41 protein-coding genes are annotated in these 43,740 nt (G+C 45.8%); 24 read left to right on the top strand and 17 right to left on the bottom strand.

Annotated features, from left to right (window positions below; all coding sequences use genetic code 11):
* Positions 1-597 precede the first annotated feature (597 nt).
* Entirely contained in the window at positions 598-2,118 is a 1,521-nt protein-coding gene (gene exaC / locus DKT75_RS12050) for an acetaldehyde dehydrogenase ExaC (RefSeq protein ID WP_109823686.1), read from the bottom strand.
* 122 nt (positions 2,119-2,240) lie between these two features.
* Between exaC and DKT75_RS12045 the strand changes: the two genes are divergently transcribed.
* Positions 2,241-3,371 (top strand): helix-turn-helix domain-containing protein, encoded by a 1,131-nt coding sequence (locus DKT75_RS12045; RefSeq protein WP_109823685.1) that lies wholly within the window; start codon positions 2,241-2,243, stop codon positions 3,369-3,371.
* Between the two features lie 157 nt (positions 3,372-3,528).
* Positions 3,529-4,044 (top strand): glycine cleavage system transcriptional repressor, encoded by a 516-nt coding sequence (locus DKT75_RS12040; RefSeq protein ID WP_109823690.1) that lies wholly within the window; start codon positions 3,529-3,531, stop codon positions 4,042-4,044.
* Here DKT75_RS12040 and DKT75_RS12035 read toward each other — a convergent pair whose 3' ends face one another.
* Together DKT75_RS12035 and DKT75_RS12030 are read right to left on the bottom strand one after the other, a co-directional pair.
* Positions 4,045-4,407 carry a DUF5665 domain-containing protein gene (locus DKT75_RS12035; RefSeq protein ID WP_109823684.1) on the bottom strand — a complete coding sequence of 121 codons (363 nt, stop codon included), beginning with the start codon at positions 4,405-4,407 and terminating at the stop codon, positions 4,045-4,047.
* Between the two features lie 2 nt (positions 4,408-4,409).
* Complete coding sequence (locus DKT75_RS12030) at positions 4,410-4,832, bottom strand: group II truncated hemoglobin (RefSeq protein ID WP_109823683.1); 423 nt, start codon at positions 4,830-4,832, stop codon at positions 4,410-4,412.
* 83 nt (positions 4,833-4,915) lie between these two features.
* Here DKT75_RS12030 and DKT75_RS12025 point away from each other — a divergent pair, with 83 nt between their 5' ends.
* The gene (locus DKT75_RS12025) at positions 4,916-5,521 is read left to right on the top strand and encodes an NUDIX hydrolase (RefSeq protein ID WP_158278855.1); all 606 of its coding nucleotides are present in this window, start codon (positions 4,916-4,918) and stop codon (positions 5,519-5,521) included.
* On the opposite strand, the gene DKT75_RS12020 is transcribed toward DKT75_RS12025, so the two are convergent.
* The gene (locus DKT75_RS12020; RefSeq protein WP_211665397.1) at positions 5,518-6,123 is read right to left on the bottom strand and encodes a nucleotidyltransferase family protein; all 606 of its coding nucleotides are present in this window, start codon (positions 6,121-6,123) and stop codon (positions 5,518-5,520) included. The genes DKT75_RS12025 and DKT75_RS12020 overlap by 4 nt on opposite strands.
* 56 nt (positions 6,124-6,179) lie before the next feature.
* Between DKT75_RS12020 and DKT75_RS12015 the strand changes: the two genes are divergently transcribed.
* From DKT75_RS12015 to DKT75_RS11990, 6 genes are all read left to right on the top strand, one after another.
* Positions 6,180-7,130 carry an XdhC family protein gene (locus DKT75_RS12015; protein ID WP_109823681.1) on the top strand — a complete coding sequence of 317 codons (951 nt, stop codon included), beginning with the start codon at positions 6,180-6,182 and terminating at the stop codon, positions 7,128-7,130.
* 139 nt (positions 7,131-7,269) lie between these two features.
* Complete coding sequence (locus tag DKT75_RS12010; protein ID WP_109823680.1) at positions 7,270-7,728, top strand: (2Fe-2S)-binding protein; 459 nt, start codon at positions 7,270-7,272, stop codon at positions 7,726-7,728.
* Positions 7,729-7,730: 2 nt separating this feature from the next.
* Positions 7,731-9,992, top strand: coding sequence for a xanthine dehydrogenase family protein molybdopterin-binding subunit (locus tag DKT75_RS12005; protein WP_109823679.1), 2,262 nt, complete (start codon positions 7,731-7,733; stop codon positions 9,990-9,992).
* Positions 9,993-10,003: 11 nt separating this feature from the next.
* Entirely contained in the window at positions 10,004-10,684 is a 681-nt protein-coding gene (locus tag DKT75_RS12000) for a hypothetical protein (RefSeq protein ID WP_211665395.1), read from the top strand.
* A gap of 120 nt (positions 10,685-10,804) precedes the next feature.
* Complete coding sequence (locus DKT75_RS11995) at positions 10,805-11,533, top strand: 16S rRNA (uracil(1498)-N(3))-methyltransferase (protein WP_109823678.1); 729 nt, start codon at positions 10,805-10,807, stop codon at positions 11,531-11,533.
* A gap of 152 nt (positions 11,534-11,685) precedes the next feature.
* Complete coding sequence (locus DKT75_RS11990) at positions 11,686-12,789, top strand: type II secretion system protein N (RefSeq protein ID WP_109823677.1); 1,104 nt, start codon at positions 11,686-11,688, stop codon at positions 12,787-12,789.
* On the opposite strand, the gene DKT75_RS11985 is transcribed toward DKT75_RS11990, so the two are convergent.
* Together DKT75_RS11985 and DKT75_RS11980 are read right to left on the bottom strand one after the other, a co-directional pair.
* Positions 12,786-13,286: a DUF2867 domain-containing protein gene (locus DKT75_RS11985; protein ID WP_109823676.1), complete on the bottom strand. Its 501-nt coding sequence runs from the start codon at positions 13,284-13,286 to the stop codon at positions 12,786-12,788. The genes DKT75_RS11990 and DKT75_RS11985 overlap by 4 nt on opposite strands.
* 310 nt (positions 13,287-13,596) lie before the next feature.
* Positions 13,597-14,457 carry an SMP-30/gluconolactonase/LRE family protein gene (locus tag DKT75_RS11980; RefSeq protein WP_109823675.1) on the bottom strand — a complete coding sequence of 287 codons (861 nt, stop codon included), beginning with the start codon at positions 14,455-14,457 and terminating at the stop codon, positions 13,597-13,599.
* Between the two features lie 114 nt (positions 14,458-14,571).
* On the opposite strand from DKT75_RS11980, the gene DKT75_RS11975 reads away from it, so the two are divergent.
* Both DKT75_RS11975 and DKT75_RS11970 read left to right on the top strand, forming a co-directional pair.
* Positions 14,572-15,381 (top strand): helix-turn-helix domain-containing protein, encoded by an 810-nt coding sequence (locus DKT75_RS11975; RefSeq protein WP_109823674.1) that lies wholly within the window; start codon positions 14,572-14,574, stop codon positions 15,379-15,381.
* A gap of 241 nt (positions 15,382-15,622) precedes the next feature.
* On the top strand, positions 15,623-16,303 hold the full coding sequence (locus tag DKT75_RS11970) for a hypothetical protein (RefSeq protein ID WP_109823673.1): 681 nt from the start codon (positions 15,623-15,625) through the stop codon (positions 16,301-16,303).
* A 143-nt stretch (positions 16,304-16,446) separates the two neighbouring features.
* Here the strand turns inward: DKT75_RS11970 and DKT75_RS11965 are convergent, their stop codons facing one another.
* The 4 genes from DKT75_RS11965 to DKT75_RS22280 all read right to left on the bottom strand — a co-directional run bounded on the left by DKT75_RS11965 (position 16,447) and on the right by DKT75_RS22280 (position 26,253).
* Positions 16,447-17,061 carry a hypothetical protein gene (locus tag DKT75_RS11965; RefSeq protein WP_109823672.1) on the bottom strand — a complete coding sequence of 205 codons (615 nt, stop codon included), beginning with the start codon at positions 17,059-17,061 and terminating at the stop codon, positions 16,447-16,449.
* Positions 17,062-17,160: 99 nt separating this feature from the next.
* Positions 17,161-19,560 (bottom strand): penicillin-binding protein 1C, encoded by a 2,400-nt coding sequence (gene pbpC / locus DKT75_RS11960; RefSeq protein WP_109823671.1) that lies wholly within the window; start codon positions 19,558-19,560, stop codon positions 17,161-17,163.
* 12 nt (positions 19,561-19,572) lie between these two features.
* A complete protein-coding gene (locus DKT75_RS11955; protein ID WP_158278854.1) occupies positions 19,573-25,401 on the bottom strand; it encodes an Ig-like domain-containing alpha-2-macroglobulin family protein in 5,829 nt (1,942 codons plus the stop codon).
* 222 nt (positions 25,402-25,623) lie between these two features.
* A complete protein-coding gene (locus DKT75_RS22280; RefSeq protein WP_245923193.1) occupies positions 25,624-26,253 on the bottom strand; it encodes a 3D domain-containing protein in 630 nt (209 codons plus the stop codon).
* A 425-nt stretch (positions 26,254-26,678) separates the two neighbouring features.
* Here DKT75_RS22280 and DKT75_RS11940 point away from each other — a divergent pair, with 425 nt between their 5' ends.
* The 9 genes from DKT75_RS11940 (at position 26,679) to tatC (ending at position 32,232) form a co-directional block, all read left to right on the top strand.
* Complete coding sequence (locus DKT75_RS11940) at positions 26,679-27,179, top strand: hypothetical protein (protein ID WP_109823668.1); 501 nt, start codon at positions 26,679-26,681, stop codon at positions 27,177-27,179.
* Positions 27,180-27,327: 148 nt separating this feature from the next.
* The gene (gene hisB / locus DKT75_RS11935) at positions 27,328-27,921 is read left to right on the top strand and encodes an imidazoleglycerol-phosphate dehydratase HisB (protein WP_109823667.1); all 594 of its coding nucleotides are present in this window, start codon (positions 27,328-27,330) and stop codon (positions 27,919-27,921) included.
* A gap of 13 nt (positions 27,922-27,934) precedes the next feature.
* Positions 27,935-28,588, top strand: coding sequence for an imidazole glycerol phosphate synthase subunit HisH (gene hisH / locus DKT75_RS11930; protein WP_109823666.1), 654 nt, complete (start codon positions 27,935-27,937; stop codon positions 28,586-28,588).
* Positions 28,588-29,325, top strand: coding sequence for a 1-(5-phosphoribosyl)-5-[(5-phosphoribosylamino)methylideneamino]imidazole-4-carboxamide isomerase (hisA, locus tag DKT75_RS11925; RefSeq protein WP_109823665.1), 738 nt, complete (start codon positions 28,588-28,590; stop codon positions 29,323-29,325). The genes hisH and hisA overlap by 1 nt, the downstream gene beginning before the upstream one ends.
* Complete coding sequence (gene hisF / locus DKT75_RS11920; RefSeq protein ID WP_109823664.1) at positions 29,325-30,098, top strand: imidazole glycerol phosphate synthase subunit HisF; 774 nt, start codon at positions 29,325-29,327, stop codon at positions 30,096-30,098. Before hisA ends, hisF begins: the two co-directional genes overlap by 1 nt.
* Complete coding sequence (locus DKT75_RS11915; protein ID WP_109823663.1) at positions 30,095-30,418, top strand: phosphoribosyl-ATP diphosphatase; 324 nt, start codon at positions 30,095-30,097, stop codon at positions 30,416-30,418. The genes hisF and DKT75_RS11915 overlap by 4 nt, the downstream gene beginning before the upstream one ends.
* A gap of 13 nt (positions 30,419-30,431) precedes the next feature.
* The gene (tatA, locus tag DKT75_RS11910; RefSeq protein ID WP_109823662.1) at positions 30,432-30,689 is read left to right on the top strand and encodes a twin-arginine translocase TatA/TatE family subunit; all 258 of its coding nucleotides are present in this window, start codon (positions 30,432-30,434) and stop codon (positions 30,687-30,689) included.
* A gap of 30 nt (positions 30,690-30,719) precedes the next feature.
* Complete coding sequence (gene tatB / locus DKT75_RS11905) at positions 30,720-31,067, top strand: Sec-independent protein translocase protein TatB (RefSeq protein ID WP_109823661.1); 348 nt, start codon at positions 30,720-30,722, stop codon at positions 31,065-31,067.
* Complete coding sequence (tatC, locus tag DKT75_RS11900; protein ID WP_109823660.1) at positions 31,060-32,232, top strand: twin-arginine translocase subunit TatC; 1,173 nt, start codon at positions 31,060-31,062, stop codon at positions 32,230-32,232. Before tatB ends, tatC begins: the two co-directional genes overlap by 8 nt.
* Before the next feature lie 93 nt (positions 32,233-32,325).
* Here the strand turns inward: tatC and DKT75_RS11895 are convergent, their stop codons facing one another.
* From DKT75_RS11895 to DKT75_RS11865, 7 genes are all read right to left on the bottom strand, one after another.
* A complete protein-coding gene (locus tag DKT75_RS11895) occupies positions 32,326-32,832 on the bottom strand; it encodes a hypothetical protein (RefSeq protein ID WP_109823659.1) in 507 nt (168 codons plus the stop codon).
* A 12-nt stretch (positions 32,833-32,844) separates the two neighbouring features.
* Entirely contained in the window at positions 32,845-34,953 is a 2,109-nt protein-coding gene (locus DKT75_RS11890) for an LruC domain-containing protein (RefSeq protein ID WP_109823658.1), read from the bottom strand.
* A gap of 96 nt (positions 34,954-35,049) precedes the next feature.
* Complete coding sequence (locus tag DKT75_RS11885) at positions 35,050-35,790, bottom strand: dolichyl-phosphate beta-glucosyltransferase (RefSeq protein WP_109823657.1); 741 nt, start codon at positions 35,788-35,790, stop codon at positions 35,050-35,052.
* Positions 35,783-36,184, bottom strand: coding sequence for a 4-amino-4-deoxy-L-arabinose-phosphoundecaprenol flippase subunit ArnF (gene arnF / locus DKT75_RS11880; RefSeq protein ID WP_109823656.1), 402 nt, complete (start codon positions 36,182-36,184; stop codon positions 35,783-35,785). Before arnF ends, DKT75_RS11885 begins: the two co-directional genes overlap by 8 nt.
* Entirely contained in the window at positions 36,184-36,534 is a 351-nt protein-coding gene (locus DKT75_RS11875) for an EamA family transporter (protein ID WP_109823655.1), read from the bottom strand. Before DKT75_RS11875 ends, arnF begins: the two co-directional genes overlap by 1 nt.
* The gene (locus DKT75_RS11870; protein ID WP_109823654.1) at positions 36,527-38,077 is read right to left on the bottom strand and encodes an ArnT family glycosyltransferase; all 1,551 of its coding nucleotides are present in this window, start codon (positions 38,075-38,077) and stop codon (positions 36,527-36,529) included. Before DKT75_RS11870 ends, DKT75_RS11875 begins: the two co-directional genes overlap by 8 nt.
* 92 nt (positions 38,078-38,169) lie before the next feature.
* A complete protein-coding gene (locus DKT75_RS11865; RefSeq protein WP_211665394.1) occupies positions 38,170-39,045 on the bottom strand; it encodes an ankyrin repeat domain-containing protein in 876 nt (291 codons plus the stop codon).
* 317 nt (positions 39,046-39,362) lie between these two features.
* Here DKT75_RS11865 and DKT75_RS11860 point away from each other — a divergent pair, with 317 nt between their 5' ends.
* The 4 genes from DKT75_RS11860 (at position 39,363) to DKT75_RS11845 (ending at position 43,697) form a co-directional block, all read left to right on the top strand.
* Positions 39,363-41,222, top strand: coding sequence for a BRCT domain-containing protein (locus tag DKT75_RS11860; protein ID WP_109823652.1), 1,860 nt, complete (start codon positions 39,363-39,365; stop codon positions 41,220-41,222).
* A 129-nt stretch (positions 41,223-41,351) separates the two neighbouring features.
* Positions 41,352-41,984 (top strand): TetR/AcrR family transcriptional regulator, encoded by a 633-nt coding sequence (locus DKT75_RS11855; protein WP_109823651.1) that lies wholly within the window; start codon positions 41,352-41,354, stop codon positions 41,982-41,984.
* 35 nt (positions 41,985-42,019) lie between these two features.
* Positions 42,020-42,769, top strand: a complete 750-nt coding sequence (locus tag DKT75_RS11850) for an electron transfer flavoprotein subunit beta/FixA family protein (protein ID WP_109823650.1) — start codon at positions 42,020-42,022, stop codon at positions 42,767-42,769.
* 1 nt (position 42,770) lies between these two features.
* A complete protein-coding gene (locus tag DKT75_RS11845) occupies positions 42,771-43,697 on the top strand; it encodes an electron transfer flavoprotein subunit alpha/FixB family protein (RefSeq protein WP_109823649.1) in 927 nt (308 codons plus the stop codon).
* The last annotated feature ends 43 nt before the right edge of the window (positions 43,698-43,740 follow it).

Below are 43,740 nucleotides of genomic sequence, written 5' to 3'. Positions count from 1 at the left end.
TGATAATATCGACACAGCTGTTCAACTGCATAAACATACGACTTGATGGTACTGGCTGAACAGCCACGAAGGACCAACGTATCAAGCATCCGTTGGCGTAGAGGACTGACTTTCATGATAAACCGCCTTTAATTGTCTGTTTAATAACAATTAAAGTTTGGCTCATTTATAGAAAATTACTTGAAAACCAGTAAGCTACCGCGAAGCGGTTTAGTTCAACAGTTCATTAAGAAGGTCTAAGACCTTTTAATATATTATCAGGACTTAAACCTTTGTTTTTTCGTAAACTAAAACTACCCCCCCCTAAACCACTGAAGTAAAAGTGATTTTAAGGTCTTTAAAAACATATCCAATACTGTTATCAGGTCTTAAGCACTTGTTTTAGCCTATATTTTGACACATCACTTGCGACTTTCAGGTCATTATTCAGCCAAAACAATGCGATATCAAGAAGTGATATAAAAATATCCATCGTAACCTCAAGTAGCGCCATAGATAATCAATACCTTAAACGCAGCCCTCACCCACAAAAAAGCCGAGACCTAAGTCTCGGCTAACATCACTGCAATAGTAGGAGGGGAAGCTATCGCAGCTTTCTTAAAAGAATCCCAGTGGATTAGTATCGTAACTAACCAACAGATTCTTAGTTTGCTGGTAGTGGTCCAACATCATCTTATGGTTTTCACGACCAACACCTGACTTCTTATAACCACCAAATGCCGCGCCCGCAGGATACTGGTGATAACAGTTAGTCCAAACACGCCCTGCTTCGATGCCACGACCCATGCGGTAAGACAAGTTCATATCACGCGTCCAAACACCCGCACCCAAACCAAACTCAGAGTCGTTAGCAATCTCTAGTGCTTCCGCTGCGTCTTTAAACGTAGTCACTGACACAACAGGGCCAAAAATCTCTTCTTGGAAAACACGCATATTATTCGTGCCCTTCAACAGCGTCGGCTGGATGTAGAAGCCAGTACCGTGCTCACCATCAAGCGTTTCAACACCACCACCGATAAGCACTTCCGCGCCTTCGTTTTTACCAATTTCAATGTACTTCAAAATCTTGTCGTACTGCTCTTCTGACGCCTGCGCACCGACCATCACGTCTGTATCTAGTGGGTTACCACGCTTAATCAGCTTCACACGCTCAAGCAACAGCTCCATAAACTTGTCATAAATAGACTCTTGAATTAATAAGCGCGAAGGACACGTACACACCTCACCCTGATTAAAGAACGCCAACGCTGCGCCTTCTAAACACTTACTGACAAACTCATCTTCTTGATCTAGTACATCTTCAAAGAACAAGTTTGGTGACTTACCACCGAGCTCAACCGTTGAAGGAATAATGTTCTCAGCCGCACATTTAAGAATATGTGAGCCAACCGGTGTAGAACCCGTGAATGCGATTTTAGCAATGCGCTTACTGCTTGCTAACGCTTGACCCGCTTCCGCACCATAGCCATTCACAATATTGAGAACGCCCGGTGGTAACAAGTCACCAATCAGTTCCATGAATACTAATATTGAAACAGGCGTTTGCTCAGCAGGTTTCAGAATCACGCAGTTACCCGCAGCTAATGCAGGTGCCAATTTCCAGCAAGCCATGAGGAGTGGGAAGTTCCAAGGGATGATTTGCCCGACAACACCGAGTGGCTCATGAAAGTGATACGCCACTGTATTGTTATCAATCTCACCTATTCCACCTTCTTGCGCACGAATACAACCCGCAAAATAACGGAAGTGGTCAGCACATAATGGAACGTCTGCATTGAGCGTTTCGCGAACGGCTTTACCGTTGTCCCACGTGTCAGCTACCGCCAACAACTCTAGGTTTTCTTCGATACGGTCTGCTATTTTTAATAAGATACGTGAGCGATCAGGAACTGACGTTTTACCCCAAGCTACTTTTGCAGCGTGAGCGGCATCTAAAGCCAACTCAATATCAGCAGCACTTGAACGAGGAATCTGGCAAAACACTTCGCCATTAACAGGGGATACATTGCCAAAGTATTGACCTTCAACCGGTGCGACCCACTCGCCGCCAATGAAATTTCCGTACTTTTCTTTGAAATTTACGACGGCGCCCGCCGTATTAGGGTTTGCGTATAACATGATCTACTCCTTGTTTTGTTGCCACTCAGGTGGTATCAATTGGTACGTAGATGTTAGCAACCCAAGATTTATTAATGGTTTAATAAAGGTTGAATAGGTTTCATCGCTTACAAGGAGGAGATATGTCATTAAAACAACGTCGTCAGACTACTGAGCAACAGTGGCATCGTTTTGTCGAAAATAAACGTCTCAAGCCGCGCGAAGTTCCCAAGACCATTAGCGCTTCTTGGCAACGTAGCCAGTCTGTCCACACCACTAAACTTGTCCCTCTCGAAGACCCCTACGAAACCAAATACCGCTGGCACGAATCCGTCATCCACTCTAGTGCCAAACAAGAGCTAGGCCACCTTATAGATATCGTCAGTGAAGGCGAATTGGTTGCAGCCATCTCTGACCCATCCGGCCGCTTACTGTGGACTTATGCTAGCAAACATATGCAAGATCGCGCAGCAGACGTTAACTTCGTCGCTGGTGGGCGCTGGGGTGAGCAAAGCGCAGGCACAAATGCCGTTGGTTTATGCTTAGTCACCAAGAAACCCGTCACCGTTTTTTCAGCAGAACACTTTCACTCTAATTTGCACGAATGGGTGTGTTATGCCGCGCCAATTATTCACCCACAAACGGGTAAGTTAGTCGGTACATTAGACCTGTCGTCTACATGGGAAAAACACACGCCGTTAGGCCAAGCAGCCATCGAGCAAATGGCAAAGTCCATTGCTAAGAAACTCCCCATACACACCCCACAAGCCGAGTTAGAGCTACACATGCTCGGCCAGCCACACGTTATTTATCAAGGTAAAACGCTGCCGCTGTCACTCAGGCATTGTGAGATTTTATGTTTACTTGCGTTAAACCCTCGTGGTTTATCGTTAAATGCCCTGCACGATGCCTTGTATGGCGATCAGAAGGTGACACTAAGCACGCTTAAATCAGAGATTTCTAAGTTGCGCGGCTTGCTTCATGGACAGATTGACTCTCGCCCTTACCGCTTGAGTGTCAGCTGTTGGGCGGACTTTACTGAGCTGTGGTCAACCATTCGCACACAAGATGTTGAGCAGACCTTTTCGCTTTACCAAGGTAGCTTGCTGAGCAACTCTGTGTCGCCCGAAGTAGAACAATGGCGGCACTGCATAGATGCGATCATGAGTAAGTCACTTCACTCGTGTGTCGACTTAGCGCAGGTCGTAAGGCAGTGCAATATGAGTGCTGGCGAGCTAGTCAGAGACAGACTGATCGAACTAGCCTCTCATTAAACATTTTCCCATACGGAAAATAGCCAAAGCCACTCATCTAGGAATTTAACAAAACAGCTATCATTTTAGCCTATATTTATAGCTCAGTTACCCTTAGGATAATGGTGTAACTTATGTCAGTATGACCGCTCAGCTTCACCCAATGAGGAACTTATCTGTGAATCAAACATTAGTTTTAACCGTCTTGAGTAATGACCGTCCCGGTATCGTCAAAGAACTATCGGAAGTGCTCAATGAATACGAGGGAAACTGGACTGATAGTCGCATGATTCACCTTGCGGGTAAGTTCGCTGGTTTGCTAAAAGCCTCAGTGCCTGAGGATAACGCAGATGGATTTATCGCCGACCTTAACAACTTACAAGATGATGGCTTAGAAATAGCCGTTGAGCTTGTTACAGAAGAAGCTGCCGAACTCGAATACAAGACACTGTCACTTGAAGTAGTTGGCCCAGATACCTCAGGTATCATCAACTCTATCACTCGTAAGTTGTCACAACTTCATGTGAATATTCAAGAGCTTGAAAGTAAGCAGCGCCCTGCACCAATGTCGAGTGAGCTGATGTTTTACGCTAACCTGACGCTGAGCTTACCTGAAGGCATTACGCCTGAAGAAGTCCAAGACGCGCTTGAAGAATTACCGAATCAGCTGATGGTAGACTTAAACTTCAGCTAATTATTCGCTAATAGGTGGAGTCTCTTGCTGCTTAAGGGACTCCTCGATACGCTCCAGTGTTTCAGCGACACGGCCTAGCTCATCATTGTAATCCATTTCATACATATAGCTTTGTACAACCGCTTCCATATCATTGGCGTAGTCGCCCAAAAACGGCACTTCTTTAAATAAGCTTAGCACCCAAATGATCAAGGCGATCACGAGTGATGCACCAACGAGTGCGCCCAAACCTCTGAACATTCCCGCCACAAAATTCATCCAAACAACCCGCCATGGACTGGATAGATAAATCATAAAGTTAGCTAAACCATCTGCTGCGCGCTGCTGATCACTTTCTTTCTCAAAGTCTTCTTGCTTGGCCATGTTTATTCTCTATTTCTACACATGTTCGCGGGAAATGTGAGCTGCGTCATAAGGTAGTCACGAAAGTCTTGCGGGTAGCTTTTCTGCATGTCCAACGCTTGCTTCATACAACCCAACCACGCATCACGCTCTGCGTTACCAATATCTATGTGCTGATGTGCCGCAGGAATACTAATGCGACCATACTTTTCGTTATACAACGACGGGCCGCCCATCCAGCCTGTTAAGAAACGCGCCAACTTATCAATCGACTCTTCTTGATCTTTTGGGTGCAAACTACGAATGTGACTAGCATCGGGAATAACATCCATTTGCTGGTAAAAGTCAGTGACTAACTGGCGAATACCGTCAATTCCACCTGCCGTTTGAAAGCTATGATCATCTTGGCCATATGCCTTGGGGCCTGGGGCATTACTAATTTGCATACATTCCTCTGTCACTGTTTTGAACTAAAAAAACAGGTATGATTATAGGCATACTACCTAGCACAAAAACAAGAGGCGACCACGTGAGTGAACTAGCGACCCTGTCACAAAATAAGATCATTGACCGACTCAAAAAATCACTGGATGCAACGTATGACGTGCCTCCAAGTAACGATGATAAGCCGATGCGACAAGCAGCGGTGTTAGTCCCTTTTGTTGAAGTAGACGGTGAGTGGAGTCTGCTGTTTATACAGCGCAGTGAACATGAAAACGACTGTCATAGCGGCCAAGTAGCGTTTGCCGGTGGCAGGTACGAAGAGTCTGATGAAGACATGTTTGCTACCGCACTTCGCGAAACGCACGAAGAGATTGGGGTATTACCTGAAGATGTGACGGTATTGGGGCAACTCAACCACCATTACAGCATTAGTAATTATCAAATCACGCCAGTGGTTGCGACGATGCCTTGGCCTTACGACTTAACGCTGGAAGAGGCAGAAGTGGCGGCGACGTTTACTATTCCACTGCGTTGGTTGACTGACACCACTAACTACCGTGTTGAAGAGCGCATACTTAACGGGAAGTCGTTACCTGTGGTTTATTTTGAGCCTTACGATGGCTATGTATTATGGGGTGCGACGGCACGAATGACCTTGTCGCTGATTGATTTAATGAGTACCAACCCTTAAATCTCTAACAAACTGTCTTTGGTATCAAAGTCCTGCAACACACCCGCGTCATCAACAGCTAATAGTCGAAGCTGCGACTGATAACGTTTTAACACAGCTTTAGCACCACTATCGCCACTTAACGCCAGTAAGTCATCACGATACTGCTGCGCAAATAGCACGGGGTGTCCGGCTTTATCAGCATACGTCGGTCGCACAATACCGCCCTGCTCACGCAATTCATTCACTAATAACTGATGCGTTGCCGGCTGTATCAACGGCATATCTGCTAACGCAATGACCCAGCCCTGTGCTTCGGGTGTCGCTATGATGCCTGCTTTGAGACTGGCACTCATTCCTAATGCGGCATCGGGGCAATCAACTGTGCGAAAACCATGGTTATTGAATAGTGTTATTAGTGCCCAATCATCAGGGCGCACCACGCATACCAAGGTATCGACAGCGGCACTTAAGTTCTGCGCTGCCCGCAAGCCCATTGGCGCTCCGTCGGGGAGCAGTGCCAGACATTTATCACCGCCAAAACGTCGCCCCTGTCCTGCCGCTAGTAGAATGCCGACGGTTTCGCGAGTATTATATTGATTCGCTATATTCATAAGCGTCATATTGTACTGCAAGCCGTGACAATATCTATGTCACAGCTCACGCTAAGAGAGAGTCAATGCAAAACCAAAATCAAGACATCCTTACCCGCGCCTTAAACTGGCTCAATGACGGCCACGACGTGTTGCTTTATACCGTCGTCAATACGTGGGGGTCATCACCACGTCCACCAGGCTCGATTATGGTGTTACGCGACGATGGCATGGTTGCAGGCTCAGTGTCGGGTGGCTGTATCGAAGATGATCTTATTTATCGTTTAAAAAACGATGGCTTACCTGACAAGCCCAGCATCGTGAGTTATGGCGTCAATGCGGATGAAGCTCGCCGTTTTGGCTTGCCTTGTGGTGGCACCATGCGTGTTGTTCAAGAGCCGTTGATAGGTGCAGAAGCGATTAAAAATCTGACCCAGCTGTTAGGCTTGTTAGAGCAAGGCTCTGCTGTGACGCGTCGCGTATCGCTCGAAACCGCGTCAGTGGATCAACACATTGCCAATGATAACGACTCACTAGCGTGCGATGACACCGCGTTTATTAATGTATTTGGCCCTCACTACCGACTACTGATTATCGGTGCAGGACAGATTGGTGAGTTACTTTCGCAAATTGCAATCAGCCTCGACTTTGCCGTCACTATTTGTGATCCACGTGTCGAGTACCATTCAGAGTGGGCAATCGCTAACACTAAACTCATCACGACCATGCCCGACGACACCGTAGTTGATATGAAAATGGACTCACGCACTGCGGTTGTGGCACTGACACATGACCCAAAGCTCGATGATTTAGCACTGATGGAAGCCTTGGCCTCCCCTGCTTTTTACATTGGTGCGCTAGGCTCAAAAGTGAATAATGATAAGCGTCGTTTAAGGTTGCTCGAGTTTGATCTGGACGCACAACAAATCTCTCGTTTAAGCGGCCCTGCAGGCTTAGACATCGGCAGTCATACACCTGCTGAAATTGCTGTTTCTATAGCTGCTGAGCTTATTACTGTGAAAAATCAAAAGATCTAACAACACACTTATAGTCACCGCGTCGCTGTATCTTGGAGGAATATGCTAGTTACCCTCGACCTGATAATAGCTACACTAGACTAATAAACAGACATCTATTTTAACCAGTCTGTGACTTAAAAAATAAGGAAACGCTTCTATGAAACTTAATGTAAATGGCAAAGACCACGATGTCGATGTTGAAGCAGACATGCCGCTTCTGTGGGTGTTACGCGACGAAATCGGTTTAACGGGCACTAAGTTTGGTTGCGGTATCGCACAGTGCGGTGCTTGCACAGTCCATGTTGACGGCCAATCGGTACGCTCTTGTTCTCACCCTGTGGGTCAAGTAAACGGCAAAGTCACAACCATTGAGGGCATCGGTTCTCCAGATGTGATGAGCAAAGTTCAGGAAGCATGGATCGAACATCAGACCCCACAATGTGGTTACTGCCAGTCTGGGCAAATCATGTCTGCCACCGCATTACTGACTTTTAACCCTGACCCGACTGACGAAGATATTGATCGCGCGATGGCGGGGAATATCTGTCGTTGCGGTGCTTATCCTAGAATACGTGCGGCGATACATGCAACAGCCAAATCGATGAAGGAGGCTTGAGCATGAGCACCTTAGGAAAAATTACCCGTAGAACTTTTCTTGTCGCTTCCGCTGCGATAGTCGGTGGTGTGGTGTTTGGTACTTACAAGTATAAACAGGCGCTGCCTAACCCGTTACTCGACGGTGATGACGCGGCACAACCAGACTTCGCGACGCTCAATCCTTATCTCAAAATTGATCAGGAAGGCGTCACCGTTATCACGCCACGTGCTGAAATGGGTCAAGGTATTCAAAGTACACTCGCCATGTTGGTTGCTGAAGAGCTGGATCTGGACTGGAAAACAATCAAAACAGAGCACGGCCCAGCCAGTAACAGTTACTACGTAGGCATCATGATGGAAGCGATGGCTGCGCACATGTATGACCATAGTGATAAGGCGAATGTCTTCCGTGACCTGACTCAAATCCCGTCTAAGTTTTTAGGCATGCAAATCACCGGTGGCTCTATGTCGACACCGGATGGTTTTGTCAAAATGCGTAGCGCGGGCGCAAGTGCACGGTTAGCCTTGACGCTTGCCGCAGCGCAACAGTGGAACGTTAAAGCGACAACGCTTAAAACTGAAGATGGCTACGTCATCAACCCAGCCAATGGTGAAAAGCTTGCGTACACGGCTTTAGCAGTTAAAGCCGCGGCTATCGAGGCGCCTGCTGAGCCACCACTGCGTGACCCTTCTCAATGGCGCTACATCGGTAAGTCGGTGCCGCGGATTGATATTCCCGCTAAAACGGATGGTACGGCTGAGTTTGCTATTGATGTAAAACAGCTCGACATGCTGCATGCGACGGTAAAAATGAGTCCACGTTTTGGTGCTGGTATTAAGTCGTCTGACACCAGTAAAGCTGAGTCTATGGCTGGCGTTGAGAAGATTATTACTCTGGATGATAACGGTTTTGGTGTTGTCGCAAATAACACTTGGCGTGCCTTTAAAGCGGCTGACGCGATTGAAGTTGAGTGGAATGAGCCGTCTTACCCTAAAGACCAAGAAGGTATTTTCAAAATCTATGAGGACAGCTTTTCGGCTAAGCCTAATGGTAGTTTTGACGAGAAAGGCGATGTCGAATTAGTCTTTGCGGATGCTGGCGAACAGGTTCAAGCAGAGTATCGTGTGCCGTATTTGGCGCACGCGACGATGGAGCCGATGACAGCGGTTGCACAAGTTAAAGATGACCGTATTGATATTTGGACAGGCTCTCAAGCACCGACTGCGTTCCGTGATGCAATCATTGCGTTAAGCGGGTTGGCCGCTGAGCAAATACATATTCACACGACGTTTTTAGGCGGTGGTTTTGGCCGACGCTTTGAGACTGACTTCATTACCAGTGCTTATAAAATTGCTAAGCAAATGGATGGCAAACCGGTGAAAGTGACGTGGTCACGTGAAGAAGATATGCGTCACGATGTGTATCGTCCTGCTGCTATTGCTCGCTTTAGAGGCGTGATGGGCGACAAAAAGCCGCGTGCGTTGGATGTACAAATTGCCAGTCCTTCTATCATGAAGTCTATGTCAAAACGCTCTCCAACTCCTGCGCTGGGTGCTGATCCATTGGTTGCGGAAGGCACAGCGGGACAGCCGGATGCGATTGAAAACGTACGTATCAGAACTTACACGCCAGAGCTGGATATTCCTGTTGGCTTTTGGCGGTCGGTGGGTGCGTCTTATAACGGCTTCTTGCATGAAAGTTTTATGGATGAGATGGCCGAGAGCAAAGGCTTAGACCCTATCGAGATGCGCTTAGAGATGTTTGGTGACTTAGCACCCACTGGCAACAAGGTGGTTGAGAAAGTTGCTGAAATGGCCGCTTGGACTGGGCGTAAAGGGGCTAATGGTGGCGGCCGTGGTTTCGCTTACACGCTTGCGTTTGGTGCTCATACCGCACAAATTATTGATGTCAGTATGACTGATCGCGGTATTAAAATTGATAAGATTTATTGTGCGGTGGATGTAGGTACGGCAATTGATCCGCGCAACATTGAGGCTCAGATCCAATCAGGCATTATTTTTGGATTAACCTCTGCTATGAGCGGTGAGATTACGTTTGAAAATGGTGAGGTGGTTCAGTCAAATTTCCACGATTATCCTGCGATGCGTATTCATCAAGTCCCTGATATTGAAGTCGTCATTATGGAAAATAACCCACGTATTACAGGTGTTGGCGAGCCAGGCACGCCTCCTTCCATCCCTGCCTTGGCCAATGCGATTTTTGCAGCGACTGGCAAGCGGATTCGTGAGTTACCGTTGAATAAACATGTCGATTTCGTCTAAGGAGACCTGCTATGAAAATTAAAGCATCATTGATCGTCGTTACGACACTGGGGTGTCTGTTACTAGCTGGCTCGATGGTTTGGGCTAATACCGAAACAACTGCGACTGAAACGTCAACTGAGGTAGTGTCAGAAACGAATGCAGTGGCTGTAGAGACTATAGATCAGTCTTCTATTGTGCCTAAAACCGAGGCAGACAAAACTAAAGGTGTGGAAGTTTGGAGTGATATTTATAAGGTCTTATCTCACCCACGCTGTGTTAATTGTCACGTTCCGGATGACCGTCCTCGTTGGTCTGGAAAGCACTATGGAAAGACCCAAGTCCATGGCATGAATGTTCAAGCAACCGCGACCCGTATGGGTAAACCGGGCGAGCAGATGTGTACAACTTGCCATGCTAAAACTAACTCAGACGTACCTCATGGCCCACCGGGCGCAGAGGTTTGGGCGCTAGCGCCAGTGGAAATGATCTGGTGGGACAAGTCATCAAAAGAGCTGTGTGCGATTGTTAAAGACCCGAGTAAAACCGGTGGCCGTGACATCTCATCATTTGCAGAACACATTAGTCATGATGCGCTAGTAGCTTGGGGCTGGAACCCTGGTTTAGGTCGCGAGCCAGCGCCATTTTCAGCAGAAAAAACAGTGGCGATGCTTGAGCAATGGTTGGCGCTTGGACTGCCTTGTCCTGAATAAATTAGACGTGGTCAGTCACTAAAGACAGCTGGTGACCCATGCAATTTGGGTTACCACTGTTGCCATCGCTTAGGCTATTATTCACTGCTATGACCCACACTCGCCATTAGGAATGAATCCGTGAGAATCCCCCGTTATTATATCGACCAAGCATTAAACTGTGACGAGCAGCTTGCACTCCCTGAAGAATTACACCGTCATGCGGTGCAGGTTTTGCGCGGCAAAGTCGATGACGCACTGATCTTATTCAACGGCCAAGGCGGCGAGTACCACGCTCACTTTACGGAAGTAAATAAGCGTAACTCGACGGTATTGATCACTAAACATGATGAAATTGATCGCGAGTCACCGTTAGAAATCACCTTAGTATTAGCCCTTATCAAGTCGGATAAGTTTGATTTCGCACTACAAAAAGCGGTGGAAATGGGCGTGACTTGCATTCAACCCGTGATTGCTGCGCGTAGTGTTTTAAACCTGAAAGGTAATCGTTTAGAGAAAAAAGCAGCGCATTGGTTAGGCGTGATTCATGCCGCTTGCGAGCAGTCTGGACGTACGCGTGTGCCTGAGTTGCTAGACGCGCTGGCGTTTAATGATTACCTCATGCAAAACGATGATACCTTACGTTTGGCGATGTTGCCGACTGCGACTGAAAGCTTGGATACTTTAGAGAAACCTTCACAGCCTATTTCTTTATTGGTTGGCCCAGAAGGGGGTTTCCGTGAAGACGAAGTTGAGTTGATGCAGCAACAAGGCGTTCAGACGATTCTGTTTGGCCCACGTATTTTGCGTGCTGAAACGGCAGTTATCGCTGGGATCGCACTGTGTCAAAGCTACTGGGGTGACTTGTAAAACGGGTGTTTTATCGCTGATTAGTTCGCATAGGTCAGAAATATTCACATCGTCGCGCGGTCACTGCTAGCATAGCTCGCAATCCTAAATTATTTGGGAGATAACAAAAATAACACCCCCAGATAATTAACCACCGAGACTGACTCTGCGTTATGAGAGATCAAACCAAATCATTGATACAGCGTGTACCAGCAATAATGACTCCCCTACTAGTCGTTGCGTTTTCTGCGACACTAGCAAAGTTGTTGTGGGTCGTTTTAGCGCCACCAGAAGATGTGATTGCTGCGCCTAAACTCAGCGCACCCGCTCCGATACAAACACAACAGCAGTCAAACCTTGGCAAAGTGATTGCCGATAATCATATGTTTGGTGAAGTGAAACGTACTGCACCAGTGGTCAAGCGACCTACGCCTAAAGCGCCTCAGGCTGTTGCTGCACCCGAACCAACTGAGCCACCTATCAAGATTAGCTTACACGGCATTTGGTCAAGTAAGCGTGCGACAGGACGCTCTGAAGACTCTTATAAAGCAACACCTATTGTGGCTCCCAAACTTGATGCGGTTAGCCAGATACAAGCTGACTTAGGTGATTTGTTTGGTGACAGTGAGCCGACAGCAGTACTTAAGCCAGCGCCTAAGAAAAACAAATCCTCTGCCATTATGTCGGTTGAAGGTGGTAACCAGCAGATGTTTTCTGAGAACGATATGCTAGCTGGTGGCGTTAAAGTCTTAGATATTTATGCGGATAAAGTGGTGCTGGATAATCGTGGTGTGCGTCAGGAAATATTCCTCGCAGATGGCGACCAACCTGCCCCGAAAGGCTCAACACCTAAACCTGTTCGTACCATGCCTAACGCTGTTTCGGCTAACCTTGCCGCTGCTCGTGCCCAACAAACGAATGCCGCGGCTAATTCTGACCCTCGTAAAAACCGTGGTGAGACCTTAGGTCAGCGTGACTTACGAAAGCTACGTGAAGATATTATTAATGATGCGTCTTTGCTAGCTCAGTACGCTGCGCCTGAGCCGCTATTAATCAACGGTCAGGTGAAAGGCTATCGACTGCACTTGAGTAATAAACTACGTCTGCTGTATCAGGTTGGTTTTAGACCGGGTGATGTGGTGACTGAATTAAATGGTGTGCGCTTGCAAGACCCGTCGACTATTCAACAAGCACTGTATAACTTTGTGAGTTCTGACCAGTTATCGATTACGGTTATGCGTGGACAGGATGAAGAGACGTTTAGATATAGTTTTTAAGCGTTAAGTCGTTTAAGGGTCGCTGGCACGATCACCTTATGAACGGGTGCGACAAAAAACATATACACCTTACCCAAGGTGTTATTCACATGAACCACTGTGGTTGCGTGGACTTTGGCAGTTCCACCCGCTTCTGGCTCAATAAAAAACGACAACCTCACACCTAAATGCTTATCTTGATCTTCAAGAATCACTTCATGATGCGTATTTTCATATAATGTGAAAATCCCAACTCTGTCACCCACCTTGTAATCGGCACTTGCTTTCCCTTGCTCTACATCTGCAAACGAACCTAAGTTTTTCAGGCCTAACCTCGATACCGCTTTATTACGCAAAGACATCAACGCATTAATCCAGCCTGGCATTTCGCGCGCTTGTTGCAAGAATGTATCTAGTGCTGACTGGTTTTCATAAGGAATAACCGTAGCGTGGCAATCCGCAAAATACGCACCATCGACGTGAGAACTGATCTTTGAGTTGTTAGGAATCTCGCTCATATTTTCTTCCTGTTCTTTGATAACTCAATGGAAACACATGTTTCAATAAAAGTCCCCGCTATTAGCAATACGCCGCCACATCAAACGCAACCTTTACCAAAGCTATGCTAACTTTCAAGTGCAACTCTTTGCTAAAATTCAACAATACAAAGAGGGCTTTCTTATGAGGAATTGCTATAAACATCTTTCTGTGGAAAGCCTAGAGGCGCTCAATCTAACTATATGATTGAGCGCCTCTAGGTTGAGATACTCGCGAGGATATCCATTCGCTGATTAACACCGCGACTAGCATCAGCGCTAGGACTACGGCTTATTGCTTCAAAGAATACACATCAACTCTATTATCCATCATCATCGGTACATACAACTTACCATCGATGACAGAGGTATCCGCAGCACCCTTACCCGCATTAAACAGCAGTTTTGTTCCGCTACTACTTACCTCAAAGACATTGCCATTTATCCAGTCGTTGGTAATAATATTCTCACCTGAAACACTGATCCCATCTAAGTTACCGATTTGCTCAGCTTTTTCGTCTAGGGTTAACCGTTTGGTTTTTAGGCCCAAGCGATAGACGCTACCTGCTTCGCTGGTGGTAAAATCGCTTTGAATATCCTTTCCCCAGCTACCAATCAACAACTGACCCTTGTCATATTGAATGCCGTTTGGGTGTGGAATATCTTCATGATCAAACCAGCGTGTGATTTTTTTATCAGCATAACGGTAAATGCCGCCTGCTAATAAATCAGTAACGTAGACATTGCCTTCGTCATCAACCGTTACGTCATTTAACATTTTACTATTGGCCACTTCAACGCTATTCACAACCTTGCCTTGAGCAATATCAATCACGCGTAAAAACGTCAGATCAGCGACGTACAACATGCCATTAGCACTTGCCATTCCTTTAGGTGAACCTAAGCCCGTTACCCACTTATGATCTAAAATATCACCTAACTCTGACACACGACTAATATAGCCATTTCCTGTTGCCTCAACCGGTGAACCATTGATGTTACTCACGTAGAGCACCTTATTTGTAGTGTCTGCGAGTACAGACTCGGGTTGGTTAAAACCTGATAAAGACCAAAGTTTTTCTGCGGCAATCACAGGGCTCTGCGCAATTACTAATGCAAATGCTGCAACGGTTAATGTATGGCGAAATTTCATGTCTATCTCCTTCGTTAAAGTGATGATAAGAATCACACAGAAGATACTTTTTGAAATTTAAATTAAAAAAGGTATCATAAAAGACTACTAAACTACGTTTCTTAGGTTCATAACATGAATGATGAACAGCATCGCGAGCACCTCTTTGTCACACTCCGCCAAGCACTTAAGTCTCAGGGTTATACCTACGCAAAGCTTGGCGAAGCGTTAGATGTCAGTGAGTTAACAATAAAACGATTGTTCAGAGACAAAGACTGCAAGATGAGTCGTTTGATTGAGATCTGTTCGGTCATTGGTATGAGCTTTAGTGACTTGGTTGCCATGCAGGAACGCATGCAGAGTTCAGCACAATACCTTCCCATTGAGATCGAAAAGGAGATCGCCAAACACCCTGACCTCTTTGCCTTTTTAGTATTGCTAATCTCTCACATTAGCCCGCAAAAGATCGCTGAAGAATACAGACTCACTGACAGTCAACTTTATAGCTACCTCAGAGAATTAGAGAAGCTCGATGTGCTGGAAATATTGGAAAACAATGATATTCGCTTCAGCGTGTCATTACCGATTCGCTTACGCTTTCATGGCCCATTAAGTGATCATATTAAGAAGGCAAATAAGAACTTCATTAGCCACTGCATTAGTAATAACAACGACCCTGAATATTGCTTCTCAGCGGGCAGCCGTTTGATGAGGCCATCAAGTATTGCCCAGCTTCAAGAGCAATTTTCTCAGCTACAAAAAGACTTTGATTACCTTGCGACACAAGATCAAATGTTTTTTGGTAATGAGGACTTGCAGTTATATAAGATTGTTTATGGATTGGGGCCGTTTCCAGTCATGCAACTGTTCCCGCTGAGTAATAAATACAAGCAAACCACCAACTCTACTCAACCGCATAATCATGTTATGGCGAAGTGGCAATAGTCTATCAATGACCTTTAACAGCTTCGCTTCCTTGCTGTTGCCTGTCTCTGCTCTTCCCGAACATCCACGAGTGACGTAATTGAATTACCTGGATGCACTGCCATTTGGGTGATTCTGTGAGTCATTTACACGTCACTAAAGTGACGTTACAACTTAATTGAAAACACCTTAAAAAAACATGTACTACTCTTATAGCAAGTCGATAGACATTTTTAATCGACAAAGCAACGAGGAGAATCATATGAGGAAGTTATTTTCGATCCTATTCGTATTGACGGCTTCGGGCTTTTATAGCTCGCTAGCTCACGCTGCAACCAGCGTAATCAATTGCCCAGTGACCCAAGCACGAGTACAAATGACGACAGGCCTACTCGGTGGCTGGTGGCGAACACCCTACGTCAACAACTTGCAGGGAACGGCTGTTCAAATGATCGGAGGCAAACGCACCCTAGTCTGTAAGTACGGCAATCATGCAGCATTCTGGACCATGCGTTTAGAGCCAACCACAAAGATTTGCCAACCTAGGTCGCGTGACTTTTTGTGTAAAGACAAAGTGCAGCCCGCACGTACGCTGAGAACAGGCCCGCTGGTGATTCCACAAACCTACTTGGTGGATCTGGATTATGGTCAAGTGAGATCACAAGGCGCTGATATTTGGTTCCAAGCACAAACCGCAACGCGCCGATTTATTACACCCAGAAACGGTGCGACGATTGGCATTGCAGGTACCCGTTCAGTAGGACGTGACGGCTGTAAGAATAGAACGCTACGTGCGATACCTATTCCGCTACCGAGAATTCCTGTAGGTAGTTATGTGTGCGTAAAGACCAATGAAGGACGTTATGCCCAATTCCGTGTGAACCGAGCTGCTGGTGCAAGCCCCGGTAATTTACACATCGGCTATACGACTTGGAGACGATAAACTAATAAAGATAGTGGTCACACATTGTGTCCACTACTTACCTTCACTCAATACATTTCACTTATGAATACTTTTTACCTGTCAGTGTTGCGGTATTGTTAAGTCAGACTCTAGGTTGAGTTCCAGCTATTCGACATTTAGTCTTACAATGAAAAATAGTGGCCCTTTACTATGTAGTAACCTGCATCCATCAACAGCAACAACACAAGCAATGCGCCTATAACATATAATAAATTCGTCAATAGGCGTCCATGTCGTTTCCAAAATAATAGTGTTGCATCTACAAGCGGTTTTTCTCTACCGTTAAGGTAAGCAACGACCAAAACAAACAACATAAACTGACTGATCAAGGTCCAAAGTGTGAACACTGCGGTGCTTAACATCACATCATTATTGTCTGCCACGACAACCGCAGTAGCGATAAAGGTGGGATCAAACACTGAAGGGATTGAGAGCGCAGCACCAGATAACGCATACACGGCAATTGAACCCTCAACAGGCAGCTGCTTCTTTTCCTTTTTCTCGAAATCACGCTTCCCTAATAGTTTGCTCAAGAGCCAGTACCCAAGAAGAATAGCCACCGCAATTTCAAGATAAGCCCAAATAGCACCTGGCTCTGACTCCGCTTCCACAAGCAAAAAATTGCTACCGACAGCAGTAATTATCACTCCAGCCGCAACCGTGAAAACGAATGCGCTTACCGTAAGCGCGATGATCTTATTTCGACTAATTCCAAGATGGATTGCTGAAAATACCACTATCGCCCCAACAGGGTCGATACCAGCAATACCGAGCCAGATAGCTTGTATTAATTCGTTAATGATAAGTCCCTCAATATTTCAAGATCCGGTAAATAGTTATTCGTCACTCAACACCTCAAACCGCTGCGATACTTCTTGCCCATTTTCATCCACTAGCGTGACCGTATGCATACCCGCATTCACCCAAACCGCTTGTTGGTGGAAGTCCTGCGTCGTACCCAAAAACGTATTATCCAAGTGCCAAAATAACTGTGCATTAGGGTTTCGATGTACCGCCTTAAACACAACTTTACTACGCTCATTAGCAAGGTCTTTAGGAATATACACCTGTGTATTACTACGTGGATAAATCAGGGATATCGGATTTTCATTCACCATCGACTGCGCACTAAGCTGGCAGTCTGCTCGCCACTCAGGTAACGGTTGGTAGTTAGCATTAAACTGGCGGTAATAGAACGCTTGATCGGGCGGTAATACAAACCAGTTACGACGTTGCATTTTCGCGACTGACTCACAGCCACTGTGCACGCGCCATAGTTTGTCGCCCTCTTCAACCACATGTATCCGTTGGTGGTTTGGTGAGGTGCGCTCGAAATGACTGCCACTTGGTATTTGGTAATCAACACCATCACACAAATCATTCTCGAGAAAGCCGTCGTCTTTGCAGAGTTTGACTGTTTTCATTTGCCAAATAGGTTTTTCAAACCAGCTGCCATCGACCGATAAACGATTGAACATATCAAACATCATTGGCGCGGCGACTTGGACACCCGTGACACCCGGATGCCCTTCGCCTGACGCATTACCGACCCACACGCCAACCGTGTATTGCGGTGTTGTGCCGATAGCCCACGCATCACGAAAACCAAAGCTTGTCCCTGTTTTCCAGGCGACTTTGTGAGTGCTGTTAAAACGTTTCCAGTAGCCTGCATTTCCGGGGCGCGAGACTTCAAGTAACGACTGTAACGTCATCCACGCACTCGCTGGACTGATGTTGTTTATACGATTGCTTCTTGTTGATTTTGTCGAAATATCTGATGGTTTATCAGGGTCTTTTAACCATGTCGCGTCACGGTAAAACCGCCAGTCCTCCGTCGCGTTTTGTTGAGCAATAGACGATAAGTTGGCAAACAACCCTGTCAATTCCCACAGGCTTGCTTCTGCACCACCTAGTATCAGTGGTAAACCATAGTCGCGCGCATTTCGATGCAAGTGCTTTAAACCCATCTGCTTTAAGGTATCGAGAAAACGCTCCACACCGTGATAACTCAACATATTTACCGCGGGAATATTTAGCGAACTAGCCAAGGCTGCACGCGCTACTACTGCACCATGAAAGTCACGGTTGAAGTTTTTAGGGCGATAACCGGAGTAACGAACCGGTGTATCTGAGACCAAGGTTTCAGGTAATATTTCACCACTCTGAATCATACTGGCAAACAAAAATGGTTTTAAGGTGCTGCCAGTACTGCGAGGACGCTGTACTAGGTCAATCGCTTGGCCGTGTTTATTCGCCCGCTCAGTCGGTGTGTTCCCTACATAAGCGAGCACTTCAAAAGTTTTATTATCAATCACCATCATCGCTAAATTATTGACGCCACGCAGCGCCAAAGTATCACCGTGGTGCTTGGCTATTTGCATCGCTGAGCGTTGCAGACTTCGGTTGAGTGTCGTCTCAAAACGAGGGGGTGTGTTCGTCGCTTGCTGCTGGTGTTGAGCGTTGAGAGTGTCGAGCAAGTGAGGTGTTAAACGCGGTAATGGCTCAGGTTTTAGCGGCAAGGACTCGGCCACGGCCAAGCTGTAGTCCAACTCAGAAAGAGTCTGCTGTTGTTTGAGTGTTAGTAATAAGCGATCGCGCTTTGCTTTCAACCGAGCACGTGAGCGGCTCACATGAATCAATCCTGGACTGTTTGGCAGGACGGCTAACATGGCACTTTCAGCCCACGATAACTTATCTGCACCACGCCCAAAGTATCGCCACGCAGCGGCTTCTAATCCAACGACATTACCGCCAAAAGGGGCATGACTTGCGTAAAGGTTTAGTATTTCCCGCTTGCTAAAACGAGTCTCCAAGCGCAGCGCTCTACCTGCTTCAAAGAGCTTATTCCAAAGTGTTCTCGGTGGGTTTTGTTGAGACAGACGAATCACTTGCATGGAGAGCGTACTAGCGCCACTGACGACTCGACCTTGCGTGATATTTAGATAAGTCGCACGCGCCACCGCCATCGGATCAACTCCGATATGCTGCTCAAAACGCTTATCTTCAAAGGCAATAATACTCGCGGCAAACTTGTCAGGTACTTGCTCAACTGGCGGGAATCGCCATTGCTCATCTTTCGCAATGTGCGCGCCCATGAGCTTGCCCTCACGGCTCAGCACAATGCTGGAGTAAGGGGCATTAAATAACTGCTCTGGTAGGCACTGGTAAAACCAAGCACCTAGCACCAGCAGCGTTACCAGCATTAGCCGATAACGCCACTTCACACGCTTCAACATGTTCTGAGTAACTTAGTCAGTCGTATCTGCTTTGATCCACTTTTCAATGACTTTACTGCCTTCAAAACGAATCAAATACCAAACCACACCTGCCGCATCGGTCGACTCAGACAACAGTGTCACCTTATCACCCGTGATCACGTACATTTTAGTCGCACTCTCATCGGTCGCTGCATCATGCAAGGTGGCACGCGTTGATTTAATCGTCAGCGTCTTCGCTGCCTTTTTCTCACTCTTCGCCATCTCTTCTGAGCTGACTGTGCGCACCCAACGACCGCGCTCTCGTGCGGCCATGCCACCGTCATACATTCCTTCAACGTGAACTGCTGGCACATAGAACCGACCAAGGTAGGCTGTATTTGCAACGATGCTAAAGGTTTTCTCTTCACCTTTTTCAAGGTCAAAGTAGTAGTGAACACGGTCATCACGTTGATCGCGATAGTCATATTTGGTGCTGGTCTTCGGCTGCTCAAGGTCGTTGAGTACTTCCCAACCTGCCGCAACAGGAATGGTGAGTGCTAAAAACTCTGCTTTGTCAGCAAGGTTGTTTTTAACTGTTACATCCACCTTCACATCAGTCCCTTGAAGCAAACGACTACCACTCGGTAAGTTATACCAATCAGTATTGTCCTCACCATAAGTCACCGATAAACCTAAGCCTTTACTTACGTTTTTCTCATCACCCAAAGGCGGTACACCGTTAGAGATCAAGCTCGCATACAAACGTACACCACTTGTGTTTCTCACTGACAACGGTGCTTTTTCAGTCGCTGTCAAACTGGTTGAGAAGAACGGCTTTTTACTCTGAATATCAACACTGTCCTTCTCGCCCACACTGTAGTTGGCTTTAAAGAAGTCCGTGTTGTTACCCAGATAACGTGATGCACCCATGAGCGCCCAAGCAATACCTTGAGTACTTTGGAATGTATCTTTACCTAGCTCTTTAGCGATCTGCTCTAGAATAACCGTTGCACCTTCAGTCTTATCCAAAGCCACCAAGTTTTCCAACTGAATACCTAAGTTACCCAACGTTGAGCTAAAGGTTTCGTCACGTTTCTGTGATGCTTCAACGGTAGGTTGCAGACCTTCAATCACACTGTTTGCAGCATCTGGCTGACCAATCGTTTGGTACGCTGACGCCAACATCCAACGTGCTTTCTTGTTGAGCTCAACCGACTCACGTAAACGGTTCATAGCACTCATTTGCGCCTTACCCGCTAACGCCAACACATACAAACGATACGCTTGAGTATGAGAGTCATTGGTGTCAATTGCTTGCTCCCAACGTTGTGCCTCGGTGCTTTGGTAAGTTAACCAATTCGACAAGACAGTCGGTGGAATCAAGTAACCCAGCTTCTGTGCTTCCACTAAGAAATGACCCGCGTAAATACTCGCCCACTTGTTATTAGTGTTGCCACCTTGCCAATAATTGAAGTCACCCTGCGCGTTTTGGAACTTACGCATTTGCTCAACCGCTGATGCAACGTGCGACTGAGTCTTCTTAGCACGCTCATCACCCAAGTCCATCAAGCGACTCAAATATAACTGCGGGAATGCCGCCGAGGTCGTTTGCTCAAGGCAACCATGTGGGTAACGCATCAAGTGGTTCAAGTGACGTTCAAGATTTAGTGCAGGCACAGCAGACAGCTCTATAGATGCGCTATTCGTTCCTTTCAAACCATAGGGCTCTATGTCTTGTAGCCATGTTGCACCCGGCTCGATGGTCTGAGTCACTACTCGTGTGGTTTCAACATTTGGCTGACGCACATCAATAAACAGTTCTGACTCAGAACGGTTCTCACCACTGACCGCGGTAAATTTCAAACGCGCTTGACCGACTTGCTGGTTGGTTTTCAAACGTAAGAAACCAATCTGCTCACCCGTCTTATCAAACTTAATAAGCTGCGTTGTCGAGCCAACCGACTGTACAAAGGCATCTGTTTCAACATGAATCGTCACTTCTTTCAGACTTTCATCCGTCACAAATAATGTCACTGGGACATCAAACGTTTCATCAGTACCCAGTACGCGTGGCAAGCTTGCTTGCATCATCAACGGCTGACGAACAAACACTTCTTTAGACGTTTGACCAAACGCGCCTTCATTAGCCGCAACCAACATCAGTCGCACTGCACCAATGTAAGCAGGTAACTCAACGTCGTGAGTGGCCGTCTCGCCAGCCTTCAAGTTGAATGGCCCCAGCACTTTCACAACAGGAGGGAAACGACGCTTACGGCCCGCATCAGGGTCAGCTTCTGCGCCATCACCACCACCGATAGCCAACATACGCTCTAAGTTGCCGTTGTAAGCGCCAATCACAGAATCATATAAATCCCATGTTTTGACACCCAGCGCTTCTTTTACGTAGAACTGACGGTGCAAGTTAGGTGTTTTAAAGTTAGTTAGACCTAGCAAACCTTCATCCACCACCGCAAGCGTATAGCTCATCGATTTGCCAGCAGACTCCGTGACCGTAATCTTCTGTGTTGACTCTGGCTTCCACTCATCCGCTGCTTCAATAACAGGTTTCAGATAAGTCTCAGGGTCTGCCACTTCAATCGGGATAATGCCGTACAAGCGCAATGGACGCTCATTCTGCTTATCTTTGTGTGGCTGTAATAAGGTGATGTGTATGTACGCATTTGGCGACATTGCAGCCGTAATCGGTAGCTCAACCTTGGTTCGTTTCTCGGTGAACTCGACCCATTGCTGACTTAATATTTCACTACCTGTTTCAACGCTCAACAACGCACGACCTTCCGTCGCAGCCGGTAGCTGGATAACCGCAGTCTCGCCAACAAGGTAAGCTTCCTTATCACTAAATAGGTTTAGACGACTGGCTGCACCACTACCTTCTTCCTGTGCGCGACCTGCCCAACCCGGCCAGTCCACGTACATAATTTTACCACCACAGTGTTTGCCATTGATGTCGCAGGCACGCACAAGGTAGCGACCCCACTCTGGGTATTTGATTTCAAAGTCCCACTCACCTTCACCATTAGTTGTGCTAATGATGCTTTCTTGTAGCTTGGCAGCGCTTTCACTGTCTGCATACTGAGCGAGAGAATCCGGTGACTTGTCCCACCACCACTTCCAATCAATTTTGAATAAACTCACACGTACTTTCTTGATACCGACAGGCTCGCCATGTGCGGATAATGTACCGATCTTCACCGTGTGCTTGGTGTCAGTCAGTAACATGCCACGCTGCGCATCACCTTTCGGCAACTTCACACCCACGTAGTTTTCATATGGGTGGTAGTCCATGCTCTGCTGACTGATGCTAAACGCACCACTGTTTTCAAACACTCGACTGGTAAATCGCGCACGTAACATGCCAGGCGATTGCGACTTCGGTGAGAAGTCTTTCTTAAACTTCAACTTACCGTCTTTATCCAAACGCCCTTCTAATACCGCCGTATCTGAGCTGCTAAAGTTACGTGCAGGGTCATCAAAACTGTAGTCGCTGAAACGTGTGAACTTAGTCGGCTTACTACTAAAACGCACCGAGATATCCGCTTTCAAGTCTTCAGCGGTTGCGCCATGCAACCACTGACTACTCAGAACACCTTCAGGGTTACCATCACCTTGGTAAATCGTTTCAGCGCCAAAGTCCAACTCCACCTTCAAGCGGTTTGGACGCACTGTCTCAATGCTTAGACTTTTACTAAACGTACTACCACCCAAACGTGCTCTGGCAATCCAATTACCGGTTGGGTCTTTTTCATTAGTCTTAAAGATAAATGGGTAAAGGTCTCCGACTGACTTGGTGCTAGTCTTTGACGCAGTGACTCGACCTCTTGGGTCAATCAGCTGCATCGTCACTGGGTGGTTCGCAGGGAGTTTCTTATCTTTATCAAACAACGCAAAGGTCAGATAAATCTCATCACCGGGACGCCAAACACCACGCTCTCCGTAAATGCTCCCTTTCAGACCATTTTCAATCTTGCTGCCGCCCACATCAAAGTGGCTGACGGTTAAAGCAGTTCGGGCATTAAGTTTTAAGTAAGCTGTGTCTGCAAACTTCTTAGCCACTAATAAGAAAGGTGTTTTTTCAAGCTTCACATCAGCGAAACCTTTGCCATCTGTGACTGCTTCCGCTAACACTTGACCTTGGTAGTTACGAACCTCTAACTCAACGCCTGTCAGTGGCTTAGCGTCACGTAAGTCTGTCGATACTACGTGTAAGTTGCCGTGACCATCTTGCTTAGCGATCAGACCGATGTTACTTGCTACAAAATTATTGCTCGCGGTGACGTCATCCTCATGAGCGGTGAAGTAAGAAGGTGAACATGGGTCGTTACGTTCTCGCCAGTTATAGTCATCGTTATTTTGCTGCCAATCACTAATACCGTCCCAGCCGCTTGCTTGAACTTCTCCATCGTCTTCGTGGTTCATCAGTGGCTGTGCAATCGCCGCTGGCGTCACCCCTTCGCATTTGTAGGTAGAGTGACTGCGATTAACCGATAGCTCCAAACGAATCAAGCTACCGTTGTAGTCTTTCATCAAGTCAGTGACGTCGATCGAGTAATCGTTCCACTGATCATGGTTTGCAGCATTTAACGGTAATGTTTTACGCCACAAGTAACGACCCACACGACCGGTTTCTTCACCACCCGTGATTGCGTTATTTTGTAAGAACTGACCGACATTGTCTGGGTAAATTTCAAAAGCGGTGACTTCAACGCCATTCACAGCTACTGCTCTAAATGGGATTTGAAGCTGACTGTTGTCTGGCAAGATAGAACCATTACCAACAAACTCAACTTTAGGTTTTAACAAGCTAAAGGCAACGGTCTTTTTGATCGTCTCCTTGATAGAAATTCCACCTTCACTACGCACACCCGGATTGATAACAACCTCGTAGTCACCCGCTAAGTTTTGTTTTGGGAAGATTTTGATACGACTGCCTTCCGCACGCACCGTGTAACTTTTTGAGTCTTGCCCTTTGATCTGAACTAACCCTTGTAGGTTAACCTCACTGTCTAACGGCTCAGTAAAACTGATTTGAACGAATGGGTTGGTTCCTTCGTCATTGAGCACAGCAACGTCGATTATTTCAAACTGATTAAGTACTGGCACAGCGACATATTGGGAAGCGATCTTTTCAATACCGATGTATTGGCTATCCCACGCTAATTTAATGTCAGTGGCGAAGGTTTCGCGTGTCACGTCAGCAATCGTAAAAGCGCTACGCTTTCCATCATCACTGAACTGCCATTGGATGGGTAACGTCTTTCCTTGATACGTCGCCTTGAACATCTTTTTAACGTCGTCAGGCATCACCCGATCTGACGTTAGGAGGCTTCCTGTTAGCGTCATTTCCTTGCCCGTATTCGCTGTTGCAAACAAAGGGTTGGTTTTTACTTCGTATTCAAACGGTATCACCGAGAAGTCAAAACGGTGCGGCAAAGCATTAGAAGGAATACCGATCAATCCATCAGGTGCCACATCTACCGTGTACTTAGCACCGGAGGTGAGTGCTTCTTTAGGAACGAAGACTAATTCACTGGTCGAAATGAATGTCGCCTCACCCTCAACTTTGGGTGTTAGCTTAATCACTCTAGCAGCGGTCTTGCCGACTCGCTCAGGTGCTATCACGGGGCGGTTAAAGGTGATACGGACAGGTGAGTTACGTGGAATCATTCCTTTGGTGCGCTGACCACTGACTTCAGCCCAGTTAAACTCAGTCACTCGCACTGACGGCACTTCCGGAACTAATGGTGCCTCTGCAGGGGTTGTACTAACAACCTCGGTATCTGCCTCAGCTCCCTGACAACCACTCAACACTGCGCTGACACATAAAAGTAGACCGGCTAATTTAAAGCTGTTCCGCACCATTTGACACTCCCTGACAAACATTACTGATTACTATTGGAGCAAAGCTATTTATATTCGTTCACAATGCTTCTCAATTTATTCTATAAATATAGCAGCTAATAAAATTCCTATTGTTTCTTTTTTGTAAAACTCATTCACGATTACAAAAGTTTAAGACACAAAAAAGCCCCTGACTCTTTCGAGTAGGGGCTTCTTCTGTCGCTACATATCAAGCTGACGAGGTTATTGCCACTCTATTTCAACTTTTTTGCGTCCCCATTTGAACGCCTTTTTCAGATCTTTACCCATGTAGATATCGATCTTTTTCTTCCAACGCTTGTTCATCTTATCTAGAACAAGGTACTCGCCATCCAAGCCCTTAATACGGACTTTAGTGCGGTGCTTCATGCCGTACTTGTTAAGCATGTCACGAGACACGGCAATAACTTTCATACCTGGCTTTAAGCGATCATTCCAAGCTGCAATATTTGGCGTACTGTCAGTTTGGTTTGCATGAGACGTGTATGCAGTCGCTTCAACAGTCATTGTCTTATAACGTTTCGAAGACCCTGCTGCTTTGACCAAATACTTATTAGATTTCTTTGCTTTTGCAACGGTTAGCTTTTTCTTAGCGACCGACTTCTTTGCAACTTTTGAAGGCTTATTAGCCTTTGAAGTAGCTGCTACCTTTTCATTCAACTGGTCTGCTAAAAGTTCTAGCTTGTGTTTTCTATAAAGAATCGCAACATCACGAATCAATTGTTTACTATCGTAAGATTCAGATTTGTCTTGTGCAAGAGCAACGTTAGATAGTGGCAGGAACATTGTGACAAGTGCCAACATCATCAAACGTTTTAACAAAATTACATTCATATTTTTAGCCCCATTAAAAAAACTCGGGGTCACGACTTAAAGAAACTGAATTCTATAGCGGGGTTTTTTCTTATACAAGCCGAATACGTTGTATTTAAACCAAAAATCACCACCAAAGTGTCTCCTAATAGCAACAAAACCCGCTTTTGACTCATTTTGAGACGAAAGGTACCATTAAAAAATAATATTAATGAAATATTAAGGATTAATTTTGAACACTCGAAAAACAGGTTCATTTTAATTTTGTAGGTGAATTTCATCTCCATAATGTCTCCACTATTTCACTATAGTATGAATATTGGCTGGGCTTTTTTTCAGCAATATAGTCAGATTATTTGCGATTGAGTCCACTGATGAGGTAAACCTTGTCTCTGTAACTAGCCGCATAGATAATGTAATTACTCAATATGGGAATAGAGATAACAATGTCACTTAAGAATAACAAACTAATTCAGGCTACTTCAGTAGTGCTTTTATCAGCTGCTTGCTTCACTAGCAGTCACGCGGCTGATAGCAAAATCACGAAAGATAAGTTTGCTTTTGGTTATCAATACACTGTTGAGTCCAGCGGGTTTAGTGGCCGAATGGAAATTTCAGATAAGTTGTCAGCACAGGCAATTGTCGGTGTATTCGGTGACGTGTCTAACTACACGCTTCGTGGTCGTTACCACCTAGCCACTGACCAAAAGTGGGATGCATACGCTTATGTAAGCGCAGGTCTATATACATGGGAAGATGACGATTTCGCTGGTGAAAATGAATTCGGCGTTGGTGCAGGTATTGGCATGGAATACGACTGGCAGAACCTTGACGCTGGCTTCCCGCCGATCACTTGGAGTTTTGAGCTGGATATGAATACTGCTGAGTTTGATAACTACGACTACTCAAAGTTTGCAATCGGCATAGGCGCACACTACCGTTTCTGATCGCTCCTAGGCCGAGAAAGACACCTTGTCTTAGCCATTATCACACCCATATTATTAGCAATAAATGCTAGCACACGATCATTGGGGTAGGGTTATCCGTCCATTATCTTGTGTTATCATATGAACATATTTATTGAGGCAAAAGACTATGGCAGAACGTACCGCAACCATTGAACGCGATACTTTGGAAACACAGATAACAGTATCTGTAAATCTTGATGGGACAGGTAAGTCTCGCTTTGATACAGGTGTTCCTTTCCTAGAGCATATGCTTGAGCAAGTTTCTCGTCACGGCATGATTGATCTTGAGATCACGGCTAAAGGTGATTTGCATATCGATGATCACCACACGGTTGAAGATATTGGTATCACGCTTGGACAAGCATTTGCTAAAGCCATTGGTAACAAAAAAGGCATTCGTCGCTACGGACATTCTTATGTACCGTTAGATGAAGCTTTGTCACGCGTTGTCATCGACTTCTGTGGCCGCCCTTCTCTTATCGATAACGTTGACTACAAACGTGCCAGCCTTGGCAAATTTGATACTGACCTATTCCATGAGTTTTTCCAAGGGTTTGTAAACCACGCACAGGTTTCGCTTCACCTTGATAACCTTCGCGGCCGAAATGCTCACCACATTGCAGAGACTATCTTTAAGTCGTTCGGACGTACTTTGCGTATGGCGACAGAGCTTGACCCTCGCATGCAGGGAATACTTCCGTCCACTAAAGGCGCTTTGTAAGGAAACCTATTAGATGCCAGTTATTGCTGTTGTTGATTACAACATGGGCAACTTGCGCTCGGTCACTCAGGCCTTGCAGCACGTTGCTCCGTCACATTCTACGATTGATGTTACCTCTACCCCTGAAGACATCTACGCTGCTGACTATGTCGTATTTCCAGGTCAAGGCGCTGCGCGTGACTGCATGAGTGAGTTGCAGAAACGTGATCTTATCGGTGCGGTGAAAGATGCCGCCCGTAGTAAACCGTTCTTAGGTATTTGCATGGGTATGCAGGTATTACTTGATCATAGTGAAGAAAACCAAGGCACAGACTGCATGGGTTTCTTCAAAGGTGAAGTAAAGCACTTTGAAGGTATTATTGGTCGTACAGATGCTGATGGTCAGCGTTTGAAGATCCCACAAATGGGTTGGAATCGCATTGATCAGACACAAGATCATCCGCTGTGGAATGGCATTGAATCTGGCAGTCGTTTTTACTTCGTGCATAGCTACTTTGTAGACCCAGCTGAAGCCTCATTGACGGCTGGTACGACTGACTTTGGCATCAAATACACCAGCGCGCTTGCTCGCGACAATGTATTTGCTATACAGGCACACCCCGAGAAAAGCGCGGATGATGGCCTACAATTATTAAGAAACTTCACCCAATGGGATGGTCAAAGCTAATGTTATTAATCCCCGCGATTGATTTAAAAGATGGAAAATGTGTCCGCCTACGCCAAGGCTTAATGGAAGATGTGACTGTCTTCTCTGACAACCCTGTTGATACCGCAAAGCGCTGGGTCGACGCAGGTACTAAACGTTTACATCTCGTTGACCTAAATGGTGCCTTTGAAGGTAAGCCAGTGAACGGCGAAGTGGTTAAGGCCATTGCTCAAGCATTCCCTGATCTGCCTATTCAAATTGGTGGTGGTATTCGTGACGAAGAGACGGTTCAAGCTTACTTAGATGCAGGCGTTCAGTACTGCATCATTGGAACTAAAGCGGTTCAAGACCCTCAGTTCGTTATTGATCTATGCGCTAAATTTCCTGGCCATATCATTGTTGGTATTGACGCTAAAAACGGCATGGTGGCTACTGACGGTTGGGCTGAAGAGTCAACGACCTCTGCCATTGATCTTGCTCAGAAGTTTGAGAAAGCGGGTGTTAGCGCGATTGTTTACACAGACATCGCACGTGACGGCATGATGCAGGGCGTGAACATTGATGAGACAGTAAAACTTGCTGAGAGCATCTCTATCCCTGTGATCGCTTCTGGCGGTGTGACCAATATGGATGACATCAAAGGCTTGCTAGAAGTAGAGTCTCGCGGTGTGAGTGGCACAATCCTTGGCCGTTCTATCTATGAAGGCACGATTGATCTAGCTGAAGCTCAAGCTTACGTAGACTCGGTGGCAAGCTAATGGGACTAGCTAAGCGCATTATTCCTTGCTTGGATGTTGATAATGGTCGCGTTGTTAAAGGCGTGAACTTTGTTGATATTCGTGACGCAGGAGATCCAGTTGAGGTGGCGGCACGTTATAACCGTGAAGGTGCTGACGAAATTACATTCTTAGATATTACTGCTAGCTCGGATGACCGTGCGACGACAGTTGATATGGTAGAAAAGATTGCTTCTCAGGTATTTATTCCGCTAACAGTTGGCGGTGGTATTCGTAAACTGGAAGACGTACGTCGCATGCTCAATGCGGGGGCGGATAAAGTAGCAATCAACACCGCTGCTATTCACAACCCTGAGTTAGTGCGCGAAGCGACAAACTACTTCGGCTCACAATGTATCGTGGTTGCTATTGACGCTAAAAAAGTAAGTGAAGAAGGCGAGCCAGACCGTTGGGATATTTTTACCCATGGTGGACGTCGCGATACCGGCATTGATGCGGTTGAGTGGGCAATAAAAATGGCTGAGTACGGCGCTGGTGAATTGCTAGTGACAAGTATGGATCGTGATGGAACAAAGGCAGGATTTAACATATCTTTAACAAAAGCCATCACAGATGCTGTTAATATTCCGGTGATAGCATCGGGCGGTGTTGGAAACCTTCAACATTTAGCCGATGGTGTAACACTCGGTGGTGCTGATGCTGTATTAGCAGCGAGCATTTTCCACTTTTCAGAATATACGGTTGGTGAAGCTAAAGAATACATGGCTGAGCAAGGTATTGAGGTTCGAGTATGACGCAAAACACACTCAGCGAATTAGCTGCGGTGCTTGAGTCACGAAAGTCAGCGGCTGCTGACAGCTCATACGTTGCAAAGCTTTATAGTAAAGGCACTGACGCGATCTTGAAGAAGGTCGGCGAAGAAGCTACTGAAGTCGTGATGGCGGCTAAAGATGGTGTGCCTGAAAAGATTGTCTATGAAGTCGCTGACTTGTGGTTTCATACGATGGTACTTTTAGCAGAACAGGGTTTGCATCCGGATGCGGTATTGGAAGAACTCCAACGTCGTGTCGGAACTTCAGGATTGGTTGAAAAAGCCAGCCGTAAAAAAGATTAATTAGGAGCGATTTATGTTGTTTGCAATTGGTATGCCTAGCATTGCCTCGTTAGTTATCATACTAGTGATTGTTTTATTATTGTTTGGCACAAAGCGTTTAAAGAACGCTGGTGGTGATTTGGGTGGCGCAATCAAGAACTTCAAAGACTCTTTAACTAAGGCTAAAGATGACGCGAAAGATGCAGCATCTGACAAGGTAGAGCAAGTTGAAAGCGCTGACTCAAAAGTGATTGATGCTGAAGTTAAAGTAAAAGATAACAACAACGTCTAATTTTGATTCACCGAATGCATAGGAATTGCCATGTTTGATATGAGTGGTCTGGAAATGCTGCTAGTGGGCGTCATTGCCCTGCTAGTGATTGGCCCTGAGCGCCTACCAGGCGTGGCAAAAACTATTGGTACTTGGGTGGGTAAGGCAAAAGCCTTTATTAATACCACCAAAGCTGACCTTGAGCGTGAGATCAATGCATCTGAGATGCGTGACTTACTAGCCAACCAGAAAAAAGAAATCGACGAGCTTCGCACCATGGTTGATGAAACGAAGAAAGACTTCACTGACCAAGCAAACGAGCTTAAAGATGATTTCAATAGCGGCATTCAAAATGCTGCTGATGCCATGAAACCAGAAAAAGCGAAACACGATGAGTAATGCAGGTACTAATCACGCTGAAGATTCAAAACTCAGCAGTTTCGTCTCACACCTAATCGAACTACGCGACCGCATGTTGCGTATGGTGATTGCAGTTGCCGTGGTATTTATCGTGTTAGCGCCCTTTGCTAAACATGTCTACGCTATCTTTGCGATGCCACTAACCGATACTGGCGTGCAAATGATCAGTATTGCACCCGCTGCACCGCTACTCATTCCTTATAAGCTGACCTTGATGGTCGCTTTCCTGATTGCACTGCCCTATGTGTTTTATCAGGCGTGGCAATTTATTGCGCCAGGTTTGTACAAACACGAGAAGCGCATTGCCGTCCCCATGATTACCTCTAGCGTTATTTTGTTCTACATGGGCGTGCTGTTTGCGTACTTTGTATTACTCAAAATGATGTTTACAGTCATTCCATTGTTCTTGCCTGATGCGGTTAACTACACTCCCGATATTGGTGAGTATCTCGACTTTGTGATGATGATGTTTATTGCGTTTGGTTTTTGCTTTGAGATGCCAATAGCAACGATTTTGCTTATCAGTACAGGGGTTACCACTGCCGAGAAGCTTGCTACAAAGCGTCCTTACGTGATTGTTGGTGCATTTGTTGTTGGGATGGTTTTGACGCCGCCTGACGTGATCTCACAGATCCTGCTAGCAATTCCTATGTGGCTGCTGTTTGAGTTAGGACTATTCTTAAGTAAGTTCTTTGATCTACGTCTTAAACAAGCGACTGATGCGCGCAAGAAACGCAATGAGAACGCTGGCGATGAAAGTCCTTCTGAATCTTTAGAGTCTGACTCGACTGAACGCTCACCCTCTTCTGCTTCTGCAGCAGGTGCAGTAGCCGCGACTAGCGTTGCTGATCAAGCCGATGCCTTATGGTCTGAGAGTGACGAAAAGGGTCATGACTACAGTGATGCAGATGAAGCTCAAGCGTATGAAGCGTTTGAAAACTATCACCCACGCTCTAACGAAGAGTTAGATGCTGAGCTAGATGCGATCGCTGAGGAAGAAGCGTTAGACAAAAAGAAAGAGCCTGAAGATAAGACAAGCCGTGATGATGACAGTCAGCCTACTGATAAGTCAGCTAATAACGATTCTGACTCTTCAAGCACTAGCGGTAGTTCTGATACTAGCGGCTCTGATAGCAGCAGTTAATATCAACTAAAGCACCAAATTAAAAGGGCTGAATCATTTCTGATTCGGCCCTTTTAATTTGCGGATGTAACAATCTAAGCAGTTAAAAGACTCTTAACGCCACACTAGCTTTTGCGCACCTGCTCCTCGGCCAGCAAGTCTTGCACCAAGCTCCAAAGCAAATTCTTTATAGACTGGTTCAATACTTGAGTCCTTGAACCAGACAACGCCAACAACAACATTGATGTCATTGGTCACTTCCATTGCACCACTATAAATACCGTTAACAAGCGGCGCTTGTAAGGTACAGCTATCGTAGTTTATATCGTATATATCATCAGTCTTTGAGTAGTCAGAACAGACCGACATCAAGCCGGGAGTTGTTCTTGCTGCTGCAACATCAAAATCAATCGCAATTGATCGTGACGTAGCAAAGTCAAAGTCAGCAGAGCTTTCTAGATCTGCAGTATTTTCCTGTAAAGGTGTCTCAGTATCAGGGTTGGCACCAACTGTTGTTGTATCACCATCTGCATTAGCACTCGTGCTTGTTTCTGAGTCACCACCGCCGCCACAGGCTGTTAACAAAACAGTCAGGGACAACATCGTTATTAATTTTTTCATTAGTGTTATTCCTTAGTCTTTGAACAAGATAGATTCGACGGCATTGTTAAACGTATACCATGATGGATTCTCAAGACCTTCACTACGTACAAAGCTAGGGAACTGAGGGTAAGCATGTGTTACGTCACGATACTCTTTCGGGTACTGCCAGCGATTTCCAAGCTCCAATGCCCAAGGCATGCCTTTCGTTGTTTGATAAAAGTGTTTAGCAGCTGGGTCTGACGCATCCTGACCTGAACCATTCATCAATGAATAATCAAATGCTTCTGTCGCATGTTGGTTTTTCAAGTGAATCTCATAGCTACGTCCTGGAGGTGAGTCAAAGTGACTACCGTGCCATGCACCCGGTGTTGCAAATAAGAACGGATCAAATACACCTGCAATATCACTTTCAACGGGTGTTTTAAATGGAATAGTTAGGTTGAAACGCATCTGAACATTCGACCCACAACCCGCTTCTGTACGGTAGAACAAGCAATCTTCACCGGCACTGACATAACTCCACGTGTTATAAGCAAGAATAAATATTGCTTCATGACGACCTGCTTCCAGTGGAGAATAGTCTGCTATTACTGGACGATCATTGATCGTATAACTAATGTCTTCTTCGTTAATCTGATCACGCAAAATATCTGGTAGACGAATACCAAAACCATTATGGTAGTTTGCACCAACAGCCGCTAACTCACCTTTGATATTGATTGCAGTCACTTCACCGTTGGTTCTGTAAACAGAGGTCCGTAGGTAAGTCACTAGATCATTCATATCGTAGTCGCCTTCGTACGGCCAGTTGTCCTCAAAGGCAACTGTCGTCCAGCCACTGCTTGATGGATAGTAGTTTACTGCTGAGCCTTCAACCGTAATGTTGACGTTATAATCTTCAACTTCACCATCGCTCACACCACCATTTGCCCCAACACTTGCGGTTGATGAAAGACGGAAACGAGCCCATGTAGAACCTGCGCTAGCGCCTGCTGGCACCTCAACATAAACAGGCTGCTTGCCTGCTACAACAGACTTATCAATAATGATCTGCTCGTCTGCGTCAAACGTACCGTTTTGGTCTGAATCTAACCAACCACTCAAGATACCGTCGCTTGATGCTTCAACAATAATAACCGCTGTATCACCTGACTGAAGGGTCGTTGCAAACTGCACACCGTCTTCATCATCGTTACTATCTGACTCATCATCAGACAGTGGCATTGGCTTACCATCACTCTCACCATCGACATTACTACCGAGGTAAAGCGTGTTGTTGTCCGTTAAACCATGACGTGCACCATTGTCTTTCAAATACGTGCCGTAAGACTCTGGTGCATCACCGAAGTCAATATTCACATCTGACACGTCTGACACTGGCGCTAATGCACAACGTGCACCGTCATTAATGCTAGATGATGGACCTAAAGCAAATAGTTGAGCAGCGTAATTTCCGCTACCTACGTCAACTTTGAAAATCTTTCCGTCACTGTTACGACTGATGTAAAGGTTCTCATCTACATCAAAGTAAACGGCACCAAACGTGCCTGACTCGCCTGTACTACCTAAGCTTTCAGAAGTACCGCTTTCAACATCAATACGATGTAAGACACCTGTTTTATCGACCGAGTACGCAAAACCATTTGATGGATGGAACGCCATATCAAAGATCCTTAAGCTCAACGATGAGCCGTCAATAACCTTCTCCATGGACATATAATTTTCGGAGTTTTCATCCAAAGAAATACCAAACAAACCGTAGTCACTACCCTTTCGGTAAACGTAATAGGTGTTGTTTGTCAGTGACACATCACCCACATAAAACCCACTACCATCGATAAGATTTGCAACCTCTAGATACTCAACCGTAAAGTCGTTATGGATACGAACAGGCTTTTGTTTTTCATAACCCCAACCATACAAAAAGTTGTCGTTTGGGTTAAAACCCGTCGCATTAACTTTGCTCTTGGTCGCCATATTATCTTGTAATAAACCATAATCACCGGTGACAAGATTGACACCATATGTGGCAGCTATCGCTCCTTGGGTTAGGAACGCTCGAGAAGGGCATTCTGAGAATGATTCAGCCAATACAGCCTGACTACTCAGAAGCAAACTTGCTAATAAAATTCGACGCACTTAATTTCTCTCCCTTATTTTTAAATATATTGCGGGGTAACTTTTAATAATGATATGAGCCGATTAGTATTAAAATCAAGTCCACCCATCTGAAAACTATAGCTTCCGATGAAACCACCTAATAAAGATTAGGTCTCTCAGCATCGAAAGTGAGCTATTGACGGGAGACAGTGTTGAGCCGTCCTTATGCTGCCATTCAACGCCAATCTCTTTAATTTTATAGCCCGACTTTTTAGCGATGTACAAATGCTCCACATCAAAAGCAAAACCGTAAATGCGCTGGAGCAACGCCACATGGTGAGCTGCCTCTCGTCGGTACGCTTTAAAACCGCACTGCGTGTCACGAATCCCTCGAATAGAAACCATATTGACAGCAATGTTAAATACACCGCTCATGATTCCTCGATACCACGGCTTCTCCTCCACGACAGAGTTTTCCATATTTCTTGAGCCAATGACCACGTCATAACCTTGATCAAACCACTCAAGCAATTTGTTCGTCTCACTAATCGGCGTTGAGAGGTCTGCGTCTGTGAACAAAACAATATCGCCTGAAGCGCGCATCATGCCTCGAGCAATCGAATACCCTTTACCAACATTTTTGATATTTTCCATGAGCACACCTTCATCGTGCTCATTCACTTCTTTGCCATAAATGTCGATGAACTTCACTATCTCAGTGGTCAAGTCACTTGACCCATCATCAACAACGATGATTTCGCTGCGATAGGATTGCTTCGACAAGTAGTCTTTAATTTCATACAACGAGTCAGCAATACGTGACTGCTCGTTATAAGCAGGAATAATAACGGATAGATAAGGTGCGCCATTACTCATGGGCGACTCCTTTTGGTTTACTTGCAATGACAATAACGCCAACGATGATTAAGGCAATGCCCATAGTCTTTTGTCTAGTCAACGACTCTTCTAATGCAGGTATAAAATACGCGCCGAGGTATACAACAATATAACCAAGGCTCAATAACGGATACGCCATACTTAAAGGTAAAGCGCGTAACACCTTCAGCCACAACAACATCGCCACAAGGTAACAGGCAATGCCCGCAGCAACCCATGCCACAGGAATGAGTGCGGGCACCGTGAACGCTGTAAAGAAGGCATACACGTGATCTTGCAATGGCGACAACTGTTGTATGCCGAGCTTCATCATCAACTGACCGATAGCTCCAGCCATGATAGATGCAGTGACGTAAGCGATTAATTGTGACATCAGGTCGCTCCCATCAAACAGCTAACGCCTAAAATAATAAATGCCGCACCGACCCAGCGTCTCATAGGAATGTGTTCCTTAAATAACCATCGAGCCAATAACATCACTGCGATATAGCTCAAGCTCAACATAGGGTAAGCCTGACTCACCGACAGCTCACTTAACACAACCAACCACAACACCAGCCCAAAGCCTAAGCAAACAAAGCTTAGCCACACGTAAGGGCTTCTAAGAAAAGACTGAGATTCATTATCATCAAGTCGCAGTGCCGCTAACTTTTGAAAGATCTGTGCGACACTTGATAGAACAATAGAAAAGAACAGCGCGATATAAATAACCAGATCACTCACTTTCTGCCTCCTTGAGAAAGGCTTTCATCGCTTTTCCCCGTTGAAATAAGTCATCGTTTTGCAGTGAAATACTGGGCTGCTTAGTCCGCTGATATAAGCCAAGCGAGCCTTTCTTTTGGCGACTCATGACTTCACTCGTTTTATAGTCCATCAATACCACGGGCGTGTAGCCACGCATTTTCAGTATCTTGCGAATGGTTTTATTCAGATTAGGGTGAAGTCGGTCATTCAAATAAACGTAACTAAACTTAGAATCCCAAAGCGCCTCTACGACATCCTTCTTTTCATATAAACCATCACGATTGTTGTCCAACCACTTCGACTCTTTAATATGCCCTTGCGGCACTTTTCCAAACCCAAGGTAACGAAATAAATAAGGATCTTCACTGAGGATCGTTGTCTCAACATCTAATCGCCCTTCAACCGCTTTGATAACAGGAGAGACATCCACATAGGCAATTTCTGCCTGCTTCAACTGCTGAAAATTTAATAGTGCGTAAGCGACTAACAGTAGTGCTAAACATGCTTGCTTAATAAGAGAGTGGCCAGACTGCAGCACTTGAGCAACCAGCCATGCGCTTGCTGCCAACAAAAATAGATTGGCAAAGACCAAGTGCTTATATAAAGAGATCATGTTCAATGCTTGCAAGTGGTAAGCCACTATTGGCAGTGACAGCAACGCTAACAACCATAAATAAACGCCCTGCTTTTGCAGTAAACCCTTCAACCCATCTCGGTAGGCAACATAGCCAACAGCAAGTAAGCAACTCAATAACGCTGGCCATACATAACTTAAAATAGACCTTAGAACATACTCCAAGCTTCCGTTACTACCGCCATGCACATTTTGAATTTGTACCCTATAAAGCACCTGCAATGACTCCCAGTGCAACGCGGCATACGCCAATAAAATACCGCCAACACCCAGACCAAATAAGATAGCCATTCGCGGGGAACGCACAAGCATAATGATCGACAAGAAAGGCAGGTATAACACCACGACATATTTACTCGTCACCGACAGACTGATGAAGACAATAGAGAGCAGTAAGTATAAATAGCGAGAAGTAGACTGCCGCTGACAGGCCAAAACTATGGGTGCTAATGACAGTGCAAAGAAGGCAAAGCTAATAATGTCGTAGGTTGCAAAGCGACTAATAAACAGATGTATGGATTGTGTGGCAAGCAATGTCACCGCAATTAATGCCGTCAGGTGGCTTCGCCAAAGTGCATACACAAACGCGTACAGACCCACCAAAGACAATAAACCAAACGCGCCTGCCACCATGCGTGCACCATGAAAGCCACCTAAAACCCGCTCGCCCCAACCTAAGAGATACCAATTTAAGTCCGAGCCAAAGATATAAATATAAGTCGCCCAAGCCTTGCCTGCCCACAACTGGCGGCCAACGAACAGGTAGTCATACTCATCCATGTGGCCTGCGTTAAAGCCAAACTGCGTCCGCAGGAAGGCAGAGCCACACAGCAGTAGCAATAGGCTGATCAAGAATAGTGAAGGCGTACGCCCTGATAAGGCTAACATGGGCTTTAAATCCCGTTTATTTTTATTATCTATTAACCATACAAAATAAGACTAACTGCCGCAACATCGTTCCGCTGAACTGCGGCTAAAACTCAGTGACATTCTCGCTGTGCTAATGCGTGATTATCCATTAACAAGTCAACGACACGCTCTTGCGCATTACGAAAGGCCAAGTCTAAAGCCATAATCCCATCGCATCGTTTGCCACCTATCCCCAAGTTTGGGTTAGCACCTCGCTGAATAAGCGCACGTGACAGCGGGTAATGGTCTTGCTCAACCGCTAACTGCAATGCAGAGCGACCAAGGTACAAATTAGGATCTGCTTTATAACGTAGCAACAAGTCAGCCGAACGAAAGTCACCCTTGGCAGCCGCAATCACAAGTGGATAATCAACATCCGCTTGCTTGCCTAATAAGTTTGGATTGGCACCGTTTTGCAGCAAGAACTCAAACATAGCGTAGTTTGTGTCCTGACTCTGCAATAACAAACTCAACATATTCATCTCACCGTTCGCTAACAGGTGCGACTTAGCCCCGTTACGCAGCAAGAAGCGCACTAAATGATACGATTTGCTTTTAATAGCGGTATACAAAGGCGATGCTGGAAGCCATTGAGGCTGTGCTGACAGGTTAGCACCTGCTTGAACTAACAGCTCAGTACGTCTTAAGCTGCCCTCTTGCACTGCTTTTAGTAAGGCCAAGGACAGTTTACGTTGATAATTACGCCCTGCACCCGAGTAAGCAACTGTTGGGCACTGAGAAAGAAAACCTTCGCGCATCTGTAAACGATGACGGCGATCTCTTCCACTCATGCTATTACATTCTGTATTCCAACGGTTGAAGTCGCTAGACCACTGAGAACCATGAAAGCCACACTGATTAAATAGGTTACGGCTGTTTTGCTCTACACTTTTATGCGCATACGCTAGGCATTCATTTGCAGTCGCAATCGAACTGATTGAGAGCATAAGTACTACGCTGATTAATAGGCGCAAAATCGCCCGCTGCAGATGCATAATTTAGTTACTTCCCGCCTGCCCAAAGATGTTATGCAAGTAATCGGCGCCTTAGGGGAAACGCTTAATACTTCTCTATTTGTAGAGTGCATATGTGACAAAAAAACATACTAACATCATTAAAGACACTTAATATCGATAATTAGCCATCATATCCTTAAATAAGTAATCGCCAGATAAACGGCCGAAATGTCACTACATCCATTGTTTTCTCCATAATTCTATTTAATGATAGAATGGCTGGCTAACTATTCGCACCGGAGTACTGCGTGAGCCAAGCCATAAAACCTGCTGCTGATATGACCACTAAAGAGTTGGTTACATTTCTACAAGAAGCTAACCAAGCCTACAGAAGTGGTGAGCCAATCATTGCTGATGAGACTTATGACCAGATTTATCTCAAAACGTTGCAACAACGTGAGCCTAATCACCCATTCTTAAACGCAGTAGAACCGGAGTCCGATGTTGTTAGCACTAATAAAAAAGTGCGCCACGAGACGCCTATGCTCTCAACAGACAAAGCTTACACGCAGGAAGAAATTACTGCTTACGTTAACCGCGTACTCAAAATTGCTGAGAAACTAAAGCTGCCGCTCGACACTATCCAGTTCCGTATCACTCCTAAGCTAGACGGTATGGCCGCTCGATATAGCAATGACATACTGGCAACTCGTGGTAATGGCCAACTAGGTAACGACATTACTCGAAACATCGCGAGAGGCTTACAAACGCTGGGTGGCGCAAACGCAGGCACCGGAGAAATCGTCATCAGTAAGCGTTACTTTGACGATAATCTCAGCGACCAGTTCTCACACCCTCGCAACTTCGTCACAGGCCTAATTGGTGCGGATAATCTCAGCCCTGAAGCCGTTGAAGCCATGCAAGATAAAGTGGTTCGCTTTGTACCTTACACCCTGCTCAACCAAGAGCTTTGCAACGCCAACACCTTATCGACTAGAGCCGAAGAACTGTGCGCTAAGGTTGAAAGTGAATGTGAATACCCGGTTGATGGCAGCGTCATCGATGTCATGGATGAGCAACTGCGGGCCGAAATGGGCTCAACTAACCATCATCACAACTGGCAGATCGCTAAAAAACTGGCCGGTGAAACCGCTACGACTACGGTTGAAGGGATCACTTGGCAAACAGGCCGTACGGGTCGCATCACCCCTGTATTAAATGTCACAACGATTAATTTGTCTGGCGCTGACATCTCTAATGTCACGGGCCACAACGCCGGTAATATCCGTAATTTGAATGTTGGTATTGGCGCTCAAATAGAGATCGTTCGTAGTGGTGAAGTCATTCCAAAGCTACTCGCCGTGGTTAAAGAAGGCGAAGAAGCCGTCATTCCAGCAACCTGCTCGGCATGTGACGCACCCGCAGAAATGGAACGTGACTTCTTAGTCTGCCAAAACAATGAATGTGTGGCTAAGGTCGAAGCGCGCTTACAACACTTCTTTACTATACTTGGCAATATCGACTTATTTGGCCCACGCACTATCGAAATACTCGTGTCGAATAACGTGGTAGACCTACCAACTATTTACAAACAAACCGCTGCTGACTTTGAAGCAATGGGCTTTGGTGCAAAGCAGTCTACCAACTTAGTTGAGCAACTTGAGCGCTCCCGCAGCGAACCCGTGGAAGACTGGCGTTTCCTTGCAGCCTTCGGTATTCACCACCTTGGTCGTGGGGACTCTCGAAAATTATTACGCGTCCACAAACTAGAAACTTTAAACACCTTAACCAAAGATCAAATGCTTGAGATTGTTGGCTTTGGGGAAATTACCGCAGAAGCCATTCCGATATCACTCGCCAAAAACTGGCCTGTGATTTCAGAGATGCTAGCGCTTAATTTCACCCTACTTTCTGACGAACCTGTCGAAGCCATTGAAAGCCCCATTACCGGCAAACACATTGTCTTTACTGGCTCAATGGAGCTGCCACGCGGCGATATGCAGGAGCAAGCACGTAAGTTAGGCGCAACCGTTCAGACCAGCGTAAATAAGAAAACTGAGATGCTGGTGATTGGTGACAAAGTTGGTGCTAAGAAGATTGAGAAGGCCGAATCATTAGGCACTCAAGTCATCACCGTTGCAGACTACTTGGCACTTATTAGCGACTAAACGACGGAAATTTAGCGGCTGTTTTAGCCGCTAAATCATCAACTAAGTTGACAAAGTGTGCTGCTAACCATATTCTTGTTCGGAACAAGTAAATAAATTTATGACTGGATAAACCATTTGGCTACCAAAATGAACAGCACTCAAACTAGCTCAAGTACTCGTATGACTCATGCTGAACGTACCGAGCTGTCTGATACCAAAATGTTTGAAGCCGCCGTCTCTTTGATCGTTGAAAAAGGCCTCGATAAAACCACACTTAAAGAAGTGGGTGAAATCGCAGGCTATAGCCGCAGTTTGGCAGGTTACCGCTTCGGTACTAAGGGCAACCTATTCAACTATGTCATCAAACGTGTTGGCGAAGAGTGGTCTAAAGAATTACTGAGTGCCACCGAGGGTAAAACTGGCTTTGAAGCAATTGCCCTCTCAATCGATACTCACTACGAATTTTGTGTTAATGCTCCGCTCACCCGCCGTGCGTTTTACTTACTCTGGTTCAACGCGACTGATATTAGTTCGGAAGTGAGAGAAAGTATGGTCAAAATCCACCAACATCGCCAGAGTGATGTTGAAAAGTGGATAAATGAAGACATTTCAAACGGAAACATAAGTAACGAAATAAACGCTGAAGCAGTGGCAAAGTTGTTTTTAGCGAGCAGTATCGGGATTTTGTACAACTGGTTATTAGAGCCAGAGGCACTATCAACGGTCAAGCAGTTACATGATGACCTTAAGTTATCCGTGCAACGACAATTATTACTCTAGTCCATCGCTAAACCTGCTCTAGGAGAAAGAAATCTGTGAAAATTTTGGTTCCCGTTAAACGTGTAGTTGATGCTTATGTCAGCGTTCGCGTTAAAAGTGATAACACTGGTGTCGACACTGACAACGTGAAGAAGTCACTCAATCCATTCTGTGAAATCGCTGTCGAAGAAGCGATGCGCCTAAAAGAAAAAGGACTTGCTGACGAAGTTATTGTCGTCACTATTGGTGACAAAGACTGCGAAACTACCTTACGTAGTGCCCTTGCATTTGGTGTTGATCGTGCCATTCACATCAAGACTGACAATGTACTACGGCCATTAGCAATCGCTAAAGCACTGGCTAAACTGGTTGAGAAAGAAGCACCACAACTGGTTATCACAGGTAAGCAGTCTATTGATGCTGACAACAACCAAACCGGTCAAATGCTCGCGGCCTTATTAAACTGGCCTCAAGCGACTTTTGCTTCAGAAGTAACGGTCGAAGCTGACAAAGTCACCGTGACACGCGAGATTGACGGCGGTCTAGAAACATTAACAATGGCACTTCCGGCGGTTGTGACCAGTGACTTACGTTTGAATGAGCCTCGTTATCCAAAACTACCTAATATCATGAAAGCGAAAAAGAAGCCTATCGAAGCTATTGAGATCGCTGACTTAGGTGTTTCTACCGCTTCTACGCTAGCGGTACAGCGTGTAGACGAGCCAGCGGAGAGACAAGCAGGTATTAAGGTAGCGGATATTAATGAGCTAATCGAAAAACTGAAAAACGAAGCGCGGGTGATCTAGGATGAGTGTATTAGTAATTGCAGAACATGATAATAGTGAACTGAAATCAGCGACATTAAACGCTATCACTGCGGCTAAAGAACTTGGCGATGTCACAGTACTAGTTGCGGGTTCTGGTAGCCAAAGTGTAGCCGACGCAGCGGCTCAAGTTGCTGGAGTTTCAGCTGTTTTACACAGTGACGCAGCACATTATGAAAACGGTATTGCAGAAGAACTTACACCACTAGTAGTAAGTACAGCGGCTTCTTTTGACTATGTCATCACAGCAGCAACAACCTTTGGTAAGAACTTATTACCACGCGTTTCAGCACTGCTTGATGTTGAGCAAATCTCTGATGTGACGTCAGTGGTTTCAGCAGACACGTTTGTACACCCTGTTTATGCGGGTAACGCACTAGAAACAGTACAAAGCAGTGACGCTAAGAAAGTACTAACCATCCGTACAACAGCCTTTGAAGCAGCAGAGACAACAGGTGGTTCGGCGTCAGTAGAAGCACTAGCAGCAAGTGATGCAGTCGGTACTGTCACACTAGTTGGCCGTGAGCTAACCGTTTCTAACAGACCTGAACTAGGCGCTGCTGAAGTGATTGTATCTGGTGGCCGTGGTGTAGGTAGTGCAGAAAACTTTGCCATTATCGAAGCCCTTGCTGACAAGCTTGGCGCAGCCGTTGGTGCATCCCGTGCTGCTGTTGACGCAGGCTATGTGCCTAACGATTACCAGGTCGGTCAAACCGGTAAAGTGGTTGCACCGAGCTTATACATCGCTATCGGTATCTCGGGTGCTATCCAGCATTTGGCCGGTATGAAAGACAGTAAAGTTATTGTTGCCATCAACAAAGACGAAGATGCACCTATCTTCCAAGTCGCTGACTACGGTTTAGTCGCTGACTTGTTTGACGTAGTACCAGAAATGACAGGCGCGTTATAACCCCCGACTAGTTTACCTATGAAGTAAACAACCACGCCTAACG

Origin of the sequence: Leucothrix arctica (assembly GCF_003172895.1) — a bacterium.
Lineage (GTDB): Bacteria > Pseudomonadota > Gammaproteobacteria > Thiotrichales > Thiotrichaceae > Leucothrix > Leucothrix arctica.
Note: the sequence above shows the minus strand (reverse complement) of the source record. Positions and strands in the feature narration are given on the sequence as shown.

Coding starts and splice junctions, on each gene's coding strand:
- DKT75_RS11955 (WP_158278854.1), bottom strand. CDS start 25,401: ATGGTGCGGAACAGCTTTAAATTAGCCGGTCTACTTTTATGTGTCAGC.
- DKT75_RS11845 (WP_109823649.1), top strand. CDS start 42,771: ATGAGTGTATTAGTAATTGCAGAACATGATAATAGTGAACTGAAATCA.
- hisA (WP_109823665.1), top strand. CDS start 28,588: ATGTTATTAATCCCCGCGATTGATTTAAAAGATGGAAAATGTGTCCGC.
- pbpC (WP_109823671.1), bottom strand. CDS start 19,560: ATGTTGAAGCGTGTGAAGTGGCGTTATCGGCTAATGCTGGTAACGCTG.
- DKT75_RS11990 (WP_109823677.1), top strand. CDS start 11,686: ATGAGAGATCAAACCAAATCATTGATACAGCGTGTACCAGCAATAATG.
- DKT75_RS12005 (WP_109823679.1), top strand. CDS start 7,731: ATGAGCACCTTAGGAAAAATTACCCGTAGAACTTTTCTTGTCGCTTCC.
- DKT75_RS12030 (WP_109823683.1), bottom strand. CDS start 4,832: ATGCAAATTAGTAATGCCCCAGGCCCCAAGGCATATGGCCAAGATGAT.
- DKT75_RS11915 (WP_109823663.1), top strand. CDS start 30,095: ATGACGCAAAACACACTCAGCGAATTAGCTGCGGTGCTTGAGTCACGA.
- hisH (WP_109823666.1), top strand. CDS start 27,935: ATGCCAGTTATTGCTGTTGTTGATTACAACATGGGCAACTTGCGCTCG.
- DKT75_RS11870 (WP_109823654.1), bottom strand. CDS start 38,077: ATGTTAGCCTTATCAGGGCGTACGCCTTCACTATTCTTGATCAGCCTA.
- DKT75_RS12000 (WP_211665395.1), top strand. CDS start 10,004: ATGAAAATTAAAGCATCATTGATCGTCGTTACGACACTGGGGTGTCTG.
- tatC (WP_109823660.1), top strand. CDS start 31,060: ATGAGTAATGCAGGTACTAATCACGCTGAAGATTCAAAACTCAGCAGT.
- DKT75_RS11885 (WP_109823657.1), bottom strand. CDS start 35,790: ATGAGTAATGGCGCACCTTATCTATCCGTTATTATTCCTGCTTATAAC.
- DKT75_RS11985 (WP_109823676.1), bottom strand. CDS start 13,286: ATGAGCGAGATTCCTAACAACTCAAAGATCAGTTCTCACGTCGATGGT.
- hisF (WP_109823664.1), top strand. CDS start 29,325: ATGGGACTAGCTAAGCGCATTATTCCTTGCTTGGATGTTGATAATGGT.
- tatA (WP_109823662.1), top strand. CDS start 30,432: ATGTTGTTTGCAATTGGTATGCCTAGCATTGCCTCGTTAGTTATCATA.
- DKT75_RS22280 (WP_245923193.1), bottom strand. CDS start 26,253: ATGAATGTAATTTTGTTAAAACGTTTGATGATGTTGGCACTTGTCACA.
- tatB (WP_109823661.1), top strand. CDS start 30,720: ATGTTTGATATGAGTGGTCTGGAAATGCTGCTAGTGGGCGTCATTGCC.
- DKT75_RS12035 (WP_109823684.1), bottom strand. CDS start 4,407: ATGGCCAAGCAAGAAGACTTTGAGAAAGAAAGTGATCAGCAGCGCGCA.
- DKT75_RS11940 (WP_109823668.1), top strand. CDS start 26,679: ATGTCACTTAAGAATAACAAACTAATTCAGGCTACTTCAGTAGTGCTT.
- DKT75_RS12010 (WP_109823680.1), top strand. CDS start 7,270: ATGAAACTTAATGTAAATGGCAAAGACCACGATGTCGATGTTGAAGCA.
- DKT75_RS12045 (WP_109823685.1), top strand. CDS start 2,241: ATGTCATTAAAACAACGTCGTCAGACTACTGAGCAACAGTGGCATCGT.
- DKT75_RS12015 (WP_109823681.1), top strand. CDS start 6,180: ATGCAAAACCAAAATCAAGACATCCTTACCCGCGCCTTAAACTGGCTC.
- DKT75_RS11975 (WP_109823674.1), top strand. CDS start 14,572: ATGAATGATGAACAGCATCGCGAGCACCTCTTTGTCACACTCCGCCAA.
- DKT75_RS11895 (WP_109823659.1), bottom strand. CDS start 32,832: ATGAAAAAATTAATAACGATGTTGTCCCTGACTGTTTTGTTAACAGCC.
- DKT75_RS11865 (WP_211665394.1), bottom strand. CDS start 39,045: ATGCTCTCAATCAGTTCGATTGCGACTGCAAATGAATGCCTAGCGTAT.
- arnF (WP_109823656.1), bottom strand. CDS start 36,184: ATGTCACAATTAATCGCTTACGTCACTGCATCTATCATGGCTGGAGCT.
- exaC (WP_109823686.1), bottom strand. CDS start 2,118: ATGTTATACGCAAACCCTAATACGGCGGGCGCCGTCGTAAATTTCAAA.
- DKT75_RS11980 (WP_109823675.1), bottom strand. CDS start 14,457: ATGAAATTTCGCCATACATTAACCGTTGCAGCATTTGCATTAGTAATT.
- hisB (WP_109823667.1), top strand. CDS start 27,328: ATGGCAGAACGTACCGCAACCATTGAACGCGATACTTTGGAAACACAG.
- DKT75_RS11970 (WP_109823673.1), top strand. CDS start 15,623: ATGAGGAAGTTATTTTCGATCCTATTCGTATTGACGGCTTCGGGCTTT.
- DKT75_RS11855 (WP_109823651.1), top strand. CDS start 41,352: ATGAACAGCACTCAAACTAGCTCAAGTACTCGTATGACTCATGCTGAA.
- DKT75_RS12020 (WP_211665397.1), bottom strand. CDS start 6,123: ATGACGCTTATGAATATAGCGAATCAATATAATACTCGCGAAACCGTC.